Annotated in this window: 49 protein-coding genes and 1 pseudogene (1 of these 50 running past the window's edge); 32 read left to right on the top strand and 18 right to left on the bottom strand. The window is 60.5% G+C overall.

The window, feature by feature from the left end; translation table 11 throughout:
- Positions 1 to 127 precede the first annotated feature (127 nt).
- From hrcA to M0D69_RS09515, 3 genes are all read left to right on the top strand, one after another.
- Positions 128 to 1,144: a heat-inducible transcriptional repressor HrcA gene (gene hrcA, locus M0D69_RS09525; protein WP_301781770.1), complete on the top strand. Its 1,017-nt coding sequence runs from the start codon at positions 128 to 130 to the stop codon at positions 1,142 to 1,144.
- 190 nt (positions 1,145 to 1,334) lie between these two features.
- Positions 1,335 to 2,402, top strand: a complete 1,068-nt coding sequence (hemH, locus tag M0D69_RS09520; RefSeq protein WP_301781769.1) for a ferrochelatase — start codon at positions 1,335 to 1,337, stop codon at positions 2,400 to 2,402.
- Between the two features lie 11 nt (positions 2,403 to 2,413).
- A complete protein-coding gene (locus M0D69_RS09515; protein WP_301781768.1) occupies positions 2,414 to 2,821 on the top strand; it encodes an RNA-binding S4 domain-containing protein in 408 nt (135 codons plus the stop codon).
- Here M0D69_RS09515 and M0D69_RS09510 read toward each other — a convergent pair.
- The gene (locus M0D69_RS09510; RefSeq protein WP_166681130.1) at positions 2,793 to 2,954 is read right to left on the bottom strand and encodes a hypothetical protein; all 162 of its coding nucleotides are present in this window, start codon (positions 2,952 to 2,954) and stop codon (positions 2,793 to 2,795) included. The two genes, M0D69_RS09515 and M0D69_RS09510, sit on opposite strands and share 29 nt — an antisense overlap.
- A gap of 272 nt (positions 2,955 to 3,226) precedes the next feature.
- Positions 3,227 to 3,421: a hypothetical protein gene (locus M0D69_RS09505; RefSeq protein WP_301781767.1), complete on the bottom strand. Its 195-nt coding sequence runs from the start codon at positions 3,419 to 3,421 to the stop codon at positions 3,227 to 3,229.
- Here M0D69_RS09505 and grpE point away from each other — a divergent pair.
- The 5 genes and pseudogenes from grpE to pabB all read left to right on the top strand — a co-directional run bounded on the left by grpE (position 3,411) and on the right by pabB (position 9,648).
- Complete coding sequence (grpE, locus tag M0D69_RS09500) at positions 3,411 to 3,992, top strand: nucleotide exchange factor GrpE (RefSeq protein WP_301781766.1); 582 nt, start codon at positions 3,411 to 3,413, stop codon at positions 3,990 to 3,992. The genes M0D69_RS09505 and grpE overlap by 11 nt on opposite strands.
- A 34-nt stretch (positions 3,993 to 4,026) precedes the next feature.
- Positions 4,027 to 4,167, top strand: a pseudogene (locus M0D69_RS09495) (thioredoxin); the annotation flags it as partial.
- A 252-nt stretch (positions 4,168 to 4,419) separates the two neighbouring features.
- Positions 4,420 to 6,375: a molecular chaperone DnaK gene (gene dnaK / locus M0D69_RS09490; protein ID WP_301781765.1), complete on the top strand. Its 1,956-nt coding sequence runs from the start codon at positions 4,420 to 4,422 to the stop codon at positions 6,373 to 6,375.
- Between the two features lie 332 nt (positions 6,376 to 6,707).
- Positions 6,708 to 7,850 carry a molecular chaperone DnaJ gene (dnaJ, locus tag M0D69_RS09485; RefSeq protein ID WP_301781764.1) on the top strand — a complete coding sequence of 381 codons (1,143 nt, stop codon included), beginning with the start codon at positions 6,708 to 6,710 and terminating at the stop codon, positions 7,848 to 7,850.
- Positions 7,851 to 7,860: 10 nt separating this feature from the next.
- A complete protein-coding gene (gene pabB, locus M0D69_RS09480; RefSeq protein WP_301781763.1) occupies positions 7,861 to 9,648 on the top strand; it encodes an aminodeoxychorismate synthase component I in 1,788 nt (595 codons plus the stop codon).
- Between the two features lie 100 nt (positions 9,649 to 9,748).
- On the opposite strand, the gene panB is transcribed toward pabB, so the two are convergent.
- From panB to hda, 6 genes are all read right to left on the bottom strand, one after another.
- A complete protein-coding gene (gene panB, locus M0D69_RS09475) occupies positions 9,749 to 10,564 on the bottom strand; it encodes a 3-methyl-2-oxobutanoate hydroxymethyltransferase (protein WP_301781762.1) in 816 nt (271 codons plus the stop codon).
- A 58-nt stretch (positions 10,565 to 10,622) separates the two neighbouring features.
- Complete coding sequence (locus tag M0D69_RS09470) at positions 10,623 to 11,330, bottom strand: deoxynucleoside kinase (protein ID WP_301781761.1); 708 nt, start codon at positions 11,328 to 11,330, stop codon at positions 10,623 to 10,625.
- 35 nt (positions 11,331 to 11,365) lie between these two features.
- The gene (gene folK / locus M0D69_RS09465; protein ID WP_301781760.1) at positions 11,366 to 11,893 is read right to left on the bottom strand and encodes a 2-amino-4-hydroxy-6-hydroxymethyldihydropteridine diphosphokinase; all 528 of its coding nucleotides are present in this window, start codon (positions 11,891 to 11,893) and stop codon (positions 11,366 to 11,368) included.
- A 70-nt stretch (positions 11,894 to 11,963) separates the two neighbouring features.
- The gene (gene pcnB, locus M0D69_RS09460; RefSeq protein WP_301781759.1) at positions 11,964 to 13,568 is read right to left on the bottom strand and encodes a polynucleotide adenylyltransferase PcnB; all 1,605 of its coding nucleotides are present in this window, start codon (positions 13,566 to 13,568) and stop codon (positions 11,964 to 11,966) included.
- Positions 13,561 to 14,247, bottom strand: a complete 687-nt coding sequence (locus M0D69_RS09455) for an HAD family phosphatase (protein WP_301781758.1) — start codon at positions 14,245 to 14,247, stop codon at positions 13,561 to 13,563. The genes pcnB and M0D69_RS09455 overlap by 8 nt, the downstream gene beginning before the upstream one ends.
- Before the next feature lie 87 nt (positions 14,248 to 14,334).
- Positions 14,335 to 15,060: a DnaA regulatory inactivator Hda gene (gene hda, locus M0D69_RS09450; RefSeq protein ID WP_200908715.1), complete on the bottom strand. Its 726-nt coding sequence runs from the start codon at positions 15,058 to 15,060 to the stop codon at positions 14,335 to 14,337.
- A 232-nt stretch (positions 15,061 to 15,292) separates the two neighbouring features.
- On the opposite strand from hda, the gene purM reads away from it, so the two are divergent.
- Entirely contained in the window at positions 15,293 to 16,348 is a 1,056-nt protein-coding gene (purM, locus tag M0D69_RS09445) for a phosphoribosylformylglycinamidine cyclo-ligase (protein ID WP_301781757.1), read from the top strand.
- 297 nt (positions 16,349 to 16,645) lie between these two features.
- Here the strand turns inward: purM and M0D69_RS09440 are convergent, their stop codons facing one another.
- The 4 genes from M0D69_RS09440 to thiL all read right to left on the bottom strand — a co-directional run bounded on the left by M0D69_RS09440 (position 16,646) and on the right by thiL (position 22,148).
- Positions 16,646 to 19,951, bottom strand: a complete 3,306-nt coding sequence (locus tag M0D69_RS09440; protein ID WP_301781756.1) for a DEAD/DEAH box helicase — start codon at positions 19,949 to 19,951, stop codon at positions 16,646 to 16,648.
- 72 nt (positions 19,952 to 20,023) lie between these two features.
- Positions 20,024 to 20,524, bottom strand: coding sequence for a CinA family protein (locus tag M0D69_RS09435; RefSeq protein ID WP_301781755.1), 501 nt, complete (start codon positions 20,522 to 20,524; stop codon positions 20,024 to 20,026).
- A 54-nt stretch (positions 20,525 to 20,578) separates the two neighbouring features.
- A complete protein-coding gene (locus M0D69_RS09430; RefSeq protein WP_301781754.1) occupies positions 20,579 to 21,115 on the bottom strand; it encodes a phosphatidylglycerophosphatase A in 537 nt (178 codons plus the stop codon).
- Positions 21,105 to 22,148, bottom strand: coding sequence for a thiamine-phosphate kinase (gene thiL / locus M0D69_RS09425; protein ID WP_301781780.1), 1,044 nt, complete (start codon positions 22,146 to 22,148; stop codon positions 21,105 to 21,107). The genes M0D69_RS09430 and thiL overlap by 11 nt, the downstream gene beginning before the upstream one ends.
- Positions 22,149 to 22,393: 245 nt before the next feature.
- On the opposite strand from thiL, the gene M0D69_RS09420 reads away from it, so the two are divergent.
- The 4 genes from M0D69_RS09420 (at position 22,394) to M0D69_RS09405 (ending at position 26,341) form a co-directional block, all read left to right on the top strand.
- Positions 22,394 to 24,700, top strand: coding sequence for an NADP-dependent malic enzyme (locus tag M0D69_RS09420; RefSeq protein ID WP_301781753.1), 2,307 nt, complete (start codon positions 22,394 to 22,396; stop codon positions 24,698 to 24,700).
- Positions 24,701 to 24,880: 180 nt separating this feature from the next.
- A complete protein-coding gene (locus M0D69_RS09415; RefSeq protein ID WP_301781752.1) occupies positions 24,881 to 25,183 on the top strand; it encodes a hypothetical protein in 303 nt (100 codons plus the stop codon).
- A gap of 76 nt (positions 25,184 to 25,259) precedes the next feature.
- Positions 25,260 to 25,778 carry a ribonuclease gene (locus M0D69_RS09410; RefSeq protein WP_301781751.1) on the top strand — a complete coding sequence of 173 codons (519 nt, stop codon included), beginning with the start codon at positions 25,260 to 25,262 and terminating at the stop codon, positions 25,776 to 25,778.
- A 5-nt stretch (positions 25,779 to 25,783) separates the two neighbouring features.
- Complete coding sequence (locus tag M0D69_RS09405; protein ID WP_047895752.1) at positions 25,784 to 26,341, top strand: barstar family protein; 558 nt, start codon at positions 25,784 to 25,786, stop codon at positions 26,339 to 26,341.
- Between the two features lie 152 nt (positions 26,342 to 26,493).
- Here M0D69_RS09405 and M0D69_RS09400 read toward each other — a convergent pair whose 3' ends face one another.
- Both M0D69_RS09400 and M0D69_RS09395 read right to left on the bottom strand, forming a co-directional pair.
- Positions 26,494 to 27,231, bottom strand: a complete 738-nt coding sequence (locus M0D69_RS09400; RefSeq protein WP_301781750.1) for a 16S rRNA (uracil(1498)-N(3))-methyltransferase — start codon at positions 27,229 to 27,231, stop codon at positions 26,494 to 26,496.
- Between the two features lie 73 nt (positions 27,232 to 27,304).
- The gene (locus M0D69_RS09395; RefSeq protein ID WP_047895754.1) at positions 27,305 to 27,718 is read right to left on the bottom strand and encodes a glyoxalase/bleomycin resistance/extradiol dioxygenase family protein; all 414 of its coding nucleotides are present in this window, start codon (positions 27,716 to 27,718) and stop codon (positions 27,305 to 27,307) included.
- A 369-nt stretch (positions 27,719 to 28,087) separates the two neighbouring features.
- On the opposite strand from M0D69_RS09395, the gene tkt reads away from it, so the two are divergent.
- A complete protein-coding gene (gene tkt / locus M0D69_RS09390; protein WP_301781749.1) occupies positions 28,088 to 30,118 on the top strand; it encodes a transketolase in 2,031 nt (676 codons plus the stop codon).
- Between the two features lie 71 nt (positions 30,119 to 30,189).
- Positions 30,190 to 31,200 carry a type I glyceraldehyde-3-phosphate dehydrogenase gene (gene gap / locus M0D69_RS09385; protein WP_301781748.1) on the top strand — a complete coding sequence of 337 codons (1,011 nt, stop codon included), beginning with the start codon at positions 30,190 to 30,192 and terminating at the stop codon, positions 31,198 to 31,200.
- 127 nt (positions 31,201 to 31,327) lie between these two features.
- Here the strand turns inward: gap and fur are convergent, their stop codons facing one another.
- Complete coding sequence (gene fur, locus M0D69_RS09380; RefSeq protein ID WP_301781747.1) at positions 31,328 to 31,756, bottom strand: ferric iron uptake transcriptional regulator; 429 nt, start codon at positions 31,754 to 31,756, stop codon at positions 31,328 to 31,330.
- A 201-nt stretch (positions 31,757 to 31,957) separates the two neighbouring features.
- Here fur and M0D69_RS09375 point away from each other — a divergent pair, with 201 nt between their 5' ends.
- The 9 genes from M0D69_RS09375 to M0D69_RS09335 all read left to right on the top strand — a co-directional run bounded on the left by M0D69_RS09375 (position 31,958) and on the right by M0D69_RS09335 (position 41,366).
- A complete protein-coding gene (locus M0D69_RS09375) occupies positions 31,958 to 32,809 on the top strand; it encodes an outer membrane protein assembly factor BamE (RefSeq protein ID WP_301781746.1) in 852 nt (283 codons plus the stop codon).
- A 139-nt stretch (positions 32,810 to 32,948) separates the two neighbouring features.
- Positions 32,949 to 33,746 carry a 4-hydroxy-tetrahydrodipicolinate reductase gene (gene dapB / locus M0D69_RS09370; RefSeq protein ID WP_301781745.1) on the top strand — a complete coding sequence of 266 codons (798 nt, stop codon included), beginning with the start codon at positions 32,949 to 32,951 and terminating at the stop codon, positions 33,744 to 33,746.
- 26 nt (positions 33,747 to 33,772) lie between these two features.
- Entirely contained in the window at positions 33,773 to 34,477 is a 705-nt protein-coding gene (locus M0D69_RS09365) for a MotA/TolQ/ExbB proton channel family protein (protein ID WP_301781744.1), read from the top strand.
- 41 nt (positions 34,478 to 34,518) lie between these two features.
- Positions 34,519 to 34,944, top strand: a complete 426-nt coding sequence (locus M0D69_RS09360; RefSeq protein ID WP_301781743.1) for a biopolymer transporter ExbD — start codon at positions 34,519 to 34,521, stop codon at positions 34,942 to 34,944.
- A gap of 193 nt (positions 34,945 to 35,137) precedes the next feature.
- On the top strand, positions 35,138 to 37,732 hold the full coding sequence (gene leuS, locus M0D69_RS09355) for a leucine--tRNA ligase (protein WP_301781742.1): 2,595 nt from the start codon (positions 35,138 to 35,140) through the stop codon (positions 37,730 to 37,732).
- Positions 37,733 to 37,824: 92 nt separating this feature from the next.
- Positions 37,825 to 38,376 carry an LPS assembly lipoprotein LptE gene (gene lptE / locus M0D69_RS09350; protein WP_301781779.1) on the top strand — a complete coding sequence of 184 codons (552 nt, stop codon included), beginning with the start codon at positions 37,825 to 37,827 and terminating at the stop codon, positions 38,374 to 38,376.
- Positions 38,377 to 38,399: 23 nt separating this feature from the next.
- Positions 38,400 to 39,515 carry a DNA polymerase III subunit delta gene (gene holA / locus M0D69_RS09345; protein ID WP_301781741.1) on the top strand — a complete coding sequence of 372 codons (1,116 nt, stop codon included), beginning with the start codon at positions 38,400 to 38,402 and terminating at the stop codon, positions 39,513 to 39,515.
- Between the two features lie 126 nt (positions 39,516 to 39,641).
- A complete protein-coding gene (locus M0D69_RS09340; protein WP_301781740.1) occupies positions 39,642 to 40,919 on the top strand; it encodes a glutamate-5-semialdehyde dehydrogenase in 1,278 nt (425 codons plus the stop codon).
- Between the two features lie 30 nt (positions 40,920 to 40,949).
- Positions 40,950 to 41,366, top strand: coding sequence for a CopD family protein (locus M0D69_RS09335; RefSeq protein ID WP_301781739.1), 417 nt, complete (start codon positions 40,950 to 40,952; stop codon positions 41,364 to 41,366).
- 123 nt (positions 41,367 to 41,489) lie between these two features.
- On the opposite strand, the gene M0D69_RS09330 is transcribed toward M0D69_RS09335, so the two are convergent.
- Entirely contained in the window at positions 41,490 to 42,266 is a 777-nt protein-coding gene (locus tag M0D69_RS09330) for a copper homeostasis protein CutC (protein WP_301781738.1), read from the bottom strand.
- Between the two features lie 213 nt (positions 42,267 to 42,479).
- Between M0D69_RS09330 and M0D69_RS09325 the strand changes: the two genes are divergently transcribed.
- Positions 42,480 to 43,109, top strand: coding sequence for a YadA-like family protein (locus M0D69_RS09325; protein ID WP_301781737.1), 630 nt, complete (start codon positions 42,480 to 42,482; stop codon positions 43,107 to 43,109).
- A 172-nt stretch (positions 43,110 to 43,281) separates the two neighbouring features.
- Here M0D69_RS09325 and M0D69_RS09320 read toward each other — a convergent pair whose 3' ends face one another.
- Positions 43,282 to 44,127, bottom strand: a complete 846-nt coding sequence (locus M0D69_RS09320; protein WP_301781736.1) for a MurR/RpiR family transcriptional regulator — start codon at positions 44,125 to 44,127, stop codon at positions 43,282 to 43,284.
- A 297-nt stretch (positions 44,128 to 44,424) separates the two neighbouring features.
- Here M0D69_RS09320 and edd point away from each other — a divergent pair, with 297 nt between their 5' ends.
- The 7 genes from edd to M0D69_RS09285 all read left to right on the top strand — a co-directional run bounded on the left by edd (position 44,425) and on the right by M0D69_RS09285 (position 51,030).
- Complete coding sequence (edd, locus tag M0D69_RS09315) at positions 44,425 to 46,266, top strand: phosphogluconate dehydratase (protein ID WP_301781735.1); 1,842 nt, start codon at positions 44,425 to 44,427, stop codon at positions 46,264 to 46,266.
- A gap of 40 nt (positions 46,267 to 46,306) precedes the next feature.
- Positions 46,307 to 46,942 (top strand): bifunctional 4-hydroxy-2-oxoglutarate aldolase/2-dehydro-3-deoxy-phosphogluconate aldolase, encoded by a 636-nt coding sequence (gene eda, locus M0D69_RS09310; RefSeq protein ID WP_301781734.1) that lies wholly within the window; start codon positions 46,307 to 46,309, stop codon positions 46,940 to 46,942.
- Between the two features lie 256 nt (positions 46,943 to 47,198).
- The gene (locus M0D69_RS09305; protein ID WP_301781733.1) at positions 47,199 to 48,560 is read left to right on the top strand and encodes a GntP family permease; all 1,362 of its coding nucleotides are present in this window, start codon (positions 47,199 to 47,201) and stop codon (positions 48,558 to 48,560) included.
- Positions 48,561 to 48,570: 10 nt separating this feature from the next.
- Positions 48,571 to 49,065 carry a gluconokinase gene (locus tag M0D69_RS09300; RefSeq protein ID WP_301781732.1) on the top strand — a complete coding sequence of 165 codons (495 nt, stop codon included), beginning with the start codon at positions 48,571 to 48,573 and terminating at the stop codon, positions 49,063 to 49,065.
- A 74-nt stretch (positions 49,066 to 49,139) separates the two neighbouring features.
- Positions 49,140 to 49,787, top strand: a complete 648-nt coding sequence (locus tag M0D69_RS09295; protein ID WP_367619697.1) for an Ig-like domain-containing protein — start codon at positions 49,140 to 49,142, stop codon at positions 49,785 to 49,787.
- Between the two features lie 341 nt (positions 49,788 to 50,128).
- Complete coding sequence (locus M0D69_RS09290; protein WP_301781731.1) at positions 50,129 to 50,851, top strand: Ig-like domain-containing protein; 723 nt, start codon at positions 50,129 to 50,131, stop codon at positions 50,849 to 50,851.
- A complete protein-coding gene (locus M0D69_RS09285; protein ID WP_301781730.1) occupies positions 50,848 to 51,030 on the top strand; it encodes a hypothetical protein in 183 nt (60 codons plus the stop codon). The genes M0D69_RS09290 and M0D69_RS09285 overlap by 4 nt, the downstream gene beginning before the upstream one ends.
- A gap of 96 nt (positions 51,031 to 51,126) precedes the next feature.
- Here M0D69_RS09285 and purB read toward each other — a convergent pair whose 3' ends face one another.
- Positions 51,127 to 51,595, bottom strand: the final stretch of a protein-coding gene (purB, locus tag M0D69_RS09280; protein WP_301781729.1) for an adenylosuccinate lyase. Its footprint extends 920 nt past the window's final position; only the last 469 of its 1,389 coding nucleotides appear in the window; its start codon lies off the right edge, out of view; its stop codon occupies positions 51,127 to 51,129.

The raw sequence follows: 51,595 nt of genomic DNA, 5'->3' as shown, positions 1-51,595 counted from the left end.
CGTCTCCTTACCTCCCCGGCCTGAAGTCCGGGGTTTCACGGAGACCCTGATGACAAAATAACGTCAGCGGTCGTCGCAATAGTCGCTGCGCTCGCTGTCTCCTTACACGTTGAGCTAAAATTTCCCCATGCTAGACCCACGTGCCCAGACCCTCCTCAAGACGCTGATCGAGCGATATATCGCCGAAGGTCAGCCTGTCGGCTCCCGCACGCTGTCGCGTTATTCGGGACTCGAGCTCAGCCCGGCCACCATCCGCAACGTGCTGTCGGATCTGGAGGACCTCGGGCTGGTGGTGAGTCCGCATACGTCGGCGGGGCGGATTCCCACGCCACGGGGCTACCGACTGTTCGTGGACACCATGCTCACCGTCGAAACCACCGACGACGAAGCAATGACCTCCGCCGTCAAGATCAAGCTGCAAGGCGGCGAGCCGGCGAAGATCGTGGCCGCCGCCGCGAGCGTGCTGTCGAACCTGTCGCAGTTCGCGGGCGTCATTCTCACGCCGCGCCGCAGCCACATGTTCAAGCAGATCGAGTTCATGCGCCTGTCCGACAAGCGCATCCTGCTGATCATCGTGACGCCGGAAGGCGACGTGCAGAACCGCATCATGGCGACCCAGCGCGACTATTCGCCGTCGCAGCTCACCGAGGCGTCCAACTACATCAACGCGAATTTTGCCGGTTTGTCCTTCAACGAAGTACGCCGCCGACTGCGCGAGGAAATTGACGCGTTGCGCGGTGACATGACCTCGCTCATGCAGGCAGCGGTGGCCGCGAGTGTCGACGAAACGGATCAAGGCGACACCCTGCTGATTTCCGGCGAACGCAACCTGCTGGAAGTAGCGGATCTTTCCTCCGACATGGCGCGGCTGCGCAAGCTTTTCGATGTGTTCGACCAAAAGACGAGTCTCCTTCAATTACTCGACGTATCGAGCCACGCGCAAGGCGTGCAGATTTTTATCGGCGGCGAGTCGAATCTCGTGCCGATCGAGGAAATGAGCGTGGTTACGGCGCCCTATGAAGTGAACGGGAAGATCGTGGGCACGCTGGGGGTGATCGGGCCCACTCGGATGGCATACAACCGCGTGATTCCCATTGTCGATATCACCGCGCGCCTGTTGTCCCTCTCGCTCAGTCAGCAGTAAGTCTTAATCAGCCGCAATCAAGCCGGCCGCCGGGCGGGGGGCAACAAGCCTGCAAAAAGTCCACGAACCCCCGGCAGACAACCCATCTTGCCCTGTCCACCACTAGGCCGTCCGGCCGATGTTGCGTTCCGAAACGCGCCGCTATAATGGGTTTCACTTACCTACGCGGGCTTCACGGACCCTTTCCTTTATGCGCTACGACCTCGAGTTGCCTTCGCAGCCCTCCGCTTCGCATCGCGTTGCCGTGCTGCTGATCAATCTCGGCACGCCGGACGCGCCCACGCCGAAAGCCGTGCGCAAATACCTTGCGCAGTTCCTGTCGGACCCGCGCGTGGTGGAGATTCCGGCGCTCGCGTGGCAAGTGATTCTGCGGCTCGCGATCCTGCCGTTTCGCGGCCGCGCATCCGCTAAGAAATACGCCCAGGTATGGCTGCCCGAAGGCTCGCCGCTACGGGTCTATACGGAAAAGCAGGTCGAGGGTTTGAGGCGCCTGTTCGTGGTGAACGACTATCACGTGATAGTGGACTACGCGATGCGCTACGGCACGCCCGGCATTCCGGCCATGATGAACCAACTCAAGCTGGAAGGCGCCGAGCGTGTGCTGCTCGTGCCTATGTATCCGCAATACTCGTCGTCAACCACGGCCACCGCTTTCGACGATGCATTTAACGCCCTGCGGCGCGTGCGCAATCAGCCGGAGCTGCGCACCATCCGCCATTACGCCGACCATCCGGCCTATATTGGCGCGCTGGCCGAGCAGGTGCGGGACTATTGGCGGCAGCATGGCCAGCCCGACTTCGCATCGGGCGACCGGCTGGTGCTGAGCTTTCACGGCGTGCCCAAGCGCACCATGGATCTCGGCGATCCATATCACGATCAGTGTCAGCAGACAGGTTCGTTGCTCATGGCGGCGCTTGGGCTGTCACCGGTCGAATGCCGGGTGACGTTTCAATCGCGTTTTGGCCGGGCCGAATGGCTGCAGCCTTATACCGCGCCCTCGCTCGCCGAACTTGGCGCTGCGGGCGTGAAGCGGGTGGACGTGTTCTGCCCGGGTTTTACGTCGGATTGCCTGGAAACCATCGAGGAAATTGGCATTGAAGTGCGTGATGAATTCCTGCACGCCGGCGGCAAGGAGTTCCACCGGATTCCGTGTTTGAACGCATCGCCGGCCTGGATCAAGGCGCTGGGCGAAATTGTCGCGCAACACCTGCAAGGCTGGCCGGTGCAGGCGCCACAGGCGCTGAGCGCAGCCGCATAGACCATACGTTAATGAACTACCAGATCTCGACCGATTCCAGCGCGCGCCTTCGTATCGATAAATGGCTGTGGGCGGCGCGCTTTTTCAAAACGCGCTCAATGGCGAGCGACGCGGTTGAGAAAGGCCGCGTGCGAATTGGCGGTGCGAACGTAAAGCCGTCGAAGGATGTGCGTGTCGGCGATCTCTTGGAGATCGAGATTGAACACGTGCTTTGGCAAGTGAATGTGCTGGGAATCTGCGAAGTGCGCGGTCCGGCACCGATCGCGCAGACGCTCTACGCGGAAACTGACGCAGGACGGGAAAAACGCGTGGCTGAAAGTGAGCGGAGGAAGACGTATCGCGAGCCGGCGGCCGCATTGCAGGGTCGCCCGACCAAGCGCGACCGACGGATTATCGACAAACTTTCAGGTTCGGACTGAAAAAATGTTCCATGGTGGCCGAAACGCCGCCGTACTCGGTCGTGTGGTCGTTCACCGCGCCGGACATGCAGATGGTCGTGGTGCCGCCAACGAGTACCAATGCGACGATCGCAATGGCAAAGGTCAGTTTCATGGGCACCCCCTGTGACAACACAACGGATCAAAAAACAGGCGCTAGAGCTGACTTGAAGCGAGCTTTAGCGATTAACAAGCGTGAAAATAGGGCATTCGTAAGATTAGGGTTAACTAGTGCTTCCGAAGACATGTTCGAAGTGTAGGCGAGCAAGTCGCTCGGCTCAATCTGAATCTGATGACATGCTTAAAATGGTTGTAACCGCCCGTTTCCAGAGCTTAGAAATGGCCCCGGAAAGCACCTGCAACCCCTTGAAAACGCTCATGTGAGCCTCAAATGCGATTCTCAGGACGGCCACAGGGCGTCCCTCGCTTTACTCGCGCTGTCAGCGGTTGCGGCAGTTGTGTTTTTGCAACGTTGAGTTCGCGGTTATCATCGGCAGCTTTTTGATGGGCCGAAACCGCAACGTTGCTTCCGATTTCATCCGTTTTCACCCATAGCAAAATCTCAAGCGACATGGAAAACACGCAAGATAACTCCGCGAGCCAGAACCCCACGCCCGCCGACGAAACCACGGCGGCTCAAACCATTCAGCGGCCTGACGCGCCGGACGGGACTTCCGCACCGGAAACCGTAGACGCAAACGAAACCGAAGCATTGCTGGCCGAAGCGCAAGCACGGGCGACGTCGTTGCAGGAAGAGTTCTTGCGCGCGAAAGCCGAGACGGAGAATGTGCGGCGCCGGGCGCAGGAAGATGTGCAGAAGGCGCACAAATTCGCGATCGAAAACTTCGCAGAGAACCTGCTGCCGGTGCTCGACAGCCTGGAAGCCGCGCTGACGCATTCATCCACCGACCTGGCAAAAGTGCGCGAAGGCGTTGAACTGACATTGCGCCAACTGACCGCCGCGCTCGAAAAGGGCCGCGTGGTCGAGGTGAATCCGGTTGGCGAGAAGTTCGATCCGCACCGCCATCAGGCCATTTCGATGGTGCCGGCCGAGCAGGACGCCAATACGGTCGTGTCGGTGCTGCAAAAGGGCTATGTGATCGCGGACCGCGTTTTGCGTCCGGCGCTGGTCACTGTCGCGGCACCTAAATAACGTCGAGCAACGTATTCGCGAAACCGCTGCTGTCATGGCCAATATCCCCGTCGACGCCACCGCCTTTGCCGCTTTCGACATGCAGGAATTGAGCGCTGAGACGTTCGATGCCGGCCTCGAGTCGGCGGCAGACGACTTGGCCGTCGTTTTTTTCTGGGGTTTCGAGTGCTTCAACTCCGCGGTTGGCGCCGCCCGCGAGAAAATCCGGGCGCTCGAAGCGAAGGCATGAGCCGGTTTCGCGGAAAAAGTTTCAAATCGGCTGAAAAAAAGCGGGATCGCGTCAGTTTTTGGTCTTGAAAACCATGCGAACGCTCTTATTTGGCGTACAGGGTTAAATTTTGGGCGTCCGGCTAGCCGATTCGACCGTAAAGCACGTCGAAAACGCAAAAACGGACCCGCTGCAATCAAAGTCAGGAGAGTGATAAAAATGGGCAGAATCATTGGTATCGATCTGGGCACGACGAACTCGTGCGTGGCGATCATGGAAGGCAATACGGTCAAAGTGATCGAAAACGCGGAAGGTACGCGCACCACGCCGTCGATCATTGCTTACGTTGACGACAACGAAATCCTCGTCGGCGCACCGGCGAAGCGCCAGTCGGTCACGAACCCGAAGAACACGCTGTACGCAGTCAAACGGCTGATTGGCCGCCGTTTCGACGAAAAAGAAGTGCAAAAGGACATCGCCCTGATGCCCTACAAGATCGTGCGCGCCGACAACGGCGACGCCTGGGTTGAAGCCCGCGATCAAAAACTGGCACCGCCGCAAATCTCGGCTGAAGTGCTGCGCAAGATGAAGAAGACCGCTGAAGACTATCTTGGCGAAGAAGTAACGGAAGCCGTGATCACGGTTCCGGCGTACTTCAACGACAGCCAGCGTCAGGCTACGAAAGACGCGGGCCGTATCGCTGGTCTGGACGTGAAGCGGATCATCAACGAACCGACCGCAGCCGCACTCGCGTTTGGTCTCGACAAGAACGAAAAGGGCGACCGCAAGATTGCGGTGTACGACCTGGGCGGCGGCACGTTCGACGTATCGATCATCGAGATCGCGGACGTTGACGGCGAGAAGCAGTTCGAAGTGCTCTCCACGAACGGCGACACGTTCCTCGGCGGTGAAGATTTTGACCAGCGCATCATTGAATACATCATCGCCGAGTTCAAGAAGGATCAAGGCGTCGATCTGTCGAAGGACGTGCTCGCGCTGCAACGCCTGAAGGAAGCGGCGGAAAAGGCGAAGATCGAGTTGTCGTCGGCCGCTCAGACCGAAATCAACCTGCCGTACATCACGGCGGACGCGTCGGGTCCGAAGCACTTGAACCTGAAAATTACGCGTGCGAAGCTGGAGTCGCTGGTCGAAGACCTGATCGAGCGCACGATGGAACCGTGCCGTATCGCTATTAAAGATGCAGGCGTGAAGGTCGGCGAAATCGACGACATCATTCTGGTCGGCGGTATGACGCGTATGCCGAAGGTGCAGGAAAAGGTTAAGGAATTCTTCGGCAAGGAACCGCGCCGCGACGTGAACCCGGATGAAGCCGTGGCGGTTGGCGCTGCGATTCAAGGCCAGGTTCTGTCGGGGGATCGCAAGGACGTGTTGCTGCTGGACGTGACGCCGTTGTCGCTGGGTATTGAAACCCTCGGCGGCGTGATGACGAAGATGATCAACAAGAACACGACCATCCCGACGAAGCACGCACAGGTTTACTCGACCGCCGACGACAACCAGAGCGCCGTGACGATCAAGGTGTTCCAGGGCGAGCGCGAGATGGCAGCGGGCAACAAGCTGCTGGGCGAATTCAACCTTGAAGGCATTCCGCCGGCAGCACGCGGCACGCCGCAGATCGAAGTGAGCTTCGACATCGACGCGAACGGCATTCTCCACGTCGGCGCGAAGGACAAGGCGACCGGCAAGGAAAACAAGATCGTCATCAAGGCGAACTCGGGTCTGTCGGACGCCGAGATCGACAAGATGGTGAAGGACGCCGAAGCGAACGCCGAGGAAGATCACCGTCTGCGTGAACTGGCTGACTCGCGCAATCAGGGCGACGCGCTGGTGCACAGCACGAAGAAGGCCGTGGCTGAATACGGCGACAAGGTCGAAGCGGCTGAGAAGGAAAAGATCGAAGCGGCGTTGAAGGACCTGGAAGAAGCGTTGAAGAGCAGCACGGCTGACAAGGCTTCGATCGACGCAAAGATCGAAACGTTGGCAACGGCGTCGCAGAAACTCGGCGAAAAGATGTACGCCGACATGGCTGCAGCACAAGGTGCAGCCGGCGCGGCAGGTGCAGCGGGCGCAGCAGGCGGCTCGGGTGCGCAGGCAGCACCGGAGCAGCACGACGATGTCGTCGATGCCGACTTCAAGGAAGTGAAGAAGGACTGAGTCGATTGAACCGCATCAGCGATTCGTCGATGAAGCAACCGGTCCCGTGCAGCTTCGGCTTTGCACGGGACCGCGACGAAAGACGTCTTGCGAGAAGTTGAGCGTATGGACGAAGAACGCGCCTGGCGAGCCAAATGGCTTCCCGGGCACGTTGTTTTTTAGAGGGCGCTGCGCTTTGTACGGGTTGATTACGTGCCGGTCACTTATTGATCGCGCGAATCACGCATGAAGGCCAGGCGTCGACGAACCACATGAGTCGCGAGACTCCAGGCATCCAAGAGGGAGCCGTCGGGCTTGATCAGTTTGATCGGGCGCGGTGGCGCTGAACCGATATGGCGAAACGGGATTACTACGAGGTTATGGGCGTCGCGAAGAACGCGAGCGACGACGAAATCAAGAAGGCTTATCGCAAGCTTGCGATGAAGCATCACCCCGACCGCAATCCGGATAACAAGGATTCGGAAGCGCATTTCAAGGAGGTCAAAGAGGCCTACGAAATGCTCTCGGATCCGCAAAAGCGAGCAGCCTACGATCAGTACGGGCATGCAGGCGTCGATCCGAACATGGCCGGTGCAGGTCAGCAGGGTTTTGGCGGTTTCGCCGATGCGTTCGGCGATATTTTCGGCGACATCTTCGGCCAGGCGGCCGGCGGTGGCGCGGCGGGCGCTCGCGGGCGCGCGGGTCCGCAGGTTTATCGTGGCGCGGATTTGCGCTACAGCATGGAAATTTCGCTCGAGCAAGCAGCGCATGGCTACGACACGCAAATTCGCGTGCCGAGCTGGGTGAATTGCGAGATCTGCAAAGGCTCGGGCGCGAAGCCCGGCACGAAGCCGGAAACCTGTCCGACGTGTCAGGGACAAGGCACCGTGCGGATGTCACAGGGCTTTTTCAGCATCCAGCAAACCTGCCCGAAGTGTCATGGCACCGGCACCCATATTCCTGAGCCGTGCGGTCATTGCCACGGCGCCGGCAAGGTGAAGGAAACGAAGACGCTGGAGGTGAAGATTCCGGCAGGTATCGACGACGGCATGCGGATTCGCTCGTCGGGCAACGGCGAGCCGGGGATCAACGGCGGTCCTAGCGGTGACTTGTACGTCGAGATTCACATCAAGCAGCACTCGGTGTTCGAGCGCGACGGAGATGATCTTCATTGCCAGATGCCGATTCCGTTCACCACGGCGGCGCTTGGCGGCGAAATTGAAGTGCCCACGCTGGCTGGCCGCGCAAGTTTCACCGTGCCGGAAGGCACGCAGTCGAGCAAGACGTTCCGGCTGCGTAGCAAGGGTATCAAGGGATTGCGCTCGAGCATCGCGGGAGACCTCTATGTGCATGTACAGGTCGAAACGCCGGTCAAGCTCACTGAGCAGCAACGCGATCTGCTCAAGCAATTCGAACGGTCGCTGACGGAAGGCGGTGCGCGTCACAGTCCGCAAAGCAAGAGCTGGTTTGATCGAGTGAAGAGTTTCTTCGATTGAGGCAATAATCATGCAGCAACGCAGCGAGGTTTTCGCGCTGCTAGACGATTGCGACTCGACCGCCGAAAGGCGGTCGAGTCGCCTGTACGCCAGCTTCGTTCACGAACGGTCGTGTCACGACGCAGCCCAGCTCGATGAAGTTTGCGCGAGCGTCCAGCAAGACCTGCGCGACGGATTACACGCCGTCGTTGTCGCGGACTATGAATTTGGCCGCAATCTTCAGTTAGCGCAGCCCGGCCATGCCGCGCTGCGCTTTTTGTTGTTCCGCGAATGCACGTCGTTATCGCGTGAAGAAGCCGAGGGCTGGCTTGCCGCGCGTGATAGCGGACTGGCCGATCAGCCGTCGGTGGCGGGTGTGGCCAACATCGAGTCGAGCGTGACGCGCGATGCGTTCGAGCAGGCCATCGCGGGCGTTCAGGAAGCGTTGCAAGCCGGCGATTCCTATCAGATCAACTACACGTTCCGTCTTGCCTTCGATGTCTTCGGCTCCGCAGCGGGGCTGTATCGAAGGCTGCGGGAGCGGCAACCGGTTCGTTATGGCGCGCTGATCGCGTTGCCCGATGGCCGCGACGTGCTGTCGTGCTCACCCGAGTTGTTCATCCAGCGTGAAGGCGACGTGCTGCGCGCGCGGCCGATGAAGGGCACCGCACCGCGCAGCGCGGACCCCGAGTGGCTGCGACTCGATCCGAAGAATCGCGCGGAAAACGTGATGATCGTGGACTTGCTGCGCAACGACATGTCGCGCGTTGCCGTCACGGGAAGTGTGAAGGTGCCGCACTTGTTTTCTGTCGAGGCGTACAAGTCGGTGTGGCAGATGACATCGACGGTGGAAGCACGGTTGCGTCCCAACACTTCCTTCGCCGATATCCTCCGGGCACTGTTGCCGTGCGGCTCGATCACGGGCGCGCCGAAGCACAAGACGATGCAATTAATCGATGCGCTCGAAAGCACGCCGCGCGGCATTTATACGGGCGCGATCGGCTGGCTGGATAAGAGCCGGGACTTCTGTTTGTCCGTGCCGATTCGCACGCTGGAACTGCAGCACGGCAGAGGCAAGATGGGTATTGGCGCGGGCATTGTGCTGGATAGCATTGCCGCCGATGAATTCGAGGAGTGCCTATTGAAGGCAAAATTTCTGACCGGTTCCGATCCCGGTTTCCAGCTCTTCGAGACGACTTTTGCGACGCGGGAAGAAGGCGTTCGCCATGCAGACAGGCATCTTGCAAGGTTGGCTGCCAGTGCCGAATGGTGCGGTTTTCCGCTTGATCGGGCGAAGCTGCAGGAGCTTATTGACGAGACCTGTGCGGGTTTTGAGGCGAAGGCGGGTTATCGGTTGCGGATCGCGTTGAGCAAGAGTGGTGAGATTGCTGTGACGAGCGCGCCGCTCGTGCCGTTGGCACATTCGACGGTGGACGTCTTGCTGGCATCGGAACATGGTTTTGCGGTCAGGTCGGCGGACGATCCGTTGTTACGCCACAAGACGACGTTTCGTGAGGATTACGATCGTGCGTGGCGCGAGGCCGAATCGCAAGGCGCGTTCGATATGCTGTTTTTCAACGAGCGCGGAGAGCTCACGGAAGGCGGGCGATCGAACGTGTTTGTCAGACTCGATGGCCGTTGGAGCACACCGCCGCTCGACGCCGGATTGTTGCCGGGCGTGATGCGCGGTGTGTTGATCGAAGAACTGGACGCTGAGGAGCGCACGCTGACGCGAGAAGATCTGCGCCGCGCGACCTCGCTGATGATCTGCAATGCGCTGCGTGGTGCGGTACCGGCGCGGCTCAAGCAGATGAGCTAAGCAGAAACGACGCTCCGATCTTCGCCAAAGCGCGAAAAGCGGCTTCAGCGAAGACGGACGCGAACAAGAGGCTGCCTCCGACAGAACAGCCAAAAACCCCTTAAAACGTATGCTCCGGCCCGGGAAAACTCTTCTCCCGAACGGCGCGGACATATGCCTCGACGGCGGCAAAAATACTCGGCTGCCCCTGCATAAAGTCTTTAACGAACCTCGGCCGCTTGCCGGGAAAAATCCCCAGCATGTCGTGCAGCACCAGCACCTGCCCGGAACAATCGATCCCGGCTCCGATGCCAATCGTCGGGATAACCAACTGCTCCGTCACTTCACGAGCCAGCAGCGTAGGCACGGCCTCGATCACCAGCAATTGCGCGCCGGCATCTTGAAACGCCAAAGCATCGCGTCGCATCTGCTCGGCGCCGGCATCGGTTTTCCCTTGCACCTTGAACCCGCCAAACGCGTGCACCGATTGCGGCGTCAACCCGACATGACCACAAACGGGGATCGCTCGTTCAACGAGAAACCGGACCGTATCGGCGACCCATTCACCGCCTTCGATCTTCACCATCTGCGCACCGGCACGCATCAACTGCACGGCGTTCGCATAGGTTTCCTCGCGCGAGCTGACCGTACCAAACGGCATATCGGCGACAACCAGCGCGTTCTTGTTGCCTCGCGCAACCGCAGCGGTGTGGTACGCAATATCGGCAAGAGTCACGGGCAACGTCGTGCCATGTCCTTGCAGCACGTTGCCAAGCGAATCGCCAATCAACATCACATCTACGCCGGCACGATCCAGCAACGCGGAAAAACTCGCGTCGTAACACGTGAGCATCGTGATTTTTTCGCCGGCTTCGCGCATCGTCCGGAGCTTCGGGACGGTGATCGCGGTGCGGCTGGTTTCCTGCAAATACGCCATGGCAATTTCCACATCGACTAGATAAGAGACGGCGCGCCGGCGCGCAAGCCGGACGGACTTAAAGCGACGTGCCTTTGACAAAGAATTCCTTGCGCCCACGCATGGTTTCAATCCGGTCTACCAGCAGCGCCAGATCGGCGTCCGATTCCAGCGGATTCAGATGCTCGGCGTTCACCGTCAACAGCGGCGTCGCGTCGTAGTGATAGAAGAAATCATTGTAGGCGTCGCAGAGGGCGCGCAAGTACGCGTCGGGGATCTGCAGTTCCATTGGCAGCGCGCGCTTTTGAATGCGTGCGAACAGCACCTCGGGACTGGCCTGCAAATACACGACCAGATCGGGCGCGGGCGCTGAGGTATCGATGCGCTTGGCGATTTCCCGGAACAGTTCGAATTCGTCGTCGGGGAGCGTAAGACGCGCAAACAGCGCGGTTTTTTCGGTGATGAAATCGGTGATGAGCGGCGCGCTTGCGCCTTGCCCGAGATGCCCAGGTGCGCCAAAAAGCGCCGTCACGATTTCCTGAGTTTGCTGCGCACGCTGCAACGCGAACTGCAATTGCGTAGGCAGCGCGTAACGCGTGTTGTCGCGATAAAACCGCTCGATAAATTGATTTTCCTGCGGGCGCTCGAAGAGGGTGCGCATCGACCAGCGTTCTGCCAGCAGCCGCGCCAGCGTGGTCTTGCCCACGCCAATGGGCCCTTCTATCGCGATATACCGATGCGGCGGGCGCAACTGCGGCGCGGTGACGGTGAGGGGCGTGATGCTCATGGACTATTCACCTTTCAGGCTTCGCGGGGCGAAATTCAGGCTTCGCGACGCGAAGTACAGCGAGAAGCGAACAGCGGACACTGATGCGTCGCTACTTTTTCAATACGTTGATCCTGGACCGAAGCAAGAAATGCATCGGCGCGGCCGCGTTGCGCGATGACTACATCGTGATCAAGTTCGACCAGCGGCACGAGGGTAAACGCACGCTCGGTGAGACGCGGATGCGGTACGACGAGATCGGTTTCCTCGATGCAGGAATCGCCATACAGGAGGATGTCGATATCGAGCGTACGCGGCGCGTTTCTATACGGCCGCTCGCGCCCGAAATGGCTTTCTATGGTGTGGCACAGCTGCAGCAACTGGCGTGCGGGCAGCGTGGTATCGATCTTGACGACGCAATTGAAGTAGTCGTCGCCACCGGCGTCGATGGGCGCGGTGCGATAGAGGCTCGATTTCGCGAGCACGGTGATCGTGTGTTGCTGGGCAAGACACACCACTGTGTCTTTCAGGGTCTGGCGCGCGTCACCAAGGTTTGCGCCCAGGCCCAGATAAGCTACCGTCATGGCATGAATCCTACGACTGTCGTTTGGCGTTACACGACTCAAACGCGTTGGCTAGAACGCGCGGTCCGTGTCAATCGTCGCGCTGGCCACCGCTTTCGTCGCCATACCGCGCGTCACGTACGTCACGCTCTTCGCGATTGTCGCGAGCTGACCCTTCTTCCACGGTGCTCACGCCGCCCTCCATTCCGTCACCCGGCCTGCGGCTTTTGGCGTTGCTGCTACGCCGCCGTCGTTTCTTGGGCGCCCGGTCCTTCCCGCCTTGCGAAAGCAGTGACTCTCGCGCGGCAGCGTCCCCTTCGATGAAATCCGTCCACCACTGACCAACCGATGCATCCAGTTCGCCGGATTCACATCGCAGCAGGAGGAAATCATAACCCGCTCTAAACCTTTGGTGTTCCAGCAGCTTCATCGCGGTTCTGCCAGAGCGTTTTTCGAGCCGATGTTGCAGGCCCCAAATCTCCCGCATATCCGATGAAAAGCGCTTGTGGATAGCGAGCTTTTCGGTCTGCATGTCGAGCACGTCGTCCATCGCGCGATGCAACGCGGGCACGGGGAATTCACCGGCCAGCGTGTATTGCTGCCAGCGCGTCTGCATGTCGTTCCAGAGCAGCGTGGCGAACAGGAAGCCCGGCGATACACCCTTGCCGGCGCGCACGCGTTCGTCGGTATTGGTCAGCGCGAGCGTGATGAATTTCTCGCCGTGCGGCGATTCGAAAATCACGTCGAGCAGCGGCAATACGCCGTGATGCAAACCTTCCGCGCGCAGCCGCGTCAGGCACGCGAGCGCGTGACCTGAGAGCAGCAGCTTGAGCATTTCATCGAAGAGACGGGCTGCGGGGACGTTGCTGATCAGATCGGCGAGTTCCGCGATTGGTGCGCGTGTGGCCGGCTCGATCTCGAAGCCGAGCTTCGCGGCGAAACGCACGACGCGCAGCATCCGCACCGGATCTTCACGATATCGCGTGGCGGGGTCTCCGATCATGCGCAGCAAACGCGCGCGGATGTCGGCCATGCCGTCGTGGTAATCCAGCACGGTTTGCGTGGCCGGATCGTAATACATGGCGTTGATAGTGAAGTCGCGGCGAGTGGCGTCTTCATGCTGCTCGCCCCAGACGTTGTCGCGCAGCACCCGGCCGCTTGCATCCACGGCATGTGTGCGGGTGTCCATCTCGCCGCGTCTCAGGCGCGGAGGCGGCGGGGACGGCGGCGCGTCGGCGGGGGTATCGACGAGCGCGCGGAACGTCGATGTCTCGATGATGTCCTGCCCGAACTGCACGTGCACGATCTGGAACCGCCGGCCGATGATGCGCGCGCGGCGGAACAGCTTCTGCACCTGATCGGGCGTGGCGTCCGTTGCAACGTCGAAATCTTTTGGCGCCACGTTCAGCAGCAGGTCGCGCACTGCGCCGCCCACGATAAACGCACGATGCCCGCCTTGCTGCAGACCGTCGGTGACGCGAATCGCGTTCTTCGAAATCAGCGCAGGATCGATGCCATGCACATCCGCCGACAGGATCACCGGCACGTTGGGATCACGCTTCACTACAGCCGGCGCGGCCTTCTTGCGCGTGCTCTTGCGGGCGGGTTTTACATCGTCGGAGAGCGGGGCGGTAGCCGGGGCGTCTTCTTTGGCGCTTTCCTGGCCGAACAGCTTGCGGATGAGTTTTTTAATCACGTGGGGAGAAGATTTCCAGGATGCGCCAGCCGCGGGCTTGCGCATGCGCGCGCAAGGTGTCGTCGGGATTGGTCGCGATCGGGTCGGTGACTTTCTCGAGAAGAGGAATGTCGTTGTGCGAGTCGCTGTAGAAATAGCTGTGTTCGAAGTCGCTGAGGCTTTTGCCCATCGACGCGAGCCACGCCTCGGTGCGCACGATCTTGCCCTCGCGGTAGCTCGGCGTTCCCGTCGCGCGGCCGGTCAGGTCGCCGTTTGGCACATTGTCGACCGTTTCGACCTCGCACGCGATCAGCGCATCAATACCGAACGCCCGGCCGATCGGCGCCGTGATGAACGCGTTCGTGGCGGTGACGAGACAGCATAGATCGCCGGCTTGCTGGTGCTTGCGCACGAGTTCGAGGGCAGCCGGCGCGATGACCGGCGTGATGATCTCGCGCATGAATTGCGCGTGCCAGTCGTCCAGTCGGGCGCGCGGATGCTTGGCGAGCGGCGAAAGCTGGGCGGTCAGGTACGCGTGGATATCGAGCGTGCCAGCTTTGTAATCTTCGTAGAACGCGTCGTTTTGCTTGGCGAACTTTTCGGCGTCGACAATGCCGAGCTGCGCCATGAAGCGACCCCATTCGTGGTCGCTATCCGTCGGGATGAGGGTGTGATCGAGGTCAAAAAGGGCTAGGTTCATGGGAGCGCATTTTACTTGAAGCGGGTGGAAGCGGTCGCTGGCTGCTCGCGGCGGGTTGATGGGCTTAAAAAGAGGCTTAAAAAGAGGCTAGAAAAGCCCGGGCTGGGGACGAGGTGCATCGTCTTCCTTTGCGGCGAGCATCGTGCGTAATAACGGCAGCGTCACGGCGCGCTTTTGTTCCAGCGAAAAGCGGTCGAGTTCATCGAGCAAAGTCATCAGGCTTGGCATATCGCGGCGAAAATGCGTGAGCAGATAGGCAGGGACGTCGTCGGCGAGGGCAATGCCGCGTTCGCGCGCCGCGTGTTTCAGCGCGCCGGCCTTGCTTTCGTCGGAGAGCGGGGTGAGCTGGAACACCAGTCCCCAGCCGAGGCGCGTACGCAGATCTTCTCTCACCGATAAACCCAGCGGCGCCACATTGCCCGTTGCCACCAGCGCGCTTGCCGGATGCGCGCGCACCTCGTTGAAGAGGTTGAAGAGCGCGATTTGCTGCGCACCGGACAGCCGCTCGCAGTCGTCGATGGCGTAAATGCTTGCCGTGGGGTCGAAGGTGAACGCGGCCAGCGGCGCTTGCGGACTCAGGAAACGCGCGCGGCCGTTCGCTTCGTGCACCACCGCCTGCAGCAGATGGCTGCGGCCGCTGCCTGCTTCGCCCCAGACGTAGAATGTCCGGTCGGCCACGGGGCCGGCTGCGAGCGCACCTTCGAGTTCACGCAGACGCGTCACCAGTTCATGGTTGCCGGCGGCGAAAAAGTTATCGAAGGTGGCGAGCGGCGGCGTGCCGAGATCGAGCGTCAGTTGGCGTTGCACGGGCAATCGGTTCCGTCAGGGCGTGTCTTGAAAAGCGGCGCGCTCAGGGCGCCTATGCCGGGTTTTTGCCGTGGCGAAAGGCGTTGAGCGCAGGGTCGAGTTTCCGGCCGGATGGGCGCGAGTCTCGAAAAGGGTTTGGAGCGCTCTTTCGGAGTCAGGGTCGCGAACTGCGAGAAATCCGGCCGGGCGGCTGGCATCGGTTAAAATCTCATTTTACCGACCTTCTCGCCGATCCCCCATGAATCAACCGAAATCCGCCCCAGACGCCCAAGGTTTGTCCTATCGCGACGCGGGCGTGGACATCGACGCCGGCGACGCGCTTGTCGACCGGATCAAGCCCTTTGCCAAAAAAACCATGCGTGACGGCGTGTTGGGGGGAATCGGTGGATTCGGCGCGCTGTTTGAAGTGCCTAAGCGATACAAAGAGCCCGTGCTGGTATCCGGCACTGACGGCGTGGGCACGAAACTGCGCCTCGCTTTCCAATTGAACAAGCACGACACGGTCGGCCAGGATCTGGTCGCCATGAGCGTCAACGACATTCTCGTGCAAGGCGCCGAGCCGCTGTTTTTCCTCGATTATTTCGCTTGCGGCAAGCTGGACGTGGATACGGCTGCGACCGTCGTGCAGGGCATCGCGCAGGGATGCGAGTTGGCCGGGTGCGCGTTGATTGGCGGCGAAACCGCTGAGATGCCGGGCATGTATCCCGATGGTGAGTACGATCTGGCCGGCTTTGCGGTGGGCGCAGTTGAGAAGAGCAAGATTATCGATGGCTCGACCATTCAACCCGGCGATGTCGTTTTGGGCCTTGCCTCTTCGGGTATCCATTCGAATGGATATTCGCTGGTGCGGAAGATTATCGAGCGCGCGCAGCCTGATTTGAACGCCGATTTCGATGGCCGTTCGCTCGCCGATGCGTTGATGGCGCCTACGCATATTTATGTGAAGCCGCTGTTGTCGCTGATGTCGCAGATGGCTGTGAAGGGCATGGCGCATATCACCGGCGGTGGACTGGTTGAGAACATTCCGCGGGTTCTACGCGATGGCCTGACGGTCGAACTGGATCATAAGGCGTGGCCGTTGCCACCGTTGTTCTCGTGGCTGCAGAAGCATGGCGGTGTTGCTGATGCAGAGATGCATCGGGTCTTTAACTGCGGAATCGGGATGGTCGTTGTGGTTGCTGCTGCGGACGCTGAAGCCGCGATGGGGCTTTTGTCGGCGGCTGGTGAGCAGCTTTGGTCTATTGGTGTGGTGAGGGATTCGCTTCCCGGCGAGGCGCAGACTGTAGTGGTTTGAGTTTTCGTTCGCACTTGGGGGGGCGGGTGGTCGGAGTCGATGCCGGGTTGCTGCTGCTCAGGCTTGCGGTCGTTATATGTTGGATGTTTTCTTTATCACTATTGGCCACTGTGCGTGGCTGCACTTCATTTCTTTTTCCGACACGACGGCGAAAGTGGCTAATAGTGATAAAAAAATCGGGGACACCCTCAAAAAATTAGCTAACCCACGCAGACCACTAAGGCCGAAAGCACCAACCCGGCATAGACCCCGACCACTAACGCAAGCACCCCAACCCCGAACCCCAAGCGCCAGCGATCAAACCACTGGCATTGGCGCCAGCAACGCCTCAATATCCTCGGCAGAAAACTTCGCGGCTCCGGCTTTGTCCTCACGCAAAATACTATCGGCGAGAGCGGCCTTGCGGTCCTGCATCGCGACAATGCGCTCTTCAATACTCCCCGCTACGATCAGCTTATAAACAAACACGGGCTTCAATTGCCCTATCCGATGCGCCCGGTCCGTCGCCTGATTCTCAGCCGCCGGGTTCCACCAAGGGTCGTAGTGAATCACGGTGTCGGCGGCAGTCAGATTCAAGCCCACGCCGCCCGCCTTCAGACTGATCAGGAACAGCGGCACCTCACCGTCCTGGAAACGCGTTACAGGCGTAACCCGATCAGTGGTATCTCCAGTCAACGTGACATACGGAAGCCCGGCTTTATCGAGCGCGGCGGCAATAATCGCCAGCATCCCGGTAAACTGCGAAAACAGCAGCACCCGACGCCCTTCCTCAAGCAGCTCCGGCAACATATCGAGTAATAAATCGAGCTTCGCCGATTCCTCGACACGCCCAGCACGCGTCAGCTTTACCAACGCAGGATCGCAGCAAACCTGCCGCAACTTCAGCAGCGCCTCGAGCACGACAATATGGCTGCGTGCCAAACCCTGGTCCGCCACCGCCATGCGCACTTTTTCCTGCATCGCGATCCGCACCGTCTCGTACAAATCACGCTGCGCACCCTCGAGCGCGACCGTCCGCACGATCGTCGTTTTCTGCGGCAATTCCTTCGCGACTTCGTCCTTTCTTCGACGCAACATGAACGGCCGAATCCGCCGCACAAGCAGATCGCGCCGCACGGGATCGTCGTATTTTTCAATCGGCGTGCGCCAGCGTTTCGTGAAGTCTTTCTGCGAACCCAGGAAACCGGGCAGCAGGAAGTCGAACTGTGCCCACAACTCGCCAAGGTGATTTTCCAGCGGCGTACCCGTCAGACACAACCGATGCCGTGCGCGTAAATCGCGAATACCCTTCGCTGCCTTGGTCGCGACGTTCTTCACAATCTGCGCTTCATCGAGGATCAACAGGTGGTACTCGTGCAGCGACAACATCGCCTGATCGCGCCACAGCAGCGGGTACGTGGTCAACACGAGATCGTGCTCGCCGATCTGATCGAAACGTTCCTTGCGTTGCGGGCCATGCAGATCCAGCACCCGAAGCGCAGGCGCAAACTTGCGCGCTTCCTCTCGCCAGTTGTGAATCAGTGTGGTGGGCAGCACGACCAGCGCCGGCCGGTCGAGGCGTCCCGACTCCTTTTCGACCAGAATGTGCGCCAGCGCTTGCACGGTCTTGCCAAGGCCCATGTCATCGGCGAGAACACCCGACAGATTGCGCTCGCGCAAATACTGCATCCAGTTGAGCCCTTCGCGCTGATATACGCGAAGCTCCGCGTGCAGGCCGTGCGGCACGGGCACTTCGCGCAGCCCCGGCCCTTCCTGCAAACGCTGCGCCAGCTCGCGAATGGAAACATCGCCGTGAAACTGCCAGCGGCCTGTGTCGCTGAGTGCTTCCAGCCGCCCGGCGTCCTGTTCGGAAACGCGCAGCGGATGCGAACCGATGGTATCGAAGAGATCGATCAGTACTCGCACCACCGGCTTGATCCGTGCCGCGCGCACCCGTAGCCGCTCGCCGAGATCGGTCTTGAGTTCGATGCCCTCGTCATCAGGTATCGAATCGATGGCACCCGCCAGCCAGCGCCGGTCGCGCTGAAACAGGTCGGCCAGAAGCGGTTCGAGCCGAACGCTCCGCTCGCCTACGACAATGCCAAGCTCCAGGTCGAACCAGCCGTCAGTCGCCTGACGCGCGGTGCCCTGGATGTCGTCGATCTCGATGAAATCGAAGCGGAATTCCGGCGACATGCTCACGCGCCAGCCATCCTCGCGCAACGCGGGCAACGCGTCGTTGGTGAACGAGGCCCAGGCAGCGGGCGCAGGCAAGCCGATCACGCCGTTCGGAATGGGCTTGGGGCCATAGCGCTGATGCGAGGGGATCTGGCGGAAGCCGAGATCGTAAAGCGAGGCGAGGTAACGTGCTTCCACGTCGTGGCGGCGATTCACCTGAACCATTTCGCCGGACGCAGCGCGCATGACCGTGGTAGCGCGCGCGGGGTCGATGCTGAAGCCGTCGTAATCGAAACTCACCAGGGCGAAATCGAGCACGTTGGCGGCCGTGCGCTCGTCGCGTGGCCGCCAACTGCCGTTGACGGGCCGTGTATCGAGGACGAGCACTGGCACCGGCTCGGTATCGACGACATGCAGATTCAGCGTTTCCTGCTCCGGCGGCGGGGGCAAGTCGGACGCAACTTCGCGCAGCATCGCGCTGACAAGCGGTGCTTCAGCAAGCGAGATAGGCGGCATCGACAAATAGTCGGCCAGTTGCCGCGCGGGTTGCGGCATATCCACGACGCCCGCTTCACGCGTTTCCGCATCGGCGAACCAGAGCGGTTCGGTGGGAATGATCAACGTGGCTGCGGGCTCGGTTTGCAGCACGGGCCGCACGCGGTCGTCCAGATCCGGCGTCCACTCGATACGTCCCGGCCGCGTCGCGCCTTCGCGTAGTGGCCGGCGGGGCTCCGCGATGTCCTGGGAGGTGTGCATGGCGCTGAAGAGCCGACCCGTTGCCATCATTCGGTGCAGCAGGTCCGCGCCTTCTTCGCCGTGCAGCCCAAAACCGCCGAAATCGTTGCGGGTGCGTCCAATCACGAGCGCTCGCACGATCGTCATGTCTTCGTCGCTGACAAACTTTGGCTGCTTGACGAGCGCGGCGTCCAGATTGGTCCACGGCCGGTCGAGCGTCTGGAACGAACCGTCCGGACTGAGCCGTACTTTATGCAACGCGACCTCGGCGGTGCGCATGACGCGCGACGCGCCCAAAACATAAACAAGCCCGAGCGCGCCATTCGCCTCACCGGGCTTTTTTGCGGAGGCGTTGCGAGTGGATGCAAAGCGCGAGCGGAATCCTTCAAGCCAGCCCGCCACCTCGGGACGCACGGCTTCGGACTCTCGCGGTCTGTCCGAGGCGCTCGCGAGCAACACGGCGGCGGCGTGCTTGCAGCCGAATCCGACCGGGCACGAACAATGGCCTTGCGCGGACAGCGAGCCGTGGTGGTCGTGAAACATTACCTCGACGGTATAGGGCTGGCGTTGCGTCCCTTGAACATTGGCGCGCAGTACGTCTTCGTCCCAGTGCAGACGCGTCACTTCGTCCACATATGTACGCGCCTTGGCCACGGTATGCGAGCCGAGCCATTTAATGATTTGAGCCGTGTCGTACGCAAACGCCGGCATCAGCAAACCCGTCCGTGCATGGCCGTTCCCGTCTCAGCCTGTGTTGCCGCCATCCGCTTGATCACCGTCTACTCACCGTTCCCTTCGTTCCAGTAGTTCCAGCAAACCGCGTAACGCATGCGCGGCCGCCTGGATACGAATCTGCTCGCGATCGCCCTTGAATTGCTGAGTTTCGACCGCCGTGTGCAAGCGGTTGCTCCATGCAAACGACACCATGCCGACGGGCTTGGTTTCCGTGCCGCCGCCGGGTCCGGCCACGCCAGTAATAGACAGCGATACCTGTGCCCGGCTATTTCTCAACGCGCCTTCGGCCATTGCCTTGGCAACGGGTTCACTCACCGCGCCATGGCGCTCGATCATGTCGGCCGGCACGCCGATCATCTCGGTCTTCGCCAGATTCGAATAGGTGACGAAACCGCGCTCGAACCACGCGCTGCTGCCGGAAATATCGGTCATGGCGGCGGCGACCAGACCGCCGGTGCAGGACTCTGCGGTCGCGAGCATCAGCCGCTCGTCGCGCAGTTTGTTGCCGGCACGGATAGCGAGCTGGTGGACGACTTTATCGGTGGCCATGGCGGAGACTCGGTTGGGGGCGCTCGAAGATGTGAGACTGGACTAGCCGGGGCATCAGATCGTCATGCGCCACAGCGCGATCACGAGCAACGTGAAGAACGCAGCGGCGATATCGTCGAACATGATGCCGAAACCGCCCTTCAACTGGCGGTCGAAATAACGGATGGGCGGGGGTTTCACCATGTCGAAGAAACGGAACACGATGAACGCCCATAACTGCCCGGTGAACGTGGCCGGCGTGACGAACAGCAACACCAGCCAGAAGGCAATGATCTCGTCCCACACTACCGGCGACGGATCGGCAATGCCCATTTTCTTCGCCGTGAAACCGCAGAACCAGCAGCCGGTCACGAAGCCGACGGTGATCAGCACGGCCCATTCGGCGACCGTCAGGTGCGGGTTGAACACCACGAACGATACCCACGCGAACAAGGTGCCGACGGTGCCCGGCGCGATCGGCGACAAGCCGCTGCCGAAGCCCAGCGACAGGATATGCAGCGGGTGCGACAGCATGAAGCGCGCGCTCGTCCGGCGCGGGGGCTTGGGTGGCGGTGTGTCGTCGAGTGTGTCGATGGTCGGATCAGTCTGCATGAAAGTGGTCGAAGCCCGTCTCGAGGAAAGAAACCGGACCGGTGTTGTCGCGCCAGTCGATGGCCGGCAGGTCGTTGAGCGTGCCAGGCGGAGCCAATGACGCGGGAGCCAATGAAGCGGCCAGACCCTCGATTGTACCGATGCGCGTCAGCAAAACTTTCTGAGCCTTCCCGATCCGGTCGATTTTGGCGCGGGCGCTCGCGGGCGCGGTGAAGCAGAGTTCGTAGTCGTCCCCGCCGGCCAGGATGCTGCGCACCTGCGCGGCCAAGGGCAGGGCGGCGATTACGCCGGAGCGCGGCACCTGATCGATATTCACCGTCGCGCGGACCTTCGAGCGTTTCAATATATGGAGCAAGTCACCCGCGAGACCGTCCGACAGATCGAGCGCGGCATGCGCGATCCCCCGCAACGCGATGCCGAGCGCGACGCGCGGTTCCGGCTGCTCGAGCGCCTTGATTGCGATGGCTTCGTCGGCGGGGTTGTTCATCGACCATTCGCCGCGACGGATGCCCAGCCCGGCGCGCGCACCGCCGAGCACGCCGGATACCCAGATGTCGTCGCCGGGACGCGCGGCATCGCGTCGCAGTGCACGAGCCGCCGGGACGTCGCCGAACACGGTGATGCTGATGCTCACGTGCGGTCCACCGGTCGTATCGCCGCCGATCAGCTCGCAGCCGTGTTGCTTCGCGATATGGAAAAGGCCTTCGCTGAAGTCTTCGAGCCAGCTTTCATCGGCTTTCGGCATCGACAGCGCGAGGGTGAACGCGCGCGGTTTCGCACCCATCGCGGCGAGGTCCGACAGGTTCACGGCCAGCGCCTTGTAACCGAGCGCCCACGGTGAGACATCGGGGAAAAAATGGCGGCCCGACACCAGCATGTCGGTGGAAATCGCCAGGTGCTCGCCGCGCTTCGGAGCGAGCAGCGCGCAATCGTCGCCGATACCGAGCGTCGCCTTCGGTCCATGCTCCGTTGCCGGAAACGCGGCGGCGGGCTGGGAAAAATATCGTTCGATCAGGGAAAACTCTGAGAGCATCGGCGGTCCGGCAATGTCGAGGGAGAGTTGGGGACGATGCGCGCCTGTTGACGCGCGTTTCATCTCAATAAAGGAATTTTGCGACGTGAAGCGGCTGCCGGCATGCGGTTTACGCTGCTTTTCCAAGCCTTGTCCGAATGGGCTATGAGCCGCGAATTGCCGGTATTGCCATCCGGAGTGCTCGTTGAATGGCGCTACAATGCGTTCGAACTTCTATTCTAATCTTGCCCTTAGCCCGACGCCTCATGACCACTCCTGCCGATAGCGCCAAAGCCAAACTCCGCGAAGCCGCGCTCGATTACCACGAGTTTCCCACCCCCGGCAAAATCGCGATTGCCCCGACCAAGCAGATGATCAACCAGCGCGATCTCGCGCTGGCGTATTCACCGGGCGTGGCTTTCGCGTGCGAGGAAATCGTCGCCAATCCGCTGAACGCCGCGCGTTTCACCGCGCGCAGCAACCTGGTCGGCGTCGTGACGAACGGCACGGCGGTGCTCGGGCTCGGTAATATCGGGCCGCTCGCGTCGAAGCCTGTCATGGAAGGCAAGGCGGTGTTGTTCAAGAAGTTCGCCGGTATCGACGTGTTCGACATCGAGTTGAACGAGATGGACCCGCACAAACTCGTCGACGTGATCTGCGCGCTCGAACCCACGTTCGGCGGCATCAACCTGGAAGACATCAAGGCGCCGGATTGCTTCATCGTGGAACGGGAATGCCGCAAGCGCATGAAGATCCCGGTGTTCCATGACGACCAGCACGGCACGGCGATCGTGGTCGCGGCCGCTATTACCAACGGCCTGGTGGTGGTCGGCAAGAAGATTGAAGAGGTGAAGCTGGTCGCCTCGGGCGCGGGCGCGGCTGCGCTGGCCTGTCTGGACCTGCTGGTCGAACTCGGCATGAAGCTCGAGAACATCTTCGTGACGGATCTGGCCGGCGTGGTCTACAAGGGCCGCGTGGAATTGATGGATCCGGACAAGGAGCGTTTTGCACGCGAGACCTCGGCGCGTACGCTGGCTGACGTGATGGAAGGTGCAGACGTGTTTCTCGGTCTGTCCGCTGGCGGCGTGTTGAAGCAGGAAATGGTCAAGGGCATGGCGCAAAAGCCGCTGATTCTCGCGCTCGCCAACCCGACGCCCGAAATTCTGCCGGAACTCGCGCTGGAAGTGCGCCCGGATGCGGTGCTTGCCACCGGCCGCACGGACTACCCGAATCAGGTCAACAACGTGCTGTGTTTCCCGTTCATCTTCCGCGGTGCGCTGGATGCGGGCGCGAGCACGATCACGCGCGAGATGGAAATTGCCGCGGTGAACGCGATCGCGGATCTGGCGCGGCAGGAACAAAGCGATATCGTCGCGACGGCTTACGGCATCCAGGATTTGTCGTTCGGTCCCGAGTACCTGATTCCGAAGCCCTTCGACCCGCGTTTGATCGTGAAGATCGCACCGGCTGTCGCCAAGGCCGCGATGGATTCAGGCGTGGCAACGCGTCCTATCGAAGACATGGATGCTTACGAACAGCATCTGCAGCAGTTCGTGTATCACAGCGGCACGACCATGAAGCCCGTGTTCCAGCTCGCACGCAGTGTCGAGCCGGACAAGAAACGCATTGTGTTCGCCGAGGGTGAAGAAGAGCGCGTGCTGCGCGCCGTGCAGATCGCGGTGGACGAGAAGATCGCCAAGCCGATCCTGATCGGACGCCCGGCCGTGATCGCGCAGCGCATCACGAAGTACGGTTTGCGGTTGACGGCAGGCGTGGACTTCACCGTTGTAGATACCGATCACGACGAGCGGTATCGCGACTTCTGGCAGACGTATCACAAGATGATGGCTCGCAAGGGCATCAGCGAGCAGATGGCGAAGCTGGAAATGCGCCGCCGCACAACGTTGATCGGTTCCATGCTGGTGAAGAAAGGCGAAGCGGACGGCATGATCTGCGGCACGATCAGCACGACGCACCGGCACCTGCATTTCGTCGATCAGGTGATCGGCAAGAAGGAAGGTTGCAGCGTTTATGCCGCAATGAATGCGCTGGTGCTGCCGGGCCGGCAGATCTTCATTGTCGACACCCACGTGAATGTGGACCCGACGCCCGAACAGCTCTGCGAAATCACGATCATGGCCGCGGAAGAAGTGCGCCGCTTTGGCATCGTGCCGAAGATCGCGCTGCTTTCACATTCGAACTTCGGCACGAGCAACGCGCCGACGGCCGTCAAGATGCGCGACACGCTGGCGCTGCTCCGCGAACGCGCGCCGGATCTGGACGTGGACGGCGAAATGCATGGTGACGTGGCGCTGGATGCCAATCTGCGTCGCGAGATCCTGCCGGAATCGACACTGGTTGGCGATGCGAATTTGCTCGTACTGCCGAATATCGATGCCGCGAATATTTCGTACAACCTGCTGAAGACGGCGGCCGGTAACAACATTGCCATTGGCCCGATTCTGCTGGGCGCGGCTCAACCGGTGCATGTGCTGACGGCCTCGGCTACGGTGCGCCGGATCGTCAACATGACGGCGTTGCTGGTGGCGGACGCAACGGCTGTCGCGCGATAAGTTTTCGAGCCCGCGCAGGACTGGCGGGTGCTCGCTGAAGTTTGAGTAGAAGTTCAAGAAGAGGGATTGCGACGGTGGTCGCCATCCCTCTTTTTCATTTCGGCGACGTTTGCGTGGCAAAGATGCAGCGCTTAGCCGCCGGATTCCTGATACTCCCGCGCGTCCTAAACGAAAAAAAGCGTGCCGGATGATCCGGCACGCAACGAGGCGCGCAAGGGGATTTGCTTTTTCCTCCAAACAGCGATGGTGCCGGTTTTTACACCGTGGGAGCTTTGCGAGAGAGGCGACACTGGGTCCACTCCCCAAACCATGCATGAACTCATTATTCCCCTAATCAAGATAAAAATACCTCAGTTTTATCCTAAATATGATCTGACCCGATTTTTAAAACTGTCGACCAAAAAGCGCCGGCAGACCGCATGCAATGGTCCGATCAGCCGCAAGAAGCGCCTGAAAAACGGGCATCTTCCGAACCAACATTGATTCCGAGTGCCATTAGCGATACCCTTACGTCTTTCATGGTCGTCATATTTTTGGGTTCAAAGCGGGGACAGGTTTTGTGAAGCGCGCATGGTTTTGTGGATTCATCGTGGCGCTTTCCCTGGTGTTCAGCGGCTGCGGGAAAAGCGGGCCGGATTCCCAGAGCCCGGCTGCGAACACCTCGGCAGTAGCGTCGCAGGCCGAGCCGTCGCACGCGTTGCAAGACCAGGACAAGCTGCAAAGCGATCCGCGCGCAGAGAGCTGGCGTGATACCGCATCAGCAGGAACGGGGCCGTCGCAGACCACCGTCGACGCATCGCAATTGCCGAAACAGGCCATTGTGACGCTGCGGCGGATCGAGGCTGGCGGGCCCTTCCCGTTTGAGAAAGACGGCATCGTGTTTGGCAATCGCGAGCGTTTGCTGCCGCCGCACCCGCGCGGTTTTTACCACGAATACACCGTTCCTACGCCGCGCGCCCGCGATCGCGGCGCACGCCGGATTGTATGTGGCGGGCCCCGTCGGCAGATCGACAACTGCTTCTACAGCGACGACCATTACGTGAGTTTTAAACGCATTGCGGGATTAACTTCGGGATGAACGGCATGAGCGACAACATCTACGCGCACGACAACGGTGTCGCGGGTGATCTTTTCGCCGGCGATGGCAACATGTTCCAGCGAGTTTTGCGACTCCGCACGACAGACGAAAATCGACCCGACGACGAACAGAGCGCGGCACTGTCATCATTGAACGAGGGGTCTATGAGTCTTTTCAAGACGGTACGATCGAATATCGTGCAGTCGATCCGCGCTTTCAGGGTTCAGGATCTCGCCGACGAAGCGAGCAAGCTGGGCCAGCATTTTCTCTACGCGTATTGCGGCCAGGCCCAGAGCAAGCAGGAAGTGCTCGAAACCATTGCGACATCGTTTTTGTTTCCCAAGCACTTTGGAAAGAACTACGACGCGCTGTACGACAGTCTCACCGACCTCGTGCATAAAGCCGGTTCGCAGCCGGGTTTCGTGATCGTGCTGGAAGCGCTGCCCGTTGCTCAGAAATTTGACAAGGAAGGGCGCGAGACCTTGCTCGACGTGTTTCGCGAAGCGGCGGAATTCTGGGCGGAACGGCGTGTGGCGTTCAGGGTGTTTTACTCGTTCGCCTAACGCCTGCGTTCGGACGTAGTAGATAGTTCTACGCACCAGGCGCTTCGTTTTTTCGGCGCAAAGAGCTAAATAAAGCCGGTCGTCGTCTGTTGAACACAGGCGCTGACCGGCTTTTTTTGCGTTTGATCCGCGGTGTGGTTGTTGCAGCTGGATCACCACCCGCCCCAGCGTGCCGCGAGCGCCGCCAGGACCGCGATGCCGGCCGTTTCGGTGCGCAAAACGCGCGGTCCCAGGCCGAGCGTGGCAAATCCGGCATCGACTATTGATGCTTCCTCTGCCGGCGAAAATCCGGCTTCCGGGCCAATCGCGACCGTCACGGGCGCAGCGGGCGCGCTCGCCGGCAGGGACGCGAAACCAAGCTGCGCCCGCGGCGACAGCAACAGCCGCAACTCGCCGTCCCGGGTGGGCGGCAAGCTACCCAGCCATTTCTCCAGATCCTGAGGCGCCGCTACGTCCGGCACCCGATTTCTTCCGCACTGCTCGCACGCAGCCCGCACCAGCGCCTGCCAATGCACTTGCCGACGCGACGCGCGGTCTCCCGACAGCCGCACCACGCCGCGCTCGGCAGTGAGCGAAACCACGGACGATACGCCCAGTTCCACCGCCTTCTCGATCAGCCAATCCATCTTGTCGCCGCCCGCCACGCCTTGCGCGAGCGTGATCCGATACGGCGACTCTGCTTCACGATCGATGAATTCATCGAGTTGTACGGTTGCAGTGCGCTTGCCGATCTCGACCAGACGCCCGCGATATTCACCGCCCGAGCCATTGAAGAGATGGACGGCATCGTCGGTTTGCAGGCGCAGGACGTGGACATGGCGGACGACCTCGTCCGGCAAGGGCATGATTTCGCCCGCGACGAGCGGACCGGAAACGAAGAAGCGTGGCATGAGGTAACTCGCCCGGACACCTGAGGCGCGCGGGCAGGGAAGTGGATCGGTGTTTAATCGATGTGAAACGCAACTAGTTCAAATGCCGGGCGATTGCCCAGCGATACCCATCCGGGTCTTCGAACTGCGCAAATCGATCGCCCCAGTACTGGTCTTGCGGTTCGATCAGCGGCTTCGCGCCAACCGCGACCGCGCGCGCGAACGCGGCGTCTACATCGTCGACATAAAGATAGAACGACTGCGGCGCCATCAGACCTGTGCTTTTCGGTGTCTTCGCGTGCGAGCCGTATGCGCCTTCCGGCGCAAACATCAGGATCAACTGTCCGCGATAGGTCATTTCCACATGGATCACGGCGCCGTCGTCGTTGACGCTGTCACGCACCGCAAAACCTAACGCCTGTTCGTAGAAGCCGGTGCTGACACGGGCATCACGAACAGTCAGGTACGGGGTGAGCCACGGCACATCGGCGGGGCGGGGGTCGGTCATAAGGGCTTCTCCTCGAGCTCGGCTGATGGATGCATTGTGCCATGGCGCCCTTTGGCATAAGGGGCAGCCGGCTTTTTGGCCGCGGCGTCAGGTCGCGCAAGCGGATGTATCCGTGCAGGGAGCGTGCCCGCACAAAGGGTTCGTTACGATTTCTCCTTGCCGCTGGGCGATCCTCCCGGGCACCGCTTATCGCTGCCCGGTTCCCCGCCGCGGGGCGCGCCAGTGCTCCAAAGTCGTCTGTTAGAATAATCGCCTTCCGATCCTCTTCGTTTCTCGTCGCTCCGGGTGCTGAAAACGTGGTTTCATCGTTCGCCCCGGTGCGTCGCCCAGAATCATCCCAGGATCTTTTCAGGACCTACCGGACTCGACATGACAACCCCGACTTCCAGCCAGACCACCCTGATGGCCAACGCAATCCGTGCGCTGGCAATGGACGCCGTTCAACAAGCCAACTCCGGCCATCCGGGCATGCCAATGGGCATGGCGGAAATCGGTGTCGCGCTCTGGTCGCGTCACCTGAAGCACAATCCGAGCAATCCGCACTGGGCCGACCGCGATCGTTTTGTGCTGTCGAACGGTCATGGTTCCATGCTGCTGTATTCGCTGCTGCACCTGACCGGCTATGACCTGCCGATCAACGAACTGAAGAACTTCCGCCAACTGCATTCGAAGACGCCGGGACATCCGGAATACGGCATGACGCCGGGCGTGGAAACGACTACCGGTCCGCTCGGCCAAGGTCTCGCGAACGCAGTCGGCATGGCGCTCGCCGAAGCGCTGCTGGCGGCGGAGTTCAATAAGGAAGGCGCGAAGATCGTCGACCACCATACGTACGTGTTCCTCGGCGACGGCTGCATGATGGAAGGCATCTCGCACGAAGCCTGTTCGTTCGCCGGCACGCTCAAGCTGAACAAGCTGATCGCGCTCTACGACGACAACGGTATCTCCATCGACGGCCATGTGGAGCACTGGTTCCACGACGACACCCCGAAGCGCTTCGAAGCGTACGGCTGGAACGTGATTCGCGCGGTGGACGGCCACAACGTGGATGCTGTGGACGCGGCAATTGCACAAGCCAAGAACTCGGATAAACCCACGCTGATCTGCTGCCGTACGACTATCGGCAAGGGTGCGCCGACGAAGCAAGGCAGCCACGATTCGCACGGCGCGCCGCTCGGCGCCAAGGAAATCGCTGACGCCCGCGCCGGCATGGGCTGGACCTGGGAGCCGTTCGTGATTCCGCAGGAAGTCTACGGAGCGTGGGACGCGAAGGAAGCGGGCGCGCGCGCGGAATCGGAGTGGAACAAGCAATTCGACGCCTACCGTGCGAAGCATTCGGCTGAAGCCGCCGAATTCGTGCGCCGGATGAACGGCGAATTGCCGGCCAAGTGGGCGCAGGACGCGAAGGACATTATCGAAGCGGCGAATCAGAAGGGCGAAACCATTGCCACGCGCAAGGCGTCGCAGCAGACGCTCGACGGCCTCGCCGCCGCGTTGCCTGAACTGCTCGGCGGTTCCGCCGACTTGACAGGCTCGAATTTGACGAACTGGAAGGCATCGAAGCCGGTGCGTGCGGGTGAAGGCGCGAACCAGATCCAGTGGGGCAACCACATCAACTACGGCGTGCGCGAATTCGGCATGAGCGCAGCCATCAACGGCATCGTGCTGCATGGCGGTTATCGGCCGTTCGGCGGCACGTTCCTGACGTTCTCGGACTACAGCCGCAACGCACTGCGCGTGGCTGCGCTGATGAAGGCGCCGTCCATCTTCGTGTTCACGCACGATTCGATCGGCCTCGGCGAAGACGGCCCGACGCACCAGTCGGTGGAACAAACGTCGAGCTTGCGGCTGATTCCGCACTTACAGGTGTGGCGTCCGGCGGATACCGTCGAAACCGCCGTGGCATGGACGTTCGCCATCGAGCACAAAGGGCCGTCGGCGCTGATTTTCACGCGTCAGAACCTGCTGTTCTCGCCGCGTAACGACGTGCAGATCGCGAACATTTCGAAGGGTGGCTACGTGCTGCGCGACTGGAACGACGACATTCCGGCACGCAAGATCATCCTGATCGCAACGGGTTCGGAAGTCGAACTGGCGCTCAAAGCCGGCGAGAAACTGGCGCAGGAAGGCATTGGCGCGCGTATCGTTTCCATGCCTTGCACGAACGTGTTCGATTTGCAGGACCGGGAATATCGCGACCGCGTGTTGCCGAAGGGCGTCGTGCGTGTGGCGATCGAAGCCGGCGTGACCGATTTCTGGCGTAAGTACGTGGGTCTCGAGGGCGGCGTGGTGGGCATCGATTCATTCGGCGAATCCGCGCCCGCCGGCGAGCTCTTCAAGTATTTCGGCTTCACCGTCGAGCATGTCGTGGAGACGGCAAAAGCTGCGCTCGCGGGCTGACTGGGCGCTTTGTAAAAAGCAAACCCGGCATCGGCGAACTGGAATTTTTTTCAGCCATCAGGAGATAGACCATGACGATTCGCGTTGCAATCAACGGCTACGGCCGGATCGGCCGCAATACGCTGCGCGCCTTCTATGAAAACGGCAAGAAGCACGACATCGAGATCGTTGCCATCAACGACCTCGGCGATGCCAACACGAACGCGCACCTGACGCAGTACGACACGGCGCACGGCAAGTTCCCGGGCGACGTGTCGGTGGACGGCGATTACCTCGTCGTCAACGGCGACCGGATTCGCGTGCTGGCGAACCGCAACCCGGCCGAATTGCCTTGGGGCGAGCTGAACGTCGACGTGGTGATGGAATGCACGGGCTTCTTCACGACGAAGGAAAAGGCCAGCGCGCATATCAAGGGCGGCGCGAAGAAGGTCATCATTTCGGCGCCGGGTGGCAAGGATGTGGATGCGACCATCGTCTATGGCGTGAATCACCACGTGCTGAAGGCGTCGGATACGGTCATCTCGAATGCATCGTGCACGACGAACTGCCTGGCCCCGCTCGTCAAGCCGCTGAACGACAAGATCGGCTTGGTGAACGGCCTGATGACTACGATCCACGCCTACACGAACGACCAGGTGCTGACGGACGTGTACCACGAGGACCTGCGTCGCGCTCGCTCGGCCACGCACAGCCAGATCCCGACGAAGACGGGTGCAGCATCGGCGGTGGGTCTGGTGTTGCCGGAACTCAATGGCAAGCTGGATGGTTACGCTATTCGTGTTCCGACCATCAACGTGTCGATCGTCGACCTGTCGTTTATCGCTGCACGCGATACGACAGTGGATGAAGTGAACGCGATCATGAAGGAAGCATCGGAAGGTGCGTTGAAGGGCATCCTGGGCTACAACACCGCGCCACTGGTATCGATCGACTTCAACCACAACCCGGCTTCGTCCACCTTCGACGCCACGCTGACGAAGGTGTCGGGCCGTCTTGTGAAGGTGTCGAGCTGGTACGACAACGAGTGGGGCTTCTCGAACCGCATGCTCGATACGGCCGTGGCGCTGGCTAATGCCAAGTAATGCAGCGAAGTAACGCAGCGAAGTAACGCAGTGAAACCAAGCTGAAAAAAAGCCGCCGGTTTGCAAGAACCGGCGGCTTTTTCACACTTGGCGCGCCAACATCGCGCGCATGAACGGTCAGTCGAAATCAGTTCTTCCTGTGAGGGCAACGCTCCTTCGTGCAGCTGCCATACAGCGCGAGGGCGTGTTCGTGCAACTTAAAGCCGCGCTCCTTGGCAATATCCTGCTGGCGGCTTTCGATTTCGGCGTCGAAGAACTCTTCCACCCTGCCGCAGTCAAGACACACCAGATGGTCGTGATGGGTCCCTTCGTTGAGCTCGAACACGGCTTTACCCGACTCGAAGTTACTGCGTGACAGCAGGCCAGCTTGCTCGAACTGCGTAAGCACGCGGTACACGGTGGCGAGACCGATGTCGAGTTCTTCGTGCAACAGGTTTCTATATACGTCTTCTGCAGTCAGGTGACGCACCGGACTATGCTGGAAAATTTCAAGGATCTTGAGCCGGGGCAAGGTCGCCTTCAGCCCGATATTTTTCAGATCGGCGGGATTGGTCATCGCTAGGCATCCCTAGAGTACAATTCAAGGTTCTCATAGTAATGCGTTTTTACCGTTCCGGTCACCATCCGAACGAAATGGCGCGATCTCCGAAAGACTCCGAAACTTCTTGCGCCCCCACGGGCGATGGGCCAGGCGAAGGGTGAAATGAAGGGTGAAATGTTTCTAAAATCTTTATTGAATAGCCGGGAGAGCCGTCGTATGCGCGGATCCTTGATCGCCGCCGCCACTATGACCGTCCTGGCCGGTTGTTCCACTTACGATAGTGTTACGCAGAGTTTCGCGCAGCGCATCACACCGTATCGGATCACGGTTGTACAGGGGAACTTCGTTTCTGCGGAGGCCGCGAGCCAGATGAAAGTCGGCATGGCGCGCGACCAGGTAAAGGCGCTGCTCGGCACGCCGTTGCTCGCAGACATGTTCCATGCGGATCGCTGGGACTACATCTTCTACTTCAAGCGCGGTTCTACGTCTGTCGTGCAACAGCGTGATTTCGTCGTGCTGTTCGCGGGCGATCGCGTGGCGAGCTGGTCGGGCGGCGAGAATTTGCCGTCGAATCTCGAATTGCTTGCTGAAATTGACGGCGACAAAGGCCGTAAGCTGACCGCCGCTACGGCTGCGGCCACGGCTGCTTCAGCTAGCGGGGCCAGCGCAACGGAGGCGGCAACGGCAGCAGGTACGTCCGCCAGCGGTGCGGCTGTCGCGGGAGCGGCGAGTGCGCCGGGCGTCCGGCCGGATGCATCGAATGCGTCAAGCGCATTTGCCGGCGACGCCAACCAGCAAGCCGCCCAGGCCGCCAATCGCGCGACCGATGCCGTGCAGGCGCCCACGGGCCGCACCCGCTCGTCGGCCATGCCGACCGTGCCGGGGAACTCGGGATTGCCGCCGAACGTCAACGCCGCGGGCAACTCGCAGATCCAGTTGCAGCGTCGTCCGAATACGGTCACGGTCCCGGACAGCAGCGCTGTGGGTCCGCAAGGCACGTCACCCGCCCCGGCGGACACGAGCAACGGTCTAGGCGCGTCCTCCGTGCCGGCGACGAGCACCAACTAAGCAGAAACGGCGGGCTTCGCCCCGCCTGCTTTGCCTGGCTTCGTCGAGACCTGTTCCGTTCGGGCGGCCGCGCGCCAAGCGGTGGCCTTATCGCTTCCATGCTTCTGACTTCGTAGCCCCAACTCACGCGAGACACGCCATGAAAATCGCCATTACCGGCGCATCGGGCCGCATGGGCCGCATGCTGATTGAAACCGTTCTCAAGGACGCCAACGCCACGCTGGCCGGCGCGCTCGACCGTCCAGGCGCACCGCAACTCGGCCAGGACGCGGGCGCGTTCCTTGGGCAAGAGACGGGCGTCCTGCTGACGGACGACATCGAACGTGTATTTGCAGAGGCCGACGTGCTGATCGACTTCACGCGTCCTGAAGGCACACTCATGCATCTGGAAGCCGCGTTGCGGCACAACGTGAAGATGGTCGTCGGTACGACGGGTTTCGACGATAACCAGAAAGCCCAATTACGCGCTGCCGGCGAACGGATCGGGATCGTGTTCGCGCCGAACATGAGCGTGGGCGTGAATGTAACGCTCAAGCTGCTCGAGTTCGCGGCGCGGCATTTCGCCGAAGGTTACGACATCGAAATCATCGAAGCGCATCACCGGCACAAGGTCGACGCGCCGTCAGGCACCGCGCTTGCGATGGGTGAAACTATTGCCCACGCACTCGGCCGCGAGCTGAAGGATTGCGCTGTGTATGGCCGCGAAGGTGTGACGGGTGAACGTGACCCGTCGACCATCGGCTTCGCCGCAATTCGTGGCGGTGACATCGTCGGCGATCACACTGTATTGTTCGCGGGCATTGGCGAGCGGATCGAGATCACGCACAAGTCGGCCAACCGGCTGTCTTACGCCCAGGGCTCGTTGCGCGCCGCCCACTTTCTTGCGGGCCGCGAGCGCGGTCTGTTCGACATGCAGGACGTGCTCGGTTTGCGCTGAGCCGCTTCCCCCAAGGTTCTTGTCCGATGGCTACAACCGGCATCATCCACTACCTGCAAACCAGCGACGGCATCACGCATGGCGTCGCGGGCGTGCTTCTGGCCATGTCGTTGGCGAGCTGGTGTTTTCTCATCGTGAAGGCGTGGGTGCTGTTGCGCGCGAAGCGTCAGGGACCGCGCGCTGTGCAGCGCTTCTGGCAGGCGGGCACGCTGACGGACGGCATCGCGGAGTTGCGCAAAGCCGATAAGGAACGCGTGTACCTGCCGCTTGCGATCGCCGCGTGGCGGGCGTCAGAGGCGGAAATGCCCGGTGCGCTGATCGCGCATGTGGAGCCGGGCGAGCGCGTGTTGCGCGCGCTGCGGCATGCGTTGCTGGCGTCGCAAAGGCGGCTTGAATTCGGGCAGGTTTTGCTGGCATCGGTGGGGAGTACGGCGCCGTTCGTCGGTTTGCTCGGTACCGTGTGGGGCATTTATCATGCGCTCGGCAGCATCGCGGCGAGCGGGCAGGCGATGATCGAGAACGTGGCGGGTCCCGTTGGCGAGGCGCTCATCATGACGGCGTTCGGACTAGTCGTCGCGATCCCGGCGGTGCTTGCGTACAACGTGCTGGGGCGGCTGGTGCGGCAGATATCTGAAGAACTCGACGGCTTTGCGCACGACCTGCACGCGTACACGAGCGGCGTGGCGCCGCGCCGCGTCAAGAGCGCGCCCGTTCAAGACCGTGTGGTTTAAGGCACCGACCCTACAAGACCCCGCACCCGGACGAGCACATCATGGCATTCGGCGGACTGGACAAGAAATCGAACGGCGCTCCCATGGCGGAGATCAACATGACGCCGTTGATCGACGTCATGTTGGTCTTGCTGGTGATTTTCATCATCACGGCGCCGTTGTTTACGCACGCGATCCGGCTGGATTTGCCGAAGGTGGCGTCGCAAGTCGTGCGCGAGACACCGGAGACGATCACGCTTTCCATCGACGATACCGGCAAGCTCTACTGGAATGACAAGCCGGTCACGCTCGAGCAGATGCGCACTCAATTCGCGGCTGAAGGCAAGCGCGCAACACCACCGGAGATTCACCTGAGGGCGTCGCGGGCTACTCGTTACGAGGTGATCGCGCAAGTCATGGGCGCGGCGCAGAGCGCAGGGCTGGACAAGATTGGCTTCGTGACGGATCAGGTGAAGCCGGCGCGGTAGAAAAGCCTCCGGCCCCGCCCGTCAATCGCCGGTGCTTCAAGGCACCCAGCGTCGCCCCGCGGTCACAGCCGGTATAATCGCGTTTTGCCCGGCTGACACGTCCATCGGGCCCAAAACCTCTATACGCGATCATGAGCGCCAGGTCCGGCGAACGCTGAACGCCCGCACTAGCCGAAGAAAGCCAAAAACCACCATGCAAGATAAATACGTACCCGCCGACGTCGAATCCGCAGCGCAAGGCGACTGGCGCGCGAAAGACGTCTACCGGTCGACCGAAACCAGCGACAAGCCGAAGTTCTACTGCGTGTCCATGCTGCCGTACCCGTCGGGCAAGCTCCACATGGGCCACGTGCGCAACTACACCATCAACGACGTGATGTACCGTTTCCTGCGCATGAACGGCTACAACGTGCTGATGCCCATGGGCTGGGACGCGTTCGGCATGCCGGCGGAAAACGCCGCTATGGCGAACAATGTGCCGCCGGCGAAGTGGACGTACGACAACATCGACTACATGAAGAAGCAGATGCAGTCGATGGGGCTGGCTATCGACTGGTCGCGGGAAATTGCGTCGTGCAAGCCCGAGTACTACAAGTGGAACCAGTGGCTGTTCCTGAAGATGCTGGAAAAGGGCATCGTCTATAAGAAGACCGGGACGGTGAACTGGGACCCGGAAGACCAGACCGTGCTCGCGAACGAGCAGGTGATCGACGGGCGCGGCTGGCGCTCGGGCGCGCTGGTTGAAAAGCGCGAAATCCCGATGTACTACATGCGGATCACGGATTACGCGGATCAGTTGCTCGGCGACCTGGACGGCCTCGGCTGGCCCGAGCGCGTGAAGGTGATGCAGCAGAACTGGATCGGCAAGAGCTTTGGCGTGAATTTCGGCTTTCCGTACGAGATCGACGGCGAAAGCAAACTGCTGCGCGTCTTTACAACGCGCGCCGACACCATCATGGGCGTGACCTTCGCCGCCGTCGCCGCTGAACATCCGCTGGCAACGCGTCTTGCTCGCGATAACGCCGGTCTGCAGGCGTTTATCGAAGAATGCAAACGCGGCGGCGTGGCTGAAGCCGATGTCGCGACGATGGAAAAGAAGGGCATGCCCACGGGCTTCTTCGTCACGCATCCGCTGACGCAGGAAAAGGTGGAAGTGTGGGTCGGCAACTACGTGCTGATGAGCTACGGCGAAGGCGCGGTGATGGGCGTACCGTCCCACGACGAACGCGACTTCGCGTTCGCGAAGAAATACGCGCTGCCGATCAAGCAAGTGGTCACGGTGGAAGGCAAGACCTACAGCACCGACGCGTGGGAAGAGTGGTACGCCGAGAAGGGTACGGGCACGCTGATCAACAGCGGCAAGTACGACGGCCTCGGCTTCGAAGACGCGACCAATGCGATCGCTGCGGACCTGAACGCGCAAAATCTCGGCGATAAGCAAGTCACGTGGCGTCTGCGCGACTGGGGCATTTCGCGCCAGCGTTACTGGGGCACCCCGATCCCGATCATCCACTGCGCCACGTGCGGCGACGTGCCGGTGCCGGAAGCGGATTTGCCGGTCGTGTTGCCGGAAGACCTCGTGCCGGATGGCACGGGTAATCCGCTTGCCAAATCCGAAACCTTCGTCAATTGCGCGTGCCCGAAGTGCGGCGCGCCGGCGAAGCGCGAAACGGACACCATGGACACATTCGTCGACTCGGCCTGGTATTTCTCGCGTTATGCCGCGCCGGATGCCGTGACGATGGTCGACGAACGCACCGATTACTGGATGCCGATGGACCAGTACATCGGCGGGATCGAGCACGCGATTCTTCACTTGTTGTACTCGCGTTTCTGGACCAAGGTGATGCGCGATCTTGGCCTGGTCAAGTTCGGCGAACCGGCGAAGAACCTGCTCACGCAGGGCATGGTGCTGAACGAAACCTACTTTCGCGAAGACGCGGCGGGCAAGAAGACCTGGATCAATCCGGCCGACGTGACCGTCTCGCACGATGACAAAGGCCGTCCGGTCGGCGCGGTGCTGAACGCCGACGGCCAGCCGGTGGTGATCGGCGGCGTGGAGAAGATGTCGAAGTCGAAGAACAATGGTGTCGATCCGCAATCGCTGATCGATGCTTACGGCGCGGATACCGCTCGTCTCTTCGTGATGTTCGCGGCACCCCCCGAGCAGTCGCTCGAGTGGTCGGGCACGGGCGTGGAAGGCGCGAGCCGCTTCTTGCGTCGTGTATGGCAACTCGCGCATGGCCGTGCCGATGTGCTTAAAACACACGCAAAGCTCGATAAGTCGAAGCTCAACGACTCTGACCGCACGCTGCGTCGCGAGATCTATACCATCCTGAAGCAGGCCGATTTCGACTACGGCCGCTTGCAGTACAACACGGTTGTCTCGGCAGCTATGAAGATGCTGAACGCCGTGGACAGCGCAAAGGACGCAACGCCTGCCGTTCTCAACGAAACCTTCGGCGTATTGTTGCGTGTCCTGTATCCGGTCGTGCCGCATATTACGTTCCAGTTGTGGCAGGAAATCGGTTACGCCGATCTGCATGGCAGTTTGCTCGACGCAGCCTGGCCGAAAGTTGACGAAACCGCGCTCGAACAGGCTGAGATCGAACTCGTGCTGCAGGTCAACGGCAAGGTGCGTGGCTCGCTGATCATGGCGAAGGATGCGTCGCGCGAGGACATCGAAAAGGCGGCGGTGGCGCACGAGATGTTCGAGAAATTCTCGGAAGGGCGCGCGCCGAAAAAGGTCGTCGTGGTGCCGGGCCGACTGGTGAACGTGGTCGTATGAGCAGGGGATCGTGTGCCGTGAAAATCCTGGAGGACGTTGTGAGCGGGAAAGCTGTCAGCCCAAGTTCGACCGATACGAAGACGAAGCGCACGATCGGCCGGCGCTCGATCCTGTCGCTTGCGTGCGGCGCGTTGTTGCTGTCCGCGTGCGGGTTCCAGTTGCGTGGTCAACAGGACTACGCGTTCAAGCGCCTCGCCATTACGGGCGGTACGCCGGAAATGCTCGGACGACTGCAGCGTGTGGTGGAAGGCGGCAGCGACACCGTGATCGTCAAGGCCTCCGAAAAGCCCGACGCAATCCTCCTGCTGACCGGCGGTTCCGGCATGAAGACCTTGAGCCTGAATGCGCAAGGCGTGGTGCAGGAATATGAACTCGACTACAACCTCGGATACTCGATGACCGGCGCCGACGGCACCGTCCTGATTCCGCCGAGCACGATTTCACTGAACCGGGCGTTGACCTATAGCGACCAGTTCACGTTGGCAAAGGGTATCGAAGCACAGACGCTGTTCCGTGACATGCAGTTCGACGCTGTGGACCAGTTGACGCGCCGGCTTGCCGTCGTACGTTCGCTACATCCGACGCCGAGCGAAGCGGCGCCCGGCATTGTGCCGCGTGCACCGCTGCCTGTGCCGCCGCTCTAAGCGCGGCAAGGTCGCAAAAAACCATGCAACTTCGACTCGACGCGCTCGACGCGCACCTCGCGAAAGGGCTGAAAGGCCTGTACGTCGTCTACGGCGACGAGCATCTGCTCGCGCAGGAAGCGTGCGACAAGATTCGTGCGAGCGCACGGGTGCAGGGGTTCACGGACCGCTCGGTGTTTGTCGTCGACCGTTATTTCGACTGGAGTTCACTGCTGGGTGCGAGCCAGTCGATGTCGCTCTTCGGCGATCGCCAACTGGTCGAGTTGCGCATTCCCACCGGCAAACCCGGCAAGGAAGGCGGTGAAGCGCTGAAAACCCTGGCTTCCTCCGATAACCCCGACACCCTCACGCTCATCACCTTGCCACGGCTCGACGCCGCCACGCAGAAGTCCGGGTGGTTCACGGCGCTGAGCGGGCCGGGCGTGATGATGAAGATCGATCCGGTCGAACGGGCGCAGTTGCCCATGTGGATCGGCCAGCGCCTGACTGCGCAAAACCAGCGGGTAGCGCCGGGCGAGGACGGACGGCGGGCGCTGGTGTTTATCGCGGAACGGGTGGAAGGCAATCTGCTCGCCGCGCACCAGGAAATCCTCAAGCTGGGTTTGCTATATCCGGCGGGCGTGCTGACGTTCGAACAGATCCACGACGCCGTGCTTAACGTCGCACGCTACGACGTATTCAAGCTGAACGAAGCCATGCTTACCGGTGATGTCGGCCGCCTGACGCGCATGCTCGACGGTCTGAAGGGCGAAGGCGAAGCCGGCACGCTCGTGATCTGGGCGCTCGTGGAAGAAATACGCACGCTGCTGCGGATGAAACGCGGCATGGCGGCCGGCAAGCCGCTCGCCACACTGCTGCGCGAAAACCGCGTCTGGGGGCCGCGCGAACGACTGATCGGGCCCGCGCTCACGCGCGTGACAGAAGCGGCGCTGGAAAAAGCGTTGTCACTGGCGGCGAAGCTGGATCGGCAAGTCAAAGGCTTGTCGGGCGGCACTGGCCCGCGAGGTAGCGCGAACCCGGGTGATCCGCCGCCTGACCCATGGGACGGCATGTTTGAGCTCGCGATGACCGTCGCGTCGTCGGGTAGTCCGCTGCAACGCAGCGCGCCTGCGGCACCGCCGGCAAAGCGCCCATCCTGACATCAGCATAAAATCCGGCTTATCGTCGTTTTTTCGCGCTTTCAGCGCTTTCAGTGTTTTTTAGCGCAGCGAGAAGACGGCCGCCGACTACTACTCAAGCGTCGACCAATACCCAAGAGAATGACGATGACCGACATCGACGAATACATGACCGAACTCGGCCGCCGCGCACGCCGAGCTTCGCGCGCGATGGCGCGTGCATCGACGGCGGCGAAGAATGCCGCGCTCGAATCAATAGCGGACGCGATCGAACGCGAACGCACTGCGTTGAAGGAAGCGAACGCGCGAGATCTCGCCCGCGCTCGCGACAAAGGCCACGATGCTGCGTTCATCGACCGCTTGACGCTCTCCGAGAAAGCGCTCAACACCATGGTCGAAGGCTTGCGGCAAGTCGCCGCGCTGCCGGACCCGATTGGTGAAATCAGCGGGCTGAAATTTCGGCCCAGCGGCATTCAGGTCGGCCAGATGCGCGTACCGCTCGGCGTGATCGGGATCATTTATGAATCGCGGCCGAACGTGACTATCGATGCTGCTGCTTTGTGCCTCAAGTCGGGCAACGCCACCATTCTGCGTGGCGGTTCCGAGGCGCTGGAATGCAATACGGCGTTGGCTAAATTGATCGGGGAAGGGTTGGAAGCAGCCGGGCTGCCACAGGAAGCCGTGCAAGTCGTGGCAACCGCAGATCGCGCAGCGGTGGGCAAGCTGATCACGATGACCGAGTACGTCGATGTGATCGTGCCGCGCGGCGGCAAGGGCCTGATCGCGCGCTTGATGGCGGAAGCGCGCGTGCCCATGATCAAGCATCTGGATGGCATCTGCCACGTGTATGTGGATGACCGCGCAGACCTGAAAAAGGCGCTCAACGTCTGCGACAACGCCAAGACGCATCGGTACGGCACTTGCAACACCATGGAAACGCTACTGGTCGCGCGGGCAATCGCGGCGCAAGCGTTGCCCATGCTGGCGAATACGTTCCGGGAAAGAGAGGTTGAACTGCGCGTGGATGCAGCCAGCCGCGCCGTGTTGAACGAAGCGCGTTTCGACGGCCCGCTGACCGATGCCACCGAAGCCGACTGGAGCACGGAGTATCTCGCGCCCATCCTGTCGATCAAGCTGGTGGACGATCTGGATGAAGCTATCGATCACATCAACACCTACAGCTCGCATCACACCGATGCCATCGTCACCGAAGACCACGACCGCGCCATGCGTTTCCTGCGCGAAGTGGATTCGGCGAGCGTGATGGTCAATGCATCGACTCGTTTCGCCGATGGCTTCGAGTTCGGCCTCGGCGCGGAAATCGGCATCTCGAACGACAAGCTCCATGCACGCGGACCGGTTGGGCTGGACGGTTTGACATCGCTGAAATACGTCGTGCTCGGTCACGGCGAGATTCGGCAATAAGTTACGCCAATAAGCGAGACCGCCATTCCAATGCTCTGGATTAAATCGCTGCATATCGTATTGGTCGCGTCGTGGTTCGCGGGCCTGTTCTACCTGCCGCGCATCTTCGTCAATCTCGCGATGGAAACCGAGCCCGCAGCGACTGCTCGTTTGCTGATCATGGCGCGCAAGCTGTTCCGCTTCATGACGTTCATTGCCGTGCCCGCACTCGCGTGTGGCTTGTGGTTGCTGCTGGTGGTGGGCATCGGGCAGGGGCAGGGCTGGATGCACGCGAAGCTCGGCATTGTGGTGCTGATCATCCTGTACCACGCGTATTGCGGCGTTCTGTTGCGTCGCTTCCAGCGCGGCGAGAACACTCGCTCTGACAAGTGGTACCGAATGTTTAACGAACTGCCGGTGCTTGGGCTGCTTGGCGCGACGCTCTTGGTGGTGGTCAAGCCGTTTTAAGCATCAAGCCTGTTGCAGTAAGAGAAACGCCGGCCAAACGCGCCGGCGTTTTGTTTTTGGACGGCTCTCTCTTGCCAATTTGCCGTCATGCGTGGTCCGTGCTGCGAGCGTGAGCCTCGCGGGTTAGTGACCGTAAACGTGCCCATCCCAGCTCTCACTCGCTCGATCGATGATCTGTTTCACCAGATCGGCCGAGGTCTCGACAATCGCGTATTCGTCCTGCCCTGGTCCGCCCATCTTTACGCGTTCATTTCTGTAGCGCATGCGGCTGGCAAAGGGCGCGCGGCCCGACGTGTGATATTCGACGCAGCCGGTTTCAGCGATTAATTGCGCGATATTGTTGAGCCGCACGCCTGCTCCGGGCATGACCACGAGCCGCTCCCTCGCGGCTTCGTGCAGTTTGCGGATCAGTGCGGCGCCTTCAATCGCACTGGCTTCCTGGCCTGAAGTGAGAAGGCGATTGCAGCCCGTGGCGATGATGTCTTCCAGCGCCCTGAACGGATCGCGTGCGACATCGAATGCGCGGTGGAAGGTGACCGGCATAGGCGCGGCTAGTTCAACCAGACGCTGGGTACGGGGCACCTCGATATCTCCTTCGGCGGTGAGCAGTCCGATCACCACTCCGTCCACGCCGAGCGCTTTGCAGGCGAGGATGTCGCGTTCCATCACGTCGAATTCGATATCCGAATACAGGAAGTCGCCGCCGCGTGGGCGGATGATCACGTTCAACGGTATCCGTAACTTGTCCCGCGCGCCTGCGATGGCGCCGTGAGAGGGCGTGGTTCCGCCCTCAAGCAGGTTGTCGCAGAACTCGACACGGCCCGCACCGCCCTCTTGCGCCGCCAGGCAAGAGGTAACGGAACCGGCACAAATTTCCAGTAGAACTGGCGACTTGGACATGCAAGGGCTCTCCTGATCAAGACGTAGCTCTGCAGATTAAAGCACGCGTGGCCCGAGCGTTCATCGCGTCTCCCTGTGCCTTCAGCGTTCAAAGCGGCCGAGCGGTTTGCAGGACGCGCACGCTGCGTTACTTGATCACATTCATCTACCGACCAGGGCGGAGTCAAGGCGGTCAAGACCAAGGCCGTTACCCATACAACTAAGGGCCTGGCTGTGACGAACATCGCCTCGACAGGTACGGCGACCATTGGTATCAACGGTACGCCGGGCAAGGATGGCATCAACGGTATCGACGGTGCACCGTCAGCAGCTTCGGCAGCGGGCAACGACGCAATCGCCATAGGTGACAACGCTTCGGCTTCCGGCGATCACGCAGTTGTGATTGGTGGCGGCGCGAGTGGTACGGTTGACGGCACGATCGCTATCGGTAACGGCGCTACGGCACCAGCACCCAACGCAGTTGCGTTGGGTGCTGGTTCGGTTGCGGATCGTGACAACAGCGTTTCCATGGGTTCGGACGGCAAGGAGCGTCAAGTGACGAACGTGGCTGTCGGCACCAAGGGTATGGATGCAGTCAACCTGGACCAGATGAACTCGGCGATGGGTGGTACTGCTCGTAAGGCGTACAGCGGTATTGCGGCAGCCACTGCGCTGACGATGATCGCGGACGTCGATGCGAACAAGACGCTGTCGATCGGTATCGGTGGCGGTACGTTCCAGGGCTATGCAGCAACGGCCATTGGCGGTACGGCTCATATCACGCAGAACATCAAGGTGCGCGTGGGCGCGGGTTGGTCGGCAGCCGGTACGACGGTTGGTGCTGGTGCTTCGTACCAGCGGTAAGTTAGTTCCGTGAGGCGCCTCGACCTGCCAAGGGTCGAGGTTCCAAACGGGCTAGCCTTCGCAGATTGATGTAAATGTTTTAGTTTTAAGTTTCATCGAAAAGCGGGCTCTTCTTTGGAGGAGTCCGCTTTTTTTATTGGCGGTCGTGTTACCGCTACATCCGTGTGTGGATCTAGTTCTTCACCCGACGCCTGTCCAGCACGTCCTTCGCCTCCGCTAGCCTTTCCGCAAACTCCGGCCCGCGCGCGAGCGCCACGCCTACGGCCAGAATGTCGCCTATCGCCAGATGCGATACACGCGATGTCATCGGCGAAAAAATGTCCGTGTCTTCGTCAACGTTCGCGAACAAACCCACGCTCGCCATGCGCGCCAGCGGTGAATTACCGTGCGTGATCGCGATGACCTTCGCCCCGCCGTCCAGCGCCGATTTGACCGCGTCCAGGATGTCGCGCGTGCGTCCCGTATTCGATATCGCCACCACCACATCGCCCGCGCCCAGCAACGCCGCCGACGTGGTGTACGTGTGCGGATCCGAGTACGCCACGCTCGGCACGCCCAGCTTGAAGAACTTGTGCTGCACATCGAGCGCTGCGATGCCAGAACCGCCGGCACCGTAGAACTCGATACGCCGTGCATCGGCTAATAAGGTAATGGCCGCAGCCACGCTATCCGACGACAAGCTGTTGCGCACCTGCAGCAGCGCGCCAATGGTCCGGTCCAATACTTTCGCCGCTACACCGGCCGCGGGTTCATCGGCGCGGACGTCACGGTATACAGCCGGCGCCGGCACATCAGACGCAATGCTTTGCGCCAGCCGGATCTTGAACTCGCGAAATCCAGAAAAACCCAGCGCCCGGCAAAACCGCGCGATGGTCGGCTGACTCACGCCGGCACGCGCCGCGAAGTCGGTCATCGCGAGATCCAGCACCTCGCGAGGCGCTTCGATGACGTAATCGGCCAGCTTGCGCTCGGAGGGGCGCAACTGCTCGCGCATCGCTTCAACTTGAGACAGCAACATCGGGAATCTCGCCTATGCTGGAAATGCGTGGACTATAGCCGATCGGCAAAAATGTACAAAAACTACAAGAATAAGTGCCATTCTGAACGTGTCGATAAAAATTTCTTTTACTTATCCTAAACCATCACGTAAGGCATATAGCGAAACTAAGGGTTTTCCAGATGGAAATCGTGTAGTTTTTCTACTAGAATCCCATTCGCGACGCGGGAATGTCTCAAAAACAAAACTTCCCGTCCCCGCGACCGTTCAACCCCGGCGTCAACCGCCCGCTCGCCGCCCCGAGGCGAAGGAGTTTCGATGGTTTCCCCGCATTCGCATCTGAAAAAAGTCACCCAGCGCGTGATTGAGCGCAGCAAGCCAACGCGTGCGGCCTATCTGGCGCGCATCGACGGCGCTCAGGGTCATTTTCCTGCTCGCGGCGCGCTCTCATGCGCGAACCTCGCGCACGGTTTTGCCGGGCTGGAAGGTCAGGAAAAGATCGCGATCAAGGCGATCCGCGAGCCGAACATCGGCATTGTTTCGTCTTACAACGAGATGCTCTCGGCCCACGCGCCTTTCAAGAATTACCCCGACATCATCAAGCACGCCGCGCGCGAAGCGGGCGGCGTTGCGCAATTCGCGGGCGGCGTGCCGGCCATGTGCGACGGTGTCACGCAAGGCAACGCAGGCATGGAGTTGTCGCTGTTCTCGCGCGAAGTGATTGCCATGAGCACGGCCGTCGCGCTGACGCACAACATGTTCGACGCTGCGCTGTGCCTCGGCATCTGCGACAAGATCGTGCCGGGCTTGCTGATCGGTGCGTTGCAATTCGGTCATCTGCCGACCATTTTCGTACCGGCCGGCCCGATGACGAGCGGCCTGACCAACGACGATAAAGCCAAGGTGCGCCAGCAATTCGCCACAGGCGCGTGCGACCGCGACGCGCTGCTCGAAGCCGAAGCCGCCGCATACCACGGCCATGGCACGTGCACGTTCTACGGCACAGCAAACAGTAACCAGATGCTGATGGAAGTGATGGGCCTGCATCTGCCGGGTTCGGCGTTCATCCACCCGCACACGCCTTTGAGAGATGCGCTCACCGCAGAAGCCGCAAAGCGCGTGCTCGAGTTGACGGTGGAACGTGGCCATTACACGCCGGTAGGCCATGTCGTTGATGAGAAGGCGATCGTGAACGGCATCGTTGCATTGCTGGCAACGGGCGGGTCCACCAATCACACGCTACATCTGGTGGCGATTGCGCGGGCGGCAGGCATCGTTATCGACTGGAATGACTTCGATGAACTCTCGCAAGCCGTGCCGCTGACCGCGCGGATCTATCCGAACGGCAAGGCCGACGTGAACCATTTCCATGCGGCGGGCGGCATTGCGTATCTGGTGCGCGATTTGCTGGAAGCGGGATTGCTGCACGAAGACGTGAAAACCGTAGCAGGCGAGGGCCTCAAACACTACACGCGCGAACCGAAGTTAATCGATGGAAAGCTGCAATGGGTCGACGGTACCCAAACCAGCCACGACACGAAAGTCCTGCGCAGCCACAAGGAACCGTTCGCACCCGATGGCGGCCTGCGCCTGATGCAAGGCAAACTCGGCCGCGGCGTGATCAAGATTTCGGCGGTGGCGGAAGAACATCGGCATGTGAAAGCGCCCGCGATTGTTTTTGAGTCGCAAGAGGAAGTGCAGGAAGCCTTCGATAACGGCGAGCTCAAGCGCGATTTCGTCGCGATCGTGCGGTTCCAGGGCGCGCGGGCGAACGGCATGCCGGAGTTGCACCGGTTGACGCCGCTTCTCGGGGTGTTGCAGGATCAGGGCTTCCACGTCGCGCTGGTGACGGATGGGCGCATGTCGGGCGCGTCGGGCAAGGTGCCCGCAGTGATCCACATTTCTCCGGAAGCATTGCTGCATGGGCCGATAGGCAAGGTGCGCACGGGCGACATGATTGTCATCGATGCAAACAAGGGCGTGCTCGACGTCGAGATGAACGAGAAGGAATGGGCCGCGCGCGAAGTGGCACAGCCGAAGCATCAGGCGGGCAACGAAGTCGGTTTCGGGCGTGAGCTGTTCGGCGTGTTCCGCAGTGCGGCAATGCCGGCGGAACTGGGCGCATCGGTATTTGGTCCGATGGTCGGCGAAGCCAGATAAGCGTCACAAAAGCTCACGACAACACAAATAGGAGCAGCAAATGAAAACGGTAAGTGAAATCGTGCGTCTGGGTCCGGTGATTCCGGTCCTCGCATTCGATTCGGTCGAACAAGGTGAGAACGTCTCGCGTGCGCTGCACGCGGGCGGCGTCAAGGTGCTCGAGATCACGCTGCGCACGGCGGCGGGGCTTGCGGCTATCGAGCGGGCGAGTCATCTGGCCGACGATATCGTCGTGGGCGTGGGGACGATCACCAAACCCGAACATTGCGCGCAGGCGAAGAAGGCGGGCGCGCAATTCGGCGTATCGCCGGGTTTGACGAAGGAGATTCACCAGGCGTCGCTGGACGCGGGTTTGCCATTGCTGCCTGGCGTGATGACACCGACCGACATCATCCAGGCGATGGAATTCGGCTATGAGATCGTGAAGCTGTTCCCGGCGCAACAAGCCGGCGGTGTATCAATGCTGCAAGCGCTCAACGGTCCATTTCCGGGCCTGAAGTTCTGCCCGACGGGCGGCATCACTGCGGAAACCGCGCCGAATTTCCTGGCGCTGCCGAACGTGGTGTGCGTCGGCGGCTCGTGGCTGACGCCAAAAGCGGCGCTCGCCGCGCAAAACTGGGCAGAAGTGACGCGTCTCGCGCGGGCGGCCAGCGAACTGGCGCCGCACAAGCAATAAGCCGCACCGTAGCAAAACAGCAATACAGCAATACGCAAAAGCCTCTGCGATGCGCCGACCAGTGCATCGCAGAGGCTTTTTCACATTCGGGAATACTCGCTGCACAGGTTTCGGGTGCTGCAAGTAAAATTCCGTGTCAATCACTCGCCGGCTGCGTGTGCGCTTGGCCGGACGCCTGAATCAACTGACTACTTGTCAAGCGACGGCAAACGTAACCGCAAGTCTAAAAACGTCAATAACTGAAGGGAGGCGCTTCATGGAACCAGTCCACGGCAGCATGCTGCTGGTGTACGCGGTTATCGCCATTGCTTTGCTGATCTTGCTGATCACGCGCTATAAGGTTTACCCGTTTCTCGTTCTGATCATCGTTTCATTGTTGTTGGGGCTGGCTGTCGGCATGCCGATGGACAAGATCGTCAAGGCGTTCGAAACCGGCAACGGCAACACGCTCGGTCACATAGCGGTGGTGGTTGGGCTTGGCACCATGCTTGGCAAGATGATGGCCGAATCGGGCGGTGCGGAACGCATTGCGAACACGTTGATAAGTTGGTTCGGCGAGAAACACATTCACTGGGCCATGATGTTCGTTGCGATCATCGTTGGCTTGCCGGTGTTTTTTGAAGTCGGCTTCGTGTTGCTGATTCCGATTGCGTTTAACGTCGCGAAACGCACGAAGAAGTCGCTGCTGCTGATCGGCTTGCCGATGGTCGCCGGACTCTCGGTCGTGCACGGGCTGATTCCGCCGCACCCGGCCGCGCTGCTGGCCGTACAGGCGTATCACGCGGACATTGGCCGGACGATCATGTACGGATTGATCGTGGGCGTTCCTACGGCCGTCGTTGCCGGTCCGCTGTTCGCGTTGCTGATCCACAAATACATCAAGCTGCCGGAGAACAACCCGCTGGCTGCGCAATTCGTCGAATCACATAAGGAAGGTGTAACGCGCGAGCTGCCGGGCTTTGGCATCACGCTGTTCAGCATCTTGCTGCCGGTAATTTTGATGCTGATCGGCAGTTGGGCCGATTTGTTCACCACGCCGAAATCCCTTCTCAACAACTTGCTCCACTTCGTCGGCAACTCGGACGTGGCGTTGCTGATCGCCGTGTTGTTCAGCTTCTGGAGTTTCGGGGCATCGCGTGGATTCAATCGTGAACAGATCCAGAAGTTTTGCGGTGAATGCCTCGCGCCTATTGCGGGGATCACGCTGATCGTGGGCGCGGGCGGCGGCTTCGGCAACGTGCTGCGCGAGAGCGGGATTTCGCAGGAACTGGTCACCACGGCATCGGCCGCGCATTTATCGCCGTTGCTGCTCGGCTGGTTCGTGGCTGCGCTGATTCGCCTCGCAACCGGTTCCGCGACCGTCGCGATGACCACCGCATGCGGGATCGTTGCGCCGATTGCAGCGGCGGCCGGCAGCAGCGTGAGTCCTGAGCTTCTGGTGCTGGCCACAGGTTCCGGTTCGCTGATTTTCTCGCACGTGAACGACGGCGGTTTCTGGTTGGTTAAGGAGTATTTCGGGATGACCGTGGGCCAGACGTTCAAGACCTGGTCGTTGTGCGAAACGATTATTTCGCTGATGGGTTTGGGTTTGACCTTCGCGCTTGCGACGGTCGTGTAAGGAGATTTCGATGATATTGATTGCGATGGGTGTATCGGGTTGCGGCAAGACCACGATTGGTGAAATGCTGGCCGAGCGGCTGCGTTGCGATTTCGCCGATGCCGACAGTTTCCACAGTCAGGCGAACAAGGACAAGATGCACAACGGCATTCCGTTGACCGACGATGACCGGTGGCCGTGGCTGAAGGCGATCCGTGCATCGATTGAAGAAAAGCAGGCGGACGGCACTACGCACGTGTACGCATGCTCGGCGTTGAAGCGTGTGTATCGCGACATTCTGCGCGATGGCGACAAGGACGTGACCTTCGTCTATTTAAAGGGAACGCCGGAGTTGCTGAGAGAGCGGATCAAAACCCGCACAGGCCATTTCTTCGATCCCGCGTTACTGCAAAGCCAGTTGGATACGCTGGAACCACCGGGACCGGATGAAGCGATTGAAGTGGATATTGCGTTATCGCCGGAGGAGATTGTGGATAAGGTGCTGAGCGAAGTGATGGAGCGCTAGTCGGGCATCGAGCGTCATTTAAACGGAAGAAGGCCGGTTAACCACCGGCCTTTTGCGTTTCATCAAACGTCACAATAGCCGAGCTGGTTTCTCGGAATAATCGTATATGTAAGTCCTACGGCTCGGTAATTGGCACAAGCCGGCCGACAGTCACCGGCTCCGCCGACGCAGGCGATGTCGTCATGGTTTATGACGGTGCACGACTCATTGGAACTGTTGTCGCCAACGCGGACGGCCCGTGGTCGTATTCAACAACCGTCGACATCAAAGCTGGCAAGCACCAGTTCACGGTCATAGCAATGGATAGCAACGACCACGACAACTGGAGCGCATCGTCCGAACAATTCGTGACGGTGGTTTCCGTGACGGGACCGCAGAGTCAGACGCCGGTAGCGCCAACGATTACTGACGTGTCCATCACCGCCACGCCTGTATTGACGGGAAAATCGGCGGCCGGCAATTACGTCCAGTTGTTTGACGGCGCTGATTTAATCACGACCATTATTGCAAATGGACAAGGTGTCTGGTCGTACACGGCAACGAATCTCCACGCAGGCAGCCATGATTTCACTGCTGTTGCCGTCGATATCAAAGGTAACCACAGCGCGTCTTCGGCGTCCTGTCCGGCGACTATTCCGCATGCCACGCTGCTGTCGGCCGTGGCATCGCCTGTTCGACGACGCAGCTTCGTTGCACGCGCAGGACACAAGTCACACCGGTGATTCAGTACATTTAGGCGCACACACCGAATTTCTGGTTCAGCAAGGGTGCAGATCGTCATCGTGCATTGACGGTGAGGAACTGCGTGTTACTGAAGAGCGGCGCGCTGGTTGAATCAACGCAGTAAGAGAAAGCCGTTCCAGGAAGTTCTGGAACGGCTTTTTTGTATTCATTTCGCCCAACAGATTGTTTCCGCTTCCGGATCCCGGTGGTTCGGTTTTCAGCCATTAAAAGGCATTACTTTTCTGTCGCGTTCGGTCATATTAAAAGACCCGCATCTCAGGCGGTTCAATGCGGTTCATGAAACGCCCGCCGATTTACCAATCTGTAACAGGACAATAAAATGGCCTCTGAATTCGACGCTCGCCTGCAGGCAGTTATTAAAAGCGTGGGCGGTACGCTAAACGGCGGCACCATCAACAATGCCAAGCCGCTTGTTTCGGGCAAGACCGATCCATTCGCAACCGTCGACGTGCACGACGGCACTGTGCTGCTCGGTGTGGTCTCGGCGAATGGGCAGGGCGACCGGTCATTGCAATTATCGAAACCGCTGTTTGACGGCATTCACGATTTGTCCGCGGCTCAGGTGACGGACTGCGGCATGAGCAGCGCAAGCAGTTATTTCTCCATCACCGTGGATGCTGCGGAAACCGTGCAATCGGACCACGATGACTTCGAAACGCTGAATCTTTTTGCGCAACGGGAGATCAACAGCGTCGGCGCGGCAGCTCCCTTTTTTCCGCCGAATCATTTCATGAATCATTCTTCGTTGTCCGAGGCCTCCGGTATAGCTGCGGACATGGGCCTTGATCCGAACGGGTACGCAAGAAAGGCGTCAGTGGCGACGGACGGTTCCAAGGCCTTCGACATCGTTGCGTTTCTCTGCGACCATCAGGTTCTCGATCTGGGTTCGCTGATTGATGGTACTCAACCAAGGCAAGGGGCGCACATCGGAGCTTTCCATCTTGGCGGCCATCACAACGCGCTGAAGCTAACGGTTGCCGACCTGATGGTTTTGGCGAACAAGACCTCTTTATCCATGACGGTAAGCAGCAGCTTATTGTGAACGGTAAGGAAGGCGATTCAGTGGACCTGACAACGTCTCATGTACCGGGTCTGTTTGAAGGTACTTGGGAACATCACGGCACGGCTGAAGTGAGCGGAGTCGTATATAACGTGGTCGAGCACTCGACCGCGCACGCGGAGCTTCTAGTCGAGCAAGCGGTGCGGTTTGAAATGCAATGACTTGAAGACGATAACTCGAAGGCAAATATGTTCACGCAAAGAAAAAGGCCGTTCATTGCACATTGCACTGAACGGCCTTGATTGGCTGACTCAGGATTACTTGATCCGCTTCGCCAGTTCCACCGCTTTTCCTACATAGGATCCTGGCGTCATTGCGAGCAGCAGGTTCTTCGCGTCATCGGGAATAGCCAGCCCTTTGATAAACGTCTGCAAACCTTCTTGCGTGATGCCTTTCCCGCGCGTCAGTTCCTTCAGTTGTTCGTAGGGATTTTCCACGCCGTAGCGGCGCATGACGGTTTGAATCGGCTCGGCCAGAACTTCCCAGCAGTTATCCAGATCTTCATTCAAGCGCGCAGCGTTGACTTCGAGTTTATCGAGTCCGCGAATCAGCGAATCGTATGACAGCAGCGAATAACCGAACGCCACGCCGATATTGCGCAGCACGGTTGAATCCGTCAGGTCGCGCTGCCAACGCGAGATGGGAAGTTTATCGGCGAGATGGCGCAGCGTCGCATTCGCCAATCCGAGATTCCCTTCCGAGTTCTCGAAATCGATGGGATTGACC

This window comes from Caballeronia sp. SEWSISQ10-4 2, assembly GCF_030464885.1.
In the GTDB taxonomy this organism is placed as follows: Bacteria; Pseudomonadota; Gammaproteobacteria; order Burkholderiales; family Burkholderiaceae; genus Caballeronia.
The sequence above is the reverse complement of the archived record's forward strand: the minus strand, read 5'-3'. Positions and strand labels throughout refer to the sequence as shown.

Excerpts from the sequence above, each read along its gene's own strand:
- hrcA (WP_301781770.1), top strand. The coding sequence starts at position 128 with ATGCTAGACCCACGTGCCCAGACCCTCCTCAAGACGCTGATCGAGCGA.
- hemH (WP_301781769.1), top strand. The coding sequence starts at position 1,335 with ATGCGCTACGACCTCGAGTTGCCTTCGCAGCCCTCCGCTTCGCATCGC.
- M0D69_RS09515 (WP_301781768.1), top strand. The coding sequence starts at position 2,414 with ATGAACTACCAGATCTCGACCGATTCCAGCGCGCGCCTTCGTATCGAT.
- M0D69_RS09510 (WP_166681130.1), bottom strand. The coding sequence starts at position 2,954 with ATGAAACTGACCTTTGCCATTGCGATCGTCGCATTGGTACTCGTTGGC.
- grpE (WP_301781766.1), top strand. The coding sequence starts at position 3,411 with ATGGAAAACACGCAAGATAACTCCGCGAGCCAGAACCCCACGCCCGCC.
- dnaK (WP_301781765.1), top strand. The coding sequence starts at position 4,420 with ATGGGCAGAATCATTGGTATCGATCTGGGCACGACGAACTCGTGCGTG.
- dnaJ (WP_301781764.1), top strand. The coding sequence starts at position 6,708 with ATGGCGAAACGGGATTACTACGAGGTTATGGGCGTCGCGAAGAACGCG.
- pabB (WP_301781763.1), top strand. The coding sequence starts at position 7,861 with ATGCAGCAACGCAGCGAGGTTTTCGCGCTGCTAGACGATTGCGACTCG.
- panB (WP_301781762.1), bottom strand. The coding sequence starts at position 10,564 with ATGGCGTATTTGCAGGAAACCAGCCGCACCGCGATCACCGTCCCGAAG.
- M0D69_RS09470 (WP_301781761.1), bottom strand. The coding sequence starts at position 11,330 with ATGAGCATCACGCCCCTCACCGTCACCGCGCCGCAGTTGCGCCCGCCG.
- folK (WP_301781760.1), bottom strand. The coding sequence starts at position 11,893 with ATGACGGTAGCTTATCTGGGCCTGGGCGCAAACCTTGGTGACGCGCGC.
- M0D69_RS09455 (WP_301781758.1), bottom strand. The coding sequence starts at position 14,247 with ATGAACCTAGCCCTTTTTGACCTCGATCACACCCTCATCCCGACGGAT.
- purM (WP_301781757.1), top strand. The coding sequence starts at position 15,293 with ATGAATCAACCGAAATCCGCCCCAGACGCCCAAGGTTTGTCCTATCGC.
- M0D69_RS09440 (WP_301781756.1), bottom strand. The coding sequence starts at position 19,951 with ATGCCGGCGTTTGCGTACGACACGGCTCAAATCATTAAATGGCTCGGC.
- M0D69_RS09435 (WP_301781755.1), bottom strand. The coding sequence starts at position 20,524 with ATGGCCACCGATAAAGTCGTCCACCAGCTCGCTATCCGTGCCGGCAAC.
- M0D69_RS09430 (WP_301781754.1), bottom strand. The coding sequence starts at position 21,115 with ATGCAGACTGATCCGACCATCGACACACTCGACGACACACCGCCACCC.
- thiL (WP_301781780.1), bottom strand. The coding sequence starts at position 22,148 with ATGCTCTCAGAGTTTTCCCTGATCGAACGATATTTTTCCCAGCCCGCC.
- M0D69_RS09420 (WP_301781753.1), top strand. The coding sequence starts at position 22,394 with ATGACCACTCCTGCCGATAGCGCCAAAGCCAAACTCCGCGAAGCCGCG.
- M0D69_RS09405 (WP_047895752.1), top strand. The coding sequence starts at position 25,784 with ATGAGCGACAACATCTACGCGCACGACAACGGTGTCGCGGGTGATCTT.
- M0D69_RS09400 (WP_301781750.1), bottom strand. The coding sequence starts at position 27,231 with ATGCCACGCTTCTTCGTTTCCGGTCCGCTCGTCGCGGGCGAAATCATG.
- M0D69_RS09395 (WP_047895754.1), bottom strand. The coding sequence starts at position 27,718 with ATGACCGACCCCCGCCCCGCCGATGTGCCGTGGCTCACCCCGTACCTG.
- tkt (WP_301781749.1), top strand. The coding sequence starts at position 28,088 with ATGACAACCCCGACTTCCAGCCAGACCACCCTGATGGCCAACGCAATC.
- gap (WP_301781748.1), top strand. The coding sequence starts at position 30,190 with ATGACGATTCGCGTTGCAATCAACGGCTACGGCCGGATCGGCCGCAAT.
- fur (WP_301781747.1), bottom strand. The coding sequence starts at position 31,756 with ATGACCAATCCCGCCGATCTGAAAAATATCGGGCTGAAGGCGACCTTG.
- M0D69_RS09375 (WP_301781746.1), top strand. The coding sequence starts at position 31,958 with ATGCGCGGATCCTTGATCGCCGCCGCCACTATGACCGTCCTGGCCGGT.
- dapB (WP_301781745.1), top strand. The coding sequence starts at position 32,949 with ATGAAAATCGCCATTACCGGCGCATCGGGCCGCATGGGCCGCATGCTG.
- M0D69_RS09365 (WP_301781744.1), top strand. The coding sequence starts at position 33,773 with ATGGCTACAACCGGCATCATCCACTACCTGCAAACCAGCGACGGCATC.
- M0D69_RS09360 (WP_301781743.1), top strand. The coding sequence starts at position 34,519 with ATGGCATTCGGCGGACTGGACAAGAAATCGAACGGCGCTCCCATGGCG.
- leuS (WP_301781742.1), top strand. The coding sequence starts at position 35,138 with ATGCAAGATAAATACGTACCCGCCGACGTCGAATCCGCAGCGCAAGGC.
- holA (WP_301781741.1), top strand. The coding sequence starts at position 38,400 with ATGCAACTTCGACTCGACGCGCTCGACGCGCACCTCGCGAAAGGGCTG.
- M0D69_RS09340 (WP_301781740.1), top strand. The coding sequence starts at position 39,642 with ATGACCGACATCGACGAATACATGACCGAACTCGGCCGCCGCGCACGC.
- M0D69_RS09335 (WP_301781739.1), top strand. The coding sequence starts at position 40,950 with ATGCTCTGGATTAAATCGCTGCATATCGTATTGGTCGCGTCGTGGTTC.
- M0D69_RS09330 (WP_301781738.1), bottom strand. The coding sequence starts at position 42,266 with ATGTCCAAGTCGCCAGTTCTACTGGAAATTTGTGCCGGTTCCGTTACC.
- M0D69_RS09320 (WP_301781736.1), bottom strand. The coding sequence starts at position 44,127 with ATGTTGCTGTCTCAAGTTGAAGCGATGCGCGAGCAGTTGCGCCCCTCC.
- edd (WP_301781735.1), top strand. The coding sequence starts at position 44,425 with ATGGTTTCCCCGCATTCGCATCTGAAAAAAGTCACCCAGCGCGTGATT.
- eda (WP_301781734.1), top strand. The coding sequence starts at position 46,307 with ATGAAAACGGTAAGTGAAATCGTGCGTCTGGGTCCGGTGATTCCGGTC.
- M0D69_RS09305 (WP_301781733.1), top strand. The coding sequence starts at position 47,199 with ATGGAACCAGTCCACGGCAGCATGCTGCTGGTGTACGCGGTTATCGCC.
- M0D69_RS09300 (WP_301781732.1), top strand. The coding sequence starts at position 48,571 with ATGATATTGATTGCGATGGGTGTATCGGGTTGCGGCAAGACCACGATT.
- M0D69_RS09290 (WP_301781731.1), top strand. The coding sequence starts at position 50,129 with ATGGCCTCTGAATTCGACGCTCGCCTGCAGGCAGTTATTAAAAGCGTG.